Origin of the sequence: Ruegeria sp. Ofav3-42, from assembly GCF_022347725.1 — a bacterium.
Lineage (GTDB): Bacteria > Pseudomonadota > Alphaproteobacteria > Rhodobacterales > Rhodobacteraceae > Ruegeria.
Genome location: NZ_JAKRGB010000021.1, coordinates 1 through 57,671, shown reverse-complemented (window position 1 = coordinate 57,671; position 57,671 = coordinate 1). Strand labels below are relative to the sequence as shown.

Below are 57,671 nucleotides of genomic sequence, written 5' to 3'. Positions count from 1 at the left end.
ATTGATCCTGATCGGCGGCGGGCTGGCCGTGGCTTTGGCGTTTCAGATCACTGGGCTGGCGGATTGGATCGGAGAACAGGTGTCAGCAATTGACATCACGGTTTTGGCCATGGTGTTTCTAGTCGTTGCGATGATGGTTTTTCTGACCGAGATCATGTCAAACCCAGCCTCGGCCGCAACGATACTTCCGGTGGTTTCTGCCGTTGCTGTCGGGTTCGATTGGAGCCCGCTTTTGCTGGCAGTGCCAGCCGCGCTTGCAGCCAATATGTCATTCATGATGCCCGTCGCAACGGCCCCAAATGCGATCGTATTTTCGAATCCTGATCTTAAAATCACCGATATGGTCCGGGCCGGGCTTTGGCTCAATTTGTGCGGCATTACTCTGTGCACTCTAACGGTTCACTTCGTCTATCAACCCATTTTGGGCTGGTAGCGCTTCAGGCAAATAGCGGCCCACAGGACATTGGGAACGCCGTCGAATGCTGCGGCGCAGCTTCTCGCAAGCGGACGTTGGCCAATCTTTCGTTTCCGATGCCAGTAGATCGCCATTCCCAAATCGCAGAAGGGAGTTCAACGGTTTTTCTGTGAGCTATCTTAAGCCTTAACGGGAATGAACGGTGCGACTCCGGCTCGGGTCATTAGCGCTCTAAAAGAACCGGAAATCTGCTCAGGAAAACTCAGTTCAGCGACCATCGTTAAGCTCCGCAGATCCGCCAGTGCAGCCAGCGTGTCAAAAGTGAAGTCTTTGCCCTTCAGAAAGTGCGCGGTTACTGGCAGCGCCTCTTTGACTTCGTTTACCAGCCTTGGAGTTTGCGCAAGCGCGTCGGCAAATGTCATTCCGATCCGCTCTGGTATTGCGCATTCAAAGAAGGCCTGCGCCTCAGGAGATACCAGTTCGGGGACATTCAAGCGCGACATGCGCGGATAACAAAGAGCGTTGAGTGGCGCAGAAATCGAGCTGCGCCAGTCCTCCAGTTCCTGACTTGTGCTGTATGACGGCAATTTTGGCGCGCCAACAGTGTCGAAATGGCGAATGATCTCTGTGCTGCCTTGGATCAGCGTCTCGCCATCCAGCAAAATCGGAACGGTCAATCTGTCGATCCAGCCGTCAAGCTCAGGAGGAATCTGCCCAGGTGCAACATAGACGAGTTCGGGCGACAGATCCTTCAGGCCAGCCATGATGCGGGCACGCACACAGAAAGGGCAGGTTTCAAAGATGTAGAGTTTCATCAATGTTACTCCGACACCATTACAGGTAAACAACGCCAAAGCGTTCTTCGATCAGCTTCAGATCCCGCTGACCGGTTTCATTCTGGCGGGAGGTTTCTGCCATGAAATCTTCGGCCCAATCGCCGGGGAATATATAGCTGATGATCTTGGCCGTCGTGCCGCCCACGTTTTTCATGTAGTGGGAGACACCGCGCGGGCATTGGATGCTGGCGCCGGGCCCGGCCCTGAAAACCTCATCGCCGATTTTGACTTCAAGCTCACCTTCGATGATGTGAAAGGTCTGGTCTTCCCACTTGTGGTAGTGATCGGGGATGCAGCTGCCGGGCGCGATTTCGCCCGCGCCGAAGACATACTCGGACTGCGTGTCCTCTTTGCCAGCCGCGACCGAGGTGTATTCGTTTTCGGCCATGAAATACTTGCGGCCTTCATGCCAGCCGCTGATGACCGTCTTCTTGCCAGTAGTTTCGGTTTTCTTGGACATGTCATGCTCCGTTTTCGGGTCATTTGGGTGGGGCAGGACCGGGCAGTGAACTTGCCCGGTCTGTTCAGGTCAGTGGCCGTGCCAGATCGAATAGGCCATACGCTCCACATGGGCAGACAGGTTCTGGTCATACATGAACCAGTGGCTGAACTCGGGCAGCTTGACCGTTTCCTTCAATTCCTCGACCGTCTTGCCCGCAGCAAGACCTTCGGACACGGCTTTGAACAGCGCCTCATTGAAGGCCAAATCCTCGGCCAGGTGCTCCGGTGACGACATCGGCATGTGTCCTGATACGACCGTGTTGAAATCCAGTTCGGCCGTCACACGGCGCAGCGTGTTCAGCGAGCCTACATAGTCATGTGTGTTCAGGCGACCGGGAAGGTTCACGAAACCCTGAAGGTGCCAATCGACCGCCATGAGAACCTTGTCCTCCGGCATGTAGATGGCGCTGTTGCACTGGCCGTCATTCGAGCCGTAGTAGCGCATTTCGATGACCTTACCGCCAAGCTCGATCCGGTATTCGTCCCCTTCGTAGGTTACATCAGGCTGCACGACCCGGTTTTCCAGATCACGGCCCAACAATTCGGTGCACCCTTCATGCGTGATGAACTCGGCGCCTTCGTCCTTGAAGATTTGCCCCCCGCGGGAATGGTCGAAATGGGGATGGGAATATAGCACCTTGACCACGGGTTGATCCGTCAGCTTAGCGATCTCGGCGCGCATTGCTTCGGCGCGGAATTCCTGGTTGGGATCCACGACAACGACGCCGTCATCGGTGATCACGACCAGGCTGGAATAATGCGCCATGTGGAACTGATAAACACCGTCTTTCAGCTCGGTCATGACAGGTTTCATCTCGTCATCAGCGGCGGTCGCGGCGCTCGCAAAGGTGGTTGCGGCCGCAAGGGCTGTGAGAATGCGTTTCATGGCAGGGGCCTCCTATTGTCTGGGAGGCAATATATCCTTGACGAAAGCAGATATAATTAGAGCATTATGCAACAGAGAACTTACTGAAAGTATCGAATGAATAAGCTCAGGAAGATGGCTGTTTTCGCCCGCGTGGTTGAACTGGGCAGCTTCGCAGCCGCTGCCGCGGACCAGAACGTTACCCCTGCAATCGTAGGTCGACATGTGGCCGATCTTGAGACGATGCTGGGTCTGCGGCTTATCAACCGCACCACACGGTCGATGGAGGTGACCGACGCGGGTCAGCGTTACTATCACGGCTGCAAAGCCATGCTGGACCAGTTGGCGGAACTTGAACAGAATGTTGCGGATCGAAAAGGCGTCGGTCCTTCGGGCATTGTCCGCGTAGCGGCGCCCGAAGGCATGGGCACTCTGCTGATGGATGCCGTTGAAAGCTTCCAGAAGCTCTATCCGCAAGTGTTGTTCGATCTGGTGTTCGAGAATGATCAGACTGATTTTGTCGGTGCAAAGGTCGATCTTGCGATCCGGTTGGCGATCTCGCTTGAAGACAGCTCTCTGATTGTCACCAAATTGACTGACACCCGGCTGAGTTTGTTCGCTGCCCCATCCTATCTTGAAAGATATGGCGTGCCGACCACCGTTCAGGAGCTCGACAACCATGCCTGTCTGGCCTTCGGCGGCTCACGCTTTGGCGATAGCTGGCCGCTCTTGACACAGACCGGCCTGCACAAATTACGGCAACCCTGGCGCATGGTGATAAACCAGACCCACATCTACCGAGAGGCACTGACCCGGGGAATGGGGATCGGACTATTGCCGGAGATCATGGCTTTGGACCTGGTTGAGGCCCAACAACTCGCTCCCGTTTATCTGGATGACAGATTTCCCGAAGTCGGGGTGTTTGGCATATACCCCAACAAAGCGTTCCTACCCCACCGCGTCCGTTTGTTTATCCAGCATTTAAGAGAGCACTTCCGCAGACCTTAGGAAGACTTTTTGTTTCTTGGGCCTACTTTCATACTCTTCTGCAACAGCGCGGACGGCCCATTCCGGACCTTCGACCAACCGTCAAGATGCTGCAATCGCAACCCGCTTTCCAGTCATTCGCCGCATGCGCCAAATTTGAGAGCCTGTGAACTCACAGGTTGTGAAACGGTGCTGCCTTTTGCTAGTGCCGCTGTTGCTGATGCAGAAAGCTATCGCCCTTGCCGCACGTTTTTTGCGGCGACGAAGAGGATTTTTCCAGATTGCGGTCATTCATTCGGTGCAAATATTTGCCCAACTCGAAGCCCGTTTTCTTGATCAGCTCGTATGCTGGAATGGTGTTTCCCGCAAAGTAACCGGACGGCGCTCCGTTGAAACCATCTGAAAAACTTCAGGTTTGTTCTGACGGGGACCTCAGCGAACAGTGCTGAGAATGGGTTGTTGGCTGTCCGACGGATCGGAAGCCCTGATCGTCTTGTCCACGGCGATGTGTAGCGTTTCTCGGAAGGTCTGCATAGGCGTTTTGCCGGCATTGCCAACTGCAGATTTGATGTTCCATAAGCTTTGATGTTCCATAAGCAACGACAACCTCGTTCAGATCCGGATCGTGTGCAACGACGGCGCAGACACTGGTTTTTGCACCGCCATCCGAATATGGAAAATGAGACGCGACAAGGTCGCCAACAGTGAATGGTTCGATTGTAGACGGATTGGGCAAAGCCGCCTCCATTTTTTTGCGAATGAAGGTCAGCCAAATACAATTGCGTCATTCGGTTCATTGAAACCGAGTGCCACAGCTAAAACCCAGAGACATTGAGACCGATTAGAAATTCTCACCCTAACTGCTGGGTGATCCTTTTTAAGCTATCATTCTGACATGCCGAAGTTCATGTTTCTAACTCCCATTTGCATAGTCGCTCCATCGGTCGGGAACTACATTTACGCGGTTGGATTCACATCGAATGCCCCTTGCATCTAGGTTAGTTTGACGCTGGCTCGGGCGAAGGTGTCGCTTCACCTGCCGGGGTGAAATTGCGAATGCTTGAATCCATGGTAGAGGACGAAATGGTGCAAATTTTCATATCGGCTGGTTTCAGGCAACAGGCACACGGCTCATTGACGTCCAAGCGTGGTCGAAATGCGCCCGACGTGCGGCGAAAAGTTATCCTTCTTTTGGCGAGTTAGTACCCTCCTCCGCTCGTGAATGGCGAATAATGGGCAAGTGTCTGAAAGTCGGTTTCTGGCACCGTACTCAACAAAGGAACAACATGTGAGCGAACGCATTCTTGACCGTCTTGCGGTAGATATAGGCGGTACATTCACCGATGTAGCGCTTGACCATGGCGGTCAATTGGTCACGACCAAAACCCTCACGACACCTGCCCGTCCGATCGAAGGTGTGCTCAACGGTATTCGTGCTGTGATCGAGATGGCCGAGATCGCTCCAAATCAGATCGGCACAATTATTCACGGGACGACGTTGGCCTCGAACGCGTTGATCGAACGCAAGGGTGCTAAAACCGGGTTTATCACCACCGAAGGCTTTCGTGACATTCTCGAAATCGCCTATGAGCGGCGCTATGATCAATATGACCTGATGATCGACAAGCCCGAAATGCTGGTCCGTCGGGACCATTGCTGGACGGTGAACGAACGAATTGATGCGGACGGGAAAGTCATCACCGCGCTGGACGAAGAGAGCGTCCGCGCCGTGGCCGAACAGATTTTGGAGAATGGCATCGAAAGCATCGCGGTGTGCCTGTTGCATTCCTATCTGACCGCTTCGCACGAGCGTCGTGTACGTGAGATTCTGCAGGAGGTCTGCCCGGATATTTCGGTCACGATCTCGGCTGATGTCTGCCCTGAGATCCGCGAATATGACCGGGCCTGCACCACCATTGGCAATGCCTACATCAAGCCGCTGATGGCCTCTTATCTTGAAGATCTCTCAGGAGCGATTACGGCTGAAGGGATTGAATCTTCATTGTTCATCATGACCTCTGGCGGCGGTATGACGACGCTGGACACCGCGATCAGGGCACCGATCCGGTTGGTGGAGTCTGGCCCTTCGGGTGGTGCGATCCTGGCCTGTCAGGTGGCAGAGCAATGCGGAGCCGACAAGGTCGTCGCGTTCGATATGGGCGGCACCACTGCCAAACTGTGCCTGCTGGAAAACTACAAACCGCATCGATCCCGACAGTTCGAAATTGCGCGCGCAGCCCGCTTCATCAAGGGATCAGGCCTGCCAGTGCGTATCCCCGTCATTGAAATGATTGAAATAGGTGCGGGCGGCGGTTCCATTGCCCGAATTGACTCGCTGGGTCGTATTGCGGTCGGGCCTGACAGCGCCAGCTCGGACCCAGGCCCGGTCTGCTATGGCAAAGGGGGGGGCAAACCCACCGTGACCGACAGCGATCTGATATTGGGATATCTGGACCCAGACAATTTCGCCGAAGGCAAGTTCCGGCTTGACCGCGACAGCGCTGAGGCGGTCGTGGCCGAGCAAATTGGCGCCCCGTTGGGTTTTGACGCGACTGTCGCGGCCTATGGCATCTCACAACTGGTCGATGAAAGCATGGCCAACGCGGCACGGGTGCACGCTGCGGAATGGGGTCAGGAAGTGGCCGGAGGAACCCTGATCGCAACCGGTGGCAACGGTCCGCTGCATGCCAGCCGTATCGCCGACAAGACGGATATTGACCGTATCATCATCCCCTGTGCACCCGGCGTTGGCTCGGCCATCGGATTCCTGAGCGCTCCTGTCTCGTATGAGATCATCCGCTCACTCTATTGTCGCCTCAGCAGTTTCGACGCCAGCCTGGTCTCCAGACTGATCGCCGAGATGGAGACCGAGGCGCGCGATATTGTTCGGGCCGGGAATAACGATGACGCGTTGAATGAAAAACGCGTGGCCTTCATGCGTTACGACGGTCAGGGGCATGAGCTTGAGGTGATTGTCCCCGAGGGGCCGATCACAGCCGAGACGGGTGAAATTCTGCGCCAGAACTTCGAGGAGATGTATCTGGACATGTTTGGCCGACTGGTGCCCGGCGTGGATATCGAGATCATCAACTGGGCATTTGTGGCGGCAACCATGACGACACCGCCCGCAAAAGCTTTGATTCCGGCAAATACCAACCCGGCCAAGCCGTCAGGCAAAACGCGAATCTATTCGCGAAAGGACGAGCAGATGATCGAAGTGGAAACATTCAATCGTGCGGATCTATCTACCGGCGACCGGGTTGAAGGCCCTGCTCTGATCGCGGAATCGCAAACCACAACGCTTGTTGCTCGCAGTTTTCAGGCGGTGATCGACTCCGCAGGCAACATCGTGATGAACCGGATTGGATAAGGGGATCTGACCATGAGCAACGTACAGAACTCTGCCGCGTCGGAAATCGAACTTCAGGTGATGTGGAACCGCCTTCAATCGGTGGTGGATGAGCAGGCGCAGGCTTTGATGCACACCGCCTTTTCGCCCATCGTCCGCGAAAGCGGGGACATCTCGGCCGGCGTTTTCGATGTTGAGGGCCGCATGCTTGCGCAAGCCGTCACCGGCACGCCGGGGCACATCAACACCATGGCGGAATCTGTGAAGTACTTTACCGAGTATTTCCCGCCCGAAACCATGGCCGAAGGCGATACCTATCTGACCAATGACCCCTGGCTCGGCTCGGGACATTTGAATGATTTCGTTCTGGTCCAGCCATCGTTTCTGGATGGCAAATTGGTGGGCATGGTGTCCTGCACCTCGCATCTGGTCGATCTGGGTGGCCTGGGCATGGGGCCGGACGGGTCCGATGTCTATGACGAGGGGCTGATGATCCCGCCGATCAAGCTGGTGGATGCCGGGAAGATGAATGATATGCTGATGCAGCTGATCAAATACAACTCACGTGCACCCTTCCAGAACGAAGGCGATGTTTACGCCCTGATCGCGTGCTGCGATGTGGCCTCGGACCGGCTGGCATCCATGATGCGAGAACTGAACATCACCTCGCTTGACCGGGTTGGCACGTATATCTTCGACACGTCGCGGCGCATCACCGAGGCGGCCATCGCCGAAGTGCCCGATGGCACCTACACCCATTCGATGCGTGTGGACGGCTACGAATTCGAGATCGATATGGTCGCCACGATGACCATACAGGGCAGTACGCTGAAGGTCGATTTCGCCGGTTCTTCCCCCTGTTCGCGCTATGGCATCAACGTCCCGCTGAACTATGCGACGGCCTATTCGGTGTTTGGCTTGCGCTGCCTCTTCGCCCCTGAGGTGCCGAACAACGCGGGCTCGCTCGGCTGTTTCGAGGTCACAGGGCCCGAAGAAGGCTGCATCCTGAACGCCCCTCGCCCCGCCCCGGTAGCGCAACGGCACATCCTTGGCCAGATCATGCCTGACCTTATGTATGGCTGCCTGCATCAGGCGATACCCGATCGGGTTCCGGCCGAAGGGTCGTCCTGCATGTATGATCTGCCCCTGCGCGGCGGCTTCGAGATGAACAAGGGTCAGGATGCGACCCAATATGCTGTGGAGGTTACGCACAACGGTGGCACGGGCGCGCGACCGGGCAAGGATGGTCTGTCGGTCGCGGCTTTCCCCAGTGGCGTTTATGGTGCACAGGTGGAAATCACCGAGAGCGTCGCTCCGCTGCTGTTCCGTCGTCGAGAGCTGCGGACCGATTCCGGTGGCGCAGGGCTCTATCGTGGTGGTCTGGGTCAGAATATCGAATTGGAAAGCCGTGAGAATCAACCAATCACATGGTTTGCCACCGTTGATCGGGTGAAATACCCCGCCTTAGGCCGAGATGGCGGGCTGAATGGTGCCCCCGGAGTACTGCGGTTGATGCACTCCGAGATCGAGTTGAACGGTAAAGGCAAGCAGGAAATCCCGGCGGGCGAGGTCTTTGATTTCCGCACCCCCGGCGGTGGCGGGCTGGGCAACCCCAAAGAGCGTCCGGCAGCGCTGGTGGCCGAGGATGTTCGTCTCGGCCTTGTCAGCCGCGAAGCGGCCGAGCGGGACTATGGCGTTGTGCTGACCCCCGATAGCGAGGTCGATGCCGAAGCGACCCGCAACTTGCGGGGCTAATCGCTTCGATCCTAAGATGCGGGGATGGGGCCGAGTAACCGGCCCTGACCCAATTGGGGCATGGCAGGAAAGGTTGTAAATGAATCCTGGCGACAGCAGAAAACCAGAGATGTACGGGTTTCTGCTCTGCCCCGGACACCCGATGCTGTCGGTTTCCGCCGCGATTGATGCGTTGGCCCTTGCCAATTACGTGGGGCAAAAACCGCTCTATTCCTGGTGCACGATCAGCGCGCACCCCGGTCCGGTCAAATCCATGAACAGCTTGAGCGTGCAAGCCGACTATAGCTTACAGGATGCGCCACCGCTCAGCACCATCGTGGTGTGCTGCGGCGTTGATGGGCACCAGCAGGCGACGCCGCAGGTGATGGCCCAGCTGCGCCGCCTGAGGGCATCGGGCATAAGTATAGGGGCGGTCTCGACCGGCACGTGGGTTCTGGCGCACGCCGGGCTGCTCAAAGGACGTCGCTGCACCATCCATTGGGAGGATCGCGCTTCATTCCGCGAAACCTTCCCCGATCTCAACCTGACGGATGCGCTGTTTGAAACGGATGGACCGATCTTTACCTGTTCGGGTGGAACAACTGTGGTGGACCTGACCCTGACATTTGTCGCCGCAACACACGGGATCGATCTGGCCAACAAGGTCGCTGAACAATTGTTGCACGACACGATCCGACAGCCATCAGCAAACCATTGGCCGGTCCACAATCTGCATCCGGGCATCGCAGATCCATATGTGCGCCAAGCCGTCGAGTTGATGGAGGGCAATCTGGAACTTCCGCTTCCGCTGGAGACACTTGCGGCACGGATTGGCATATCGCTCAGGCAGCTTGAAAGACTGTTCCAGATGAATTTGGGGCGCGGACCCAAACAATTCTATCTGGAATGCCGGTTGCAACTTGCCAGATCGCTCTTGCGTCAGACAGCGCTGCCGGTGATCGAGGTTGCATTGGCATGTGGTTTTTCAACCTCATCCTATCTTGCCAAACGTTACTCCAGGCAATTCGGCCGGACACCCCTGCAGGAACGACGCGCATTTTCTGTTTCCGCACCATCAAGTGCAAAGGAGCTGACCCATGACCCTCATCGTGAACACCACAGCTGATGCACCTTCCGGGGCTGGCCCTTATTCACAGGCGGTGCGTGCGGGAGATTTTCTTTTCCTCTCTGGAATTGGATCTCTGGATGTTGATACCCATGAAATTCTGGGCACAACGGCCGCCGAACAGCTGCGCATCACCATGGAACATATCAAGGCCATTCTTGCCGCACATGACGCCACGCTGGCGAACGTGGTCAAGATGGGTCTCTATCTGCAGGATCCCGACGACTACGAAGAGGCAAACGCCGCCTATGCCGAGTATTTTACGCCCCCTTTTCCCGCACGACTGTCGATCGGCGCGGGGCAGGTTTGGGAGATGAAGGTCAAGCTGGACTGTATCGCCTATCTGGGCACGTGATCCTGACACGTTGTGGCGCTCTCAAGCAAGTTGGCAACGCCCGAATTGGTGCTTTGTCCGCAACTCAGTCATCCTTGTCTAAAAACTCGCTGCGCCGGGAACCAAGGTCCGCTTTTCTTTCACAGAGCAGCAGACGGCGCAGTCGATCGCATCACTGCAACTGCGGGCGCCTGAGTTTGATCACTTCCGGTCGGGGCTTTTGCTGCAATTGGAGCAAGCGTAACATCTCGTCTCAAAACGTTTCTGCCTCAGGACAGGAGCGGCCCATTGCCGACATCCAGCAGCAGGTCGCGATGCTGCGGTCGCAGCCCGCATTGCCGCCATTCGCTGCAGGAGCAAAGCCGAAGGCAACTCGAACTAACGGTCTGCGCAACAAAGGCACCGTTCGTCGCTAAACGCAATGGATTCTAACGTCGGTGCTTAGGCAAAGACGGCCTAACAAATTAGCGTCAAGTTGCACAGACTGGAAAGCAACCGGCTGCATGACTACGATTGAATCAGTTCAATCGTCATCAAAGGCGCAATAGTGGATTGGAAGTCAGAGGAAACAGATCACCAAGAACTGAATGAAGAGCTTACGAATGCGCGCGAGCGCGTTGCGAGCAATTCTACAGGTCATTTCCCGCTCCCGCGACGACGAAAAGCCTGTTTTTGATGTGATCCTCGAAAGCGCAGCGCGTTTGTGCAATGCGCCGTTTGCATGTCTGTTCTTGGCTAACGAAGAGCGAACCCACCTGACAATCCCAGCCTATCATGGCGCACGGTCAGAGTTCGTAGAGCTGATAAACGCGAACCCTCTTCCGATGGACCCGGAACAGTCGCTGACAGTTCAGGCTATGATAGCTCGTGAACCATTGCAGATCGCCGATGCACGCGATCAAATTTACGATGCCGGGCAGCCGCACCGGGTTCACGCGGTCGAAGTGGAGGGCATACGCACACTTCTTACGGTTCCATTGTTGACGGCGGACTCCTCACTCGGAGTGTTGTTTCTCTACCGGAGGGAAGTGGCGCCTTTCACCAAAGACGAGATAGCATTGGTGCAGACATTTGCTGATCAGGCCGAAATCGCCATTGAAAACGTTCGGCAATTTAGGGCTCTCGAAGCACTCAATGCCGAGCTCGGCGACCGAGTGAAAGAACAGGTCGGCGAGATCGAGCGGATGGGCAAACTCAAGCGTTTTCTCCCGGCGGCCGTAGCTGACACTGTAGTTTCCAAAGGCTCCGAAAAGATGCTTTCGAGCCACCGGGCCCTTCTCGGCGTTCTCGTCTGCGACATCCGATGTTTCACAGCATTCTGCGAAACCGCCGAACCGGAGGAAACCATCGAAATTCTTCAAACTTATCACCGGGAAATGGGACGCCTTATCAGCGAGCATGGTGCAGGTGTCGATCACCGGTCGGGTGACGGAATCATGGTGCTATTCAACGACCCCATTCCTTGCGATGATCCGGCGGGTGATGCGGTGCGGCTCGCGCTCTCGATGCGTGCCCGGATGACCAAGCTTTGCAAGAGCTGGAAGCGACTTGGGCACCGGTTGGGGTTCGGCGTCGGAGTTTCGCTCGGTTACGCGACGGTGGGGATGGTTGGCTACGAAGGTCGCTACGACTACACCGCGTCTGGCACATCGGTAAACCTTGCTGCGAGGCTTTGTGATCAAGCCGAAGACGGGGAAATTTTGTTGTCACCGCGGGCTGCAATTGCAGTGGAAAACGACTTCATTACCGATTCCGCGGGTGAACTGACACTTAAGGGAATGCGGGAGCCGATTGAGGTTTTCAAACTTTCTGGAAAGGTCGAAAACTGAATTGTCTGCTGTGGGCTCTTCGCAGCCATTCTCCGCGTACGCACATCCAGTTAGTATGATCTTTCGTCAACGTCGGGTTGGCGTTGAGGCGGGGTGTGGCGGATTGGAGGAATTACCATGCACATCCCAAACTTACCCGCCATTCGCGCATGCCGTCCGGCCTGGAACAAAGGACGTATCGTTGGCCAGAAAAGGCCCTTGCTGCCAAAACATGTATGGGCCATTCGCGTTCGATTAGAGATTGCGGACAATTTTCGCGATCTTGCTCTCTTCAATCTGGCAATCGACAGTAAACTGCGCGGGTGTGATCTGGTCAAATTGATGGTCGCCGATATCTATGCAGCCGGTCAGATCAAAGAGCGCACATCGATCATCCAGAGCAAAACTCAAAAACCGGTCCGGTTCGAGATCACAGAAGGAACACAAAAATCGCTCTTGAGGTGGATGGAGGAACCATTGATGGTCGGCTCCGAGTATCTCTGGCCAGGGCGTTTCCACGAACGCCTTCATATCTCAACTCGACAATATGCGCGGCTGGTTCGCGAATGGGTCAAGTCGATTGGATTGGAGCCAAGTGCGTACGGCACGCATTCGATGCGTCGAACCAAGGTGTCCCAGATTTACAAGAAAACCGGCAATCTGCGGGCAGTTCAACTCTTGCTCGGACATACCAAGATGGACAGCACCGTCCGGTATCTGGGCGTTGAGCTTGAAGATGCACTGGCGATCTCTGAAGCTGTTGAAATCTGAGAGAGCGGGCCGTCTTCGCGGGCGGCCCTAATCGGACATTGGCCATGGCATCTCAATGCTGCGGACGCAGTCCGCATTACTGCCATTCGCTGCAGACGCAAACGTTCGACATCTGCGAACTTATGGCGGTATGATTTACTGCATTGTGGATGCGGCAGATGCAGGCGTCGAACTCAGGCGAGAAGACGCACGACATTTGGTTGAGGTCGGCGAGGCGATCAAGAGTGCGGCAGCGGTTCAACTGCCTTCGGTTCATCCTACGAACCCGGGCATCCACACCATCAATCAGATCGAATTTACCAGTCCATTGGAGATCATCGATGGTGTAAAATCTTCAAAAAATGCGGTGGTTGTTTCACCGGGTCGTCTGGACCGTTGTCCCTGCGGCACCGGAACATCGGCCCGCATGGCCTTGCTGCATGCCCGAGGCGATCTGGAAGTCGGAGAACTGTTTCGCCACATATCCATTTTAGACACCAAGTTTGACTGCAAAATCCTGCAGCAGATAAAAGTGGGATCCGTACCCGCTATTCTGCCGCAGATTTCAGGCCGAGCCTGGCTGACAGGAGTCAGTTACTATGGAGTCGATCCTGAAGACCCCTTTCCAAGAGGCTATTGCCTCGGCGACACATGGTTCTCATAGCAGGTCTTCGGGAGCCTGATTGAGCATACTTTGGGTTCAAAATGTCCCAAACCAGACACGCGGGCGCTTTGCAGCATCGGTCAGATTGGGCTCCGAACCGACCTCAGGTGGATTATTTAAGCCCGCGCTAATAGCGGACATTTGACTACTATCAGGCGAGCGACCAAAGCTACATATTGGCTGGAGCGCGCGCCGACTGTCGGGCAGATACTTCAATTAGTATAGCTCGACAGTGGAAGCCCTGCCGAGGTCGAGCCTCCCCCTCACTCACGGATGCCTCGGCGGGGCCCATTATCAAACACGAAAGAGTACGTAGGCGTGAGTTTGTCAGTGGCCGCGCCTTAGCAGGAAGGAACTACCCGAAACTGCTATTCCCAAACAGACGCTTTTTTGTTGATGCGATTTTGATCTGCTCTGCGCAAAGCCGACCTTTATGCGGAACCCGGTATCCGGCAATGGGGGTTCGTTGCGGTCATCGGAGGCGATGTGGAGTTTCGCCAATCCGACTTCTACTGACCGTTGAGGGGCGGCCCATTGCCGACATCCATCTACCAACCGAAATGCTGCGGTCGCAGCCCGCTTTCCGGGCATTCGCCGCGTGCGCGAAATAGAGGGCTGGCTGAACTAGCAGAGCGGACAAAGCCGACTTTGTAAATCGAGAAGCCAGATGGAGCTTCCTCGCCACGACTTCTATTGAGGCTAAAAACGATTGCTATGGGAATTTCGGAGACTAGAAGTTGGTCATGTGGCTACAATATATCACCGAACGATAACTGCATTTTCTCACCGGCAATGGATTCTTCGAGGCTGATACGCTAGAATTTGTAGCTAGGGAGGGTGGTCAATGGAGCGCCGCCTAGCCGCCATACTCGCAGCCGACGTTGTTGGCTTCAGCCGCCTGACTGAGGCCAACGAGGAAGAAACTGTCACCCGCCTCAAAGAATTGCGCAGCGAAATCATCCATCCGGAGATCGCCGAACATCGCGGTCGCGTTGTTAAGCTCATGGGCGACGGCGCACTCGTCGAATTTGCAAGCGTCGTCGAGGCCATAAGTTGCGCCGTGACTGTCCAGCGCAATGTAGCCGCCTACAATGCCGAACTCTTCGAGGACGACCGTATCGAATTTCGAATGGGAATCAATCTTTGCGACGTAGTCGTCGAAGACGACGACATCTACGGCGACGGCGTCAATATTGCCGCGCGGCTCGAGGCCATGGCTGATCCAGGCGGCATCTGCATATCGGGAACGGCGTTCGACCAAGTCAAAACTAAGTTTGGGGCCGGTTTCGAGTCGCTCGGCGCGCTAAAAGTCAAGAACATTGCAGAGCCGGTTCGCGCATACAGGGTGCTCTTGGGGCCGGAGGATGCAGGAAAGGTTATCGGCGTGGCAAGGCCGACGCTCGCGCGCTGGCTCCCGGCGGCAATTGCTGTCGCCATTCTGGCACTTTTTGGAGGGGTGTTCGGTGTTGAGTGGCAAAAACCGTGGGCGTCCAATCAAGAACAGGTGCCAGTTGCGAGTTCAGCGCTGCCCCTGCCTGATAAACCCTCAATTGCGGTGCTACCCTTCGCAAATATGAGTGGCGACATGGAGCAGGAGTACTTTGCGGACGGGATGACCGAGGACATCATCTCGGATCTTTCTGATTTCGGGTATTTTTTCGTCATCAGCCGAAACTCGAGCTTTGCGTACAAAGACGTGTCTGTGGACATTGAGGATGTCGCACACGAACTTGGGGTTCAGTACATTCTGGAGGGCAGCGTCCGAAAATCCGATGAAAGCCTCCGGATCACGGCTCGGCTTGTCGATGCGCTCGAAGACAAACATATTTGGGCGGAGCGATATAACCGGGAGCTAAAGGACATCTTTCAAGTTCAGGACGAGATCACCCAGCGTATCGTCACATCGGTTGCCCCCGAGTTTCTTTCCGCAGAACTTAAGCGCGCTCAACGAATGGAAACACGCAATCTCGATGCCTGGGACGCCTTCATGCGCGGCTACTGGCACTTACTGCGCTTTACCAAAGACGACAATGCGAAAGCCCAGCGTTTTCTGCGTCAAGCCATCGACTTAGAACCGAACCAGGCGAACTCCCATAGTACCCTGGCTGTGGCGTATCTTATGGACGGCTTTTTTGGCTGGAGCGAGTCGCGGGAAGACTCATTTCAGGAGGCCCTGCTGAGCGCCGAACGTGGCCTCGCGTTGGATAGCCAGGATTCCCAAGCGCTCAGGTCGATTGGGCTCGTCCACTTCTTTTCAAACAACCACGATACCGCGCTCCGCTACTACGAGCGAGCCGTCGCCGCCAACCCGAAAGAAGCTGAAAACCTTGCACTATTGGGGGCAGCGCTCGGGGTTGCGGGCAAATACGATGCGGCGCTCGAGCAGTATGAAGCCGCATTTCGTCTAAGCCCACGCGACGTTCATATCGCGACTTGGTATGGCTACTTGTCAATTGCCGCTTTTGTGGCCGGCTTGGACGGGGAGGCGGTCGGGTGGGCGAGGAAAGCCGTAGAGGCAAACCCTCAGTTTCCAGGCGGGCATCGAACGCTCGCCGCAAGTGCCGGAAATTTGGGGCAGTTTGCAGAGGCAGCGGCCGCGCGTGGAAAGCTTCTGGAATTGTTGCCTCATTTAACAATCGCCCAACTTCGAGAGAACCTGCCCTATTTTAAGGACACAGGCGATTTGGAACGCTATCTCGACGGTTTGCGGAAAGCCGGGTTGCCTGAAGGAACAACTGAATAGTTGCGGGCAGTACAGCGGCTGCAAAAGTCTGTTCCGGGTACGTGCAGAATATATTTCTAAGGAACGTCCGCATTTGCATTCTAGCTTGGAAACACCCACTATGATCGGAACGACCGCCAATGGGACCTAGCAGCAACCTTCGTTGGATAGAGTAATAGCCGCATCGGGCTCAGATCGGACCTTGGAGCGTGTGCAGCATCCTACTGGCACGACCCGGGGTAATCGGCCCATTAGAGACATTCATCGTGCTCTCCTATCGCTGCGCTGCGGCCCGTTAGAGAAGACATTCGCCGCAGATGCGAAATCCGCGGGCCGGTGAACTCACAGAACGCTGACGAACCTGCCGTTTACTCTGGTTGCATCGATGTCAGCTTCTCTGCATATCGCGCCTTAATCCGATTGTCTAAGTCATTTCGATAGTTGATTCGACGTGATCAAAGCACCCAGATTTTAGATCTTCAGGTTTGATCCAAAGATGCAGAGCCATGTCTGGTCCGATATCCAACGGCAATCCAATAGCCTCGCCAATCTGCATCAATAAGACATCACCGATATGGTCATCGACAGCGTTTTGAACCGCATCGCCTCGTCCAAACAATTGAAGCGGTGTGGTTCCTAGTACAGCACGAGCGTAATCAGATTTAGCTGCGGCAGACGAGTAGACTTTTGCCAAATTCAAGTCCCATCGGTCGATCTGAGACAGGCCGTCATCTTGCTGGCGGTCATGTACAGGCTCACTAGGCAACGCATACCTTATGTTCCAACCCTAGTAGGTCCAAGCGGACAAATTCGTCCCTCAGGCTTTACCAAGATCGGAATCGCGTTGGATTTAGCGCTAAAGAACTTGACGGGTGGGTAGTGACTGGCTGATCACAGGCTCCAGACTACGTCCGCGTGCTGTTTTCGAATTCAGAGAAGGAGTGGGATTACGCTCCACCAAACCTAGCCAAAATGGCTTGCTACTCTGGAATTTCAGAAACCATTTTCTTAAGCCGTCGAAGAACGCCGTCCTTCACAGCTTGCGGCAATGGCTTTGACGAAAGAGCTTCGCTAACCCAAAGCCCATCCGCAGCCAATCGCACCAAAAACAACGCCATGGCCCTGTCATCCTCAGAGTCGGGCATATCGGGAGCCCAGCGATCGAGAACGTCCTGCCACAACTTCTGAACGGCTTCATCCATGGCGCTTTCCATGAGTAGAAGCATTTCAACACGATTAGCGGTCGTGGCACCCGTGGCATAGGCCAGGGTTTTTTCTTTCGCAGACGGTGTGTGTGACGCATCTTCAAGTGCGTCGACCATCGTTTGATTCCACCGCTCACTGATCTGCTCGTGAACCGCATAGACAAGATCATCCCGCGATGGAAAATGATAGAGCAATCCACCGCGGGTAATCTGTGTTTTTTCAGAGACGGCATCATAGGTGATTGCTTTGATGCCGCCCTCTTCGATCAAATCAACGATAGCGTCGAGAATTAACGCCCGTTTACTACTTCGCAAGGATCAGAGCCTCCAGTCCCTAGCTTTCCCATTCTTCGTCACCCCAATCTCCGTCACCCCAATCATGGATCGTTGACGAAGACCCAATACCATAGTCCCGCAACAGCATAGCAGTCACCACAGTGCCGATCGCCAAAACACCTGCGATGACATAAAGCACCATTACATAAGCCTGATCGAATGCGCGAGCAGCTTCAGCAAAAATCTCCTGCCCATCTGCGCCCATTCCTTCTGCGATAGACCAGGCTGCAATAATGCTGTCACTCGCAGCGGCGGGGGTCCCCTCCGGAAATGACGCTCCGAATGAATACAACGCTGCAGTGAGGCTGCCCAATAGTGCGACGGCAAGCAACGATCCAAGTTCGTAGGACACTTCTTCGACGGCACCAGCCATCCCTGCGCGTTCAATCGGGGCGTTACCAAGGATTGCTGTAGACGCAACGGACAACGCGGCACCGACTCCGAAGCCCATGATGACCAACCCGCAAATCAGCCACGGCAAGCCGATCCCAAACCCAATAGCAGTGATGACAGCTGCAACCGAGCATGTTGCCAGACCACCGGCAATCAAGATCCGAAGGCCGATGCGATGTAGATAGGCACCGCCAATCAGGCTAAGAGGGATGCAGGAAATGGCGATGATTGACACAAGATATCCAGCCTGGATCGGGGTAAAACCCTCAACGATTTGGAATCGCTGAGTTGTCGTCAACTGAATTCCCGCGATTGCGAACAGAGCAAAGGCAGCTGCCAAAACGCCTGACATCAAAGCGGGGTTCTTGAACACCGAGAAATCAAGCAGCGGATATGTGAGGCGTTTTTGTCTGCGGACAAAGAGAATTGCAGCCAGCACCGAAACAGCAATAGCCGCCAGGCCGAATTCGATGTTCTTTCCCTGAGTGAGTTCTTTGATCGCAACAACAAATCCGGCAAGCATGACCATGGCTTGGGCCGAGGAAACAAAATCCCACGTTTTAGATGGATCAGGCTCTACGCGAGGGGCTACCAGCAAGGTACCGACAAACGCCGCCACAACAACCGGTACGTTGATCAGAAAAACCGAACCCCACCAGAAATGGCCAAGTAGAAAGCCTCCGAGGATGGGACCGAGAGCGGACCCAACGATCGCCAACATTCCCCAAATCGCATAGGCGAGGTTCTGTTCGCGCTGATCATCGAAAGTGACTCGGATGAGCGCAAGCGTTGCCGGCATCATCATCGCTGCTCCGACTGCCAAGAGCCCTCTGGCAGAAATCAAGATTTCCGGTGATGGCGAAAAGGCTGCCACGGTGCTTGCAGTCCCGAAAACGACCAAGCCAATAAGAAAGATTCGCCGGTGACCAACGCGGTCTCCGAGTGTACCCGCGCCCAGCAAAAGCCCAGCCATTACGAGTGGGTATGCGTTAATGATCCAAAGCAACTGACTTTGGCTCGCGCCCAGGTCCTGAACCAGAGTTGGTAGTGCAGTGTATAGGATTGAATTGTCCAGGGTGATCAGCAGAAGGCCAGAAGAGACGACCAACAACAGCCACCAGCGATGGGGATTTATTGAAGACATAGCACGATTCCAAGGTTGTGATAACGCATTTACTATACAGTATGTACTGTATAGTAAAGAGCTCCCCGAAGCTCTTAACGTCAGGGGGGCTGGTCGCCTATTATTCTAAAAACTCATAGTGAAGTAATTTCCAAGCCGCAGCGGCAGTCTAGGATCACACCCTGAAATTCGACTTCGCGGTCGGCCCAATCCGGACATCCAACAGCAGGTCGCAATGCTGCGGCCGCAGCCCGCATAGCCACCATTCGCTGCAGGAGCAAAGCCGAAGGCAACGCGAAATCACGGTCCGCCTAACAAAGCGGAAGTGGCTGCTCATTGCCGCGAGGTTCGCGTGAAAGCCATTGCGGCCATCTAAAATGCTCCAAGCCCATTCTGGCTTGAAGCGAACAACCCCGATCGTAAAGGTCCTACCTTCTTCGATGCATCGTGTGATGCTCTCAGCCCATTTAGCGGCGTTGTCGCCCCAAAAGATCCATCCTTACTGTTCCTGACTCTTTTGACGAGCCTCCAATGCCATCTCGTCGAGAATGCCAAAAGCCACAGGATAAAAGTTCTCGAATAATTCGATCACCGCAGCTTCCTCCTCGGGATGATGTATTCCATCGGCATCAGTGAGCCGCCCCATACGAAACACGATCTCGGTGCCTTCTTCTACCGGGGCCAACTCATAGGTCTCCAAATTAGTAAGACCCTCAATAGACGAATTGTGAAGGATATCAGTTACATATTCGAATGGGTGCCAGTCGACGATCAGCATCTGAAAGTGAGCGGCTTCATGAATGCAGTGCAAACGAATGCCGGCCCATGTGCGCGATTCATCCCCCTCCCGATAAGCGTCTTTCAACATCATCCAGCGCATCTTGAGCCGCGGATCTGTGAGCATTTCCCAAGCCACTACCGGAGGTGCTTTCAGTAAGTGCCGGGTTGTGAGCACCGCATCCTCTTCGGTAACGCGGACGGGTCCGGCGACTTCCCGGTATCGTTGCCAGGCCGCAGCAAGGTCGTAGACCCGCATCGGCACGTCACCAAAGTGCTCGAACTGAGCGCTGTATTGCATGAGGTCAGACTCGATGCCCATAGCCCGGAACGCGTCTTCCGAGAACAGGGCGTAGCTGAGGATACCAGTATCCTCCTTCACATCGGTCTTTGCCATTCGATGCACGAGTATGACGTCAGCACCGGAAATATCCTTCATCGGTCCGATCGACAGTTCTTCAAATTTTCCGTGATGCGCAAGGATCTTCAGATCGAGATCGGCCACGTTGCGACATGCGTTGCAGGGGCAAGTCGTGTTTTGCACAATGTTCCGACGGCGTTCGGCGAACGCCCGATAAAGGCTTTCACATATATTGAGGAAAGTTTCGCCGGAAGGGAATGGCCCACTCGAATAAGCGAGAACGGCGTCACCCTCGAGGCCCCGCAACTTCATTGGGTCCTTCAATTCCATCACAATTGCCTCCAGCAAAGAATGGATGATCGGGTTGGCGTGTTCCAACTCTGACCGAGTCAAGTATCCAGTGTAACCGGTGATATCGGCGATGAGCAGATAGCCTGACTGAATAGACATAGTCACAAAGATCCCAATTTCGAGCGTCAATACATATGGTAGACAACGAATTTGTTCCGAGCAACGTAGTTCAGGAACAGGAACTGAATGCCCGGAAATGGCGCCAGAGCGGCATTAGTTATTGATATTTGATCATCTTCTTCGGGCTCACACCTGCCGTCCGAGACGGCGCAGCATCTGGGTCATCGCTGAAGAATGCGTAATAAATGGAGGCCCATATTTGTCACTGAACGTGCCAATAGATTTTTGCAAGTGCAGCCCGCTATTCGGACATTCGCCGCCGGTGCGAGATTTTGAGGCTGATGAACTCACACGTCGCGCGACAAACCTGCCATTTACTCAACAACAACTATCGCCCATCTGAATTGGCGGGCACGGAACGGTGGCATAGGAGCAGTATACGCAGCAGTCGCCTTCGAGTGGCTTCAATACTGACCTGCACGCCTTGCACTCATAATACCACTGGCAGGCGTCTGTCGGCATTTTCTCTGTCTCGGTGTGTCCGCATTTGGGACACGTCAATGTGCTTTCAAGCACCACGGTTTGTTCTGTCATAGTTTCACATCTGCATAATCAGGTATTCGTTGATCCGAGCCTCATTGAACACGATGACCCATGCCAGTCCGGTCATTGCTGTGCTTCCGGCAAGCCACCATTTCAGCCGCCCAATTGATCCGCGTCGACGCGATACCGACCAAGACAACGCGACCAGCGCAGTCGATATTGTCAGTACAAAAAACTTGCGCCCGCAATTTTCCCGAATATTGCCAGCCAACTGCCGCCCAACCCGAGCAACATCATTGCCATGGGTAGAACACAGCAGGTCGCCACACCAAGGGCTGACATCGATCCTAAATAACTGAGGCCAAGGTATTTCTGCATCCTTCTTCTCCATTGATCTTCACGGCACGGCTTTGCAGTGATGACCCAAGTGGTGTATAAATCCTGTAGCCACTACAGGATCAAGCAGGACAATTTCACATGATTGCGATTGGAGAGGCTTCCCGGCAAAGCGGAGTCGGTATTGAAACCATCCGCTATTATGAACGCGAAGGAATTGTGCCAAAACCCGAGCGCGCCTCCAACAATCGCCGCCTCTACTCACAACGTGATGTTGGAAGGTTGCGTTTTTTGAGAAAGTGCCGGGACTTAGGATTCCCACTTGCAGACGCGAAGACGCTGCTCGACCTGTCAGAAGGCAGCGGTGCAGACTGTCAAACCGTGAAGGAACTGGCAGAACGTCATGTCTCCAATGTGCGTGGTAAGATCAAGGAGCTGATACGTCTGGAAGCGGCACTGAATGAACTTACTGCTAACTGCGACAGCGGAAACATATCCTGCCCAATGCTGTCCCAACTGAGGACAACAGATAGCCACTAAGGCCTCGGTCCAGACTTGCGGCGATGCGGCGTCCAAGGTTGAACGCCAGAGATGAACATCAACCCGAGCTCCTGTGATAACCTGAGGGCACCAGCAAAAAACTCGGGAGTAAACAATGTCGGATATTGATACTGTAAAAGCACTCGACGCGGCTATCATCCAGGGGATCAATGCAAAGGACGCAAGTAAGGCGACAGCACCCTATGCTGAAGATGGCGCGGCCATGCCGCCGGGTGCGCCGATAATGACAGGTCATACAGCCATTCGGGAATATTGGCAGGCAGCAATTGACGGCGGCCTGAGTAATGTTGTGGCCAATTTGACCGACGCCCATATCGGCGGAGATTGTGCAGTTACTATGGGAACCCTGACGGGTTCTATGGGAGGGCAAAAACTTGCTGGGAAGTACGTTCTTTACTTCCGAAAAGGCGACGACGGCTGGAAGGTACAGCGCGACATCTGGAACTTCGACGCATAGAGTGTCGGCGATAGCTTAACGGTCAAATCTACTGATTTGTGCTGGCAGGTCGCATCCACCGAACTTGGCTTGCGTGCCGCGATGACGTCACCACTGTTTGCTTGGCACAACTGCTGGAGTGTACCATTTCATAGCCTTCTCCTTTGATCAGGCAGCGCCGGGATTATCTACCAGCTAGATCTGTCGCCCGACGTTAAGCCGCACGGTGCTATTTGGATTGGCTGAGTTGCTCATTCATGTCCGCAAAAGACACCGCCCAGAATTCCGCTAAAAACGCGGAACATTCCTGTTCGGAAATTTCCGAACGCGTGCCATCTGCATCCGTTGCCATACCCATTGTGTAGCGCAGTTCGGTACCCGTATCTGTTTCTGTCAGATGGTAGGTCTCGGGAAAGCTGACATCGGGGCGCGCAGGGTCAAGAATGCGGGTGGAGAAATACTCAAAGGGTTCCCAATCCGTGACCCGATAAAAGAACTGGGCCATTTCATGCGCGCAATGATAGCCTGACCCCGGGCCAAGACGTCCCAAAGGGTTCTCCATCTTGATGTCGCTGACGCTGTTCATCCATTTCAGCTTGTGTTCAGGAGCGACGAGGGCCTCCCACACGAGGCCTATGGGCGCATCGAAATGGTAGCGCAGAGTCCACACGCCATCTTCTTCTTCGAGAAAATCGCGCGCGCGATCAGCGCGCATCTTTTCCCATGATTTGGCCAGATCGTAGACCTTCATTCCGACTTCACCAAAATGTTCTATTTCCTGGGAAAACGGCTCCATTATATCGCTAATATCCATAGCTTCTGCGGCCGCTTCGCTAAACAAGGCGTAGCTGTGAATGCCGGTGCGCTCGGCAACTTCCGTCTTGGTCAATCTGTGAACAAGAATGACATCGGCACCGGAGATGTCTTTGGTTGGCCCCAGTTGCATTTCATCGAACTGACCGTGATGGGCGATGATCTTGAGGTCCAGACCGCCGACATTGGCGCATGCCCGGCACGGACATGTCGTGTTGGCGATTATATCCTGCCGTCTGAGGATGAACGCGTTGTAGAGATTTTCGCAAATGGTCAGAAATGTCTCTCCTGACGGGAAATCCTGTCGTGTCGAATAGGCCAGAACGGCATCGCCTTCGGTTTTCCAGAAGTGCAGCGGGTCTCCGACCTGCTCGAGCAGAACGCTAAGAAGGGATTGCAGAATGGGATTGGCATGATCCATTTCCGAAGATGTCAGAAACTGAGTGTAGCCGGTAATGTCGGCAATCAGCAGGTAACCTGTGTGCGTTGTCATTTGGCAGCCCCCCCGGTCCAAAGATCGCATGCGCTCACCATAGATGAAAACATACTTAAACAACAAATATGGTCGGTTGGGCGAAGTGGTCCCGATCTTCAGCCGCTGTCATCGCATCCTTGGCGTTCGCAGCCGAAATTGGAGCGGAGGCATTAACGTTTTATCCAAAACTACTGAAGTTTCTTCTACGCCGCCCTTCGGCTATGCTTCATCCATGTCGAATGCCTCTGAACGACGGCTGACCGCTATTCTGGCTGCGGATGTGGCAAACTATTCCAAACTCATGGGGGAGGATGAAGCTGCCACATTAACCGCGCTGCGCCGTTTTCGAAACGACATTCTTACTCCGGCAATTGTTGCGCATAACGGCAGGGTGATAAAAAGCATGGGGGATGGCTGGCTGGTTGAATTTCCCAGCGTGGTCAATAGCATAGAGTGCGCGATGGCTGTCCAAAACGCACTGACCGACGATCCCCGGATCACGTTGAGGATGGGATTGCACAGCGGCGATGTGAGTTTTGCCGATGAGGACGTTTATGGTGATGGCATCAACGTAGCCGCACGCCTTCAAGATCTGGCCGAACCCGGATCGCTGGTGATCTCCGAAACTGCGCGGCGCAGCCTTGATGCCAGGCTTTCGGATCACTTAACATGTCTCGGTTCTCAGAAACTTAAAAACATTGCAGAGCCCTTGGTCGCCTATGGTTGGGGAATGTCCGCATCAGCCATACAGAGGTACCTTTTGGAGGTGCCGGAACGACCCTCGATTGCGGTTTTGGCCTTTGACAACGTGTCCCAAAACACGGATCAGACCTTTTTTGCCGAAGGTATCGCCGAAGATGTGATTTCCGCGCTGTCCCGGTTTCACTGGTTCTTCGTGATCTCTCGAAATACGAGCTTTTCCTACCGGGGTCGCGCCATCGGGACAGAGCAAATTGCCCGCGATCTGGGCGTGCAATACGTTCTTGAGGGCAGCGTTCGAAGGGTCGGCAATAGGGTTCGCGTCTCGGTAAAACTAATCGACGCCATTGCAAACCATTACGTCTGGACCGATCGATTTGACGGAGTGATTGAAGACATCTTCGATCTGCAGGACGAGATCACGCAGAAAATTGTGGGCGCAGTCGCACCTGAATACCTGACTGCAGAAATGCAACGCGCAAGGCGCAAGGTGGTCCCGCGGATGGATGCCTGGGAATTGTCTGCGCGCGCCCATTGGCATATCTCGCAGTTCACAAAAGCAGACGTAGCCGAAGCCCAGAACCTGCTCATGAAAGCCGTCGAGTTGGACCCGCAAAGCTCATTCGGGATGGCGGATTTGTCATTTACGCATCTGATGCAATGCGTGAACGGCTGGAGTGATGATCCTGACGCTTCCAAGGCCGAAGCGGTAAGTCTGGCGCAACGGGCGGTTTCGATGAATGGCCGCGATGCGTATGCGATGGCCTTACTTGGTGCGGCGGATTTGTTTTCAGGCCATCATCAGGACGCCGTAAGGAAGTTGCGGGACGCTATAGCCCTAAACCCCAACGACCCCCATGCCCACGCTTTGCTTGCCAGAGCTCAGGTTTATTTGGGCGACGGCAAGGAAGCACTCGGTAACATCATGACCGCGATCAGGCTCAGCCCTCGCGATCCTTTTATGGCTTTGTGGTACTCCATTCGCTCACTCTGCGGCTTTGTGGCAGGCCGGCACGAAGAAGCGATCGAGTGGGCCGAGGCGTCAATCCGGGCCCAGCCAAACCGCGGCAGCTCTTATCTTGATCTTGCCGTGAACAATGCCCTTTGCGGCAAGCTGGATGAGGCGAGGCAGGCTGTTCTTGACCTAAAGCGTCTGGACCCCGGTGCCTCGCTCCAGTTGGCAGAACGCACACATCCCTTCGCGCGATCGGACGATCACAAGCGCTATCAACAGGGTTTGCGCGCGGCCGGCCTTAACCGGTGAACGCGGCCCAATCCTGCCGATTCCATGGTTTTCGCCGCGCCGCGGTGCGCAAAAGATGGAACGACCCAGCCCGCCGTTCGGCGATTTCCATTGGTCTCACGGGGCCCGGCAGAATAGTGGCTCTGTCAACATCAATCCAAAGACCAATTGAGACGAGCCGAAACAGCCTTGTTTTGATCCCGCATTTCAATTCAACTGAAAACAATGATTTACTGACTTGCCGGTCTCGCCAAATGGAGAGCGCAGAATGAACCAATCCGACGATCACCGAGCGTCAAAACCGGATGGAGCGAAACGCGCGCTGGACCGGATCGTCGATGCCATTGACACGATCCCCGAGGGCTTTGCCCTTTACGATTCCGACGACCGTTTGGTTCTGGCGAACGAGACGTATCGGAAGATGCTGTATCCGGGGCACGAAGATCTGGTGAAACCGGGGATGACGTTCGAACAGGTCGTTCGCAAAGCACTGTCGCTCAACGTGATTGCAGATGCGATCGGACGAGAAGAAGAATGGTTGGCGCAACGGCTGAAACGTCACGACAATCCGGAAGGCACCCAGATGCAAAGCCGGACATCCGGCGGGTGGATCAAGATCAGCGAGCGCAAGACCGGCGATAACGGAACAGTCGCGATCTACAGCGATGTCACTGAACTGAAGAAGGTCGAAGCACGCAACGCCGAGCTTGCCCAGATCCCCGAGGAAAACCCCAATCCGGTGATGTGTATCAGCAGTGACGGAAAGCTGCTTTTTGCGAACAAGGCCAGCGATCCCATGCTGGATGCGTTGGGCCTGAAAGTCGGGGCGGATGTCACCGAGGACTGGTTGGCCCGCGTTAGGAAGGGACTGCAGGAAGACAAGCGACAGGACTTTGAATGTCACGCCGATGGCATGGTCTACGCATTACTGCTCTGGCCGGTGCCAGACGCCCGGCACGTCAACCTCTACGGGCGGGACGTGACGCAGCTTAAGCAGGCAGAAAAGCGGATGCGCGAATTGGCGCGTATTCCCGAAGAGAATCCCAACCCGGTTCTGCGCATCACCGATCAGGGCAAGCTTGTCTATGCCAACAGGGCAAGCGCGCCCTTGATCAAAGCGCTGCAACTGAAGGTTGGCGACCGTGTGGGAACAGGTTGGCGCAAACGAGTCGCCAAGGGTTTGCGCGAAGATCAACGGCAGGATTTCGAGTATGAGGCCGGTGGTCTGATCTATGCCCTGTTGCTGTGGCCGGTTCCGGAAGGCGGTTATGCGAATATTTACGGCCGCGATATTACCACCCAGAAACAAGTTGAAAGCGAGCTGCGCGTAGCGAAGGATGTCGCGGAAACGGCCAACAAAACCAAAAGCACGTTCCTCGCCAACATGAGTCACGAGCTACGCACACCGCTGAATGCGATCATTGGATACAGCGAACTGATGCTCGAGGAATCCATTGAACAGAATGACGAGGCAAACCTGAGCGATCTCCGGAAAATTCAATCCGCCGGGAAACACCTGCTTGCATTGATCAATGACATTCTTGACCTGTCCAAAATCGAAGCTGGCAAAATGGAATTCAATCTGGAACCTTTCGACGTTTTTCAGATGATCAACGATGTCGCAACAACGGTGCGACCGCTGGCCGAAAAAAACAACAATGCCCTGAAGATTGTGTGCGCCGATAACATCGGGGATATGGTCTGCGATCTGACCAAGGTGAGGCAGGCATTGCTCAACCTGTTGTCCAACGCCTGCAAGTTTACGGAAAACGCGACAATCACGCTGTCTGTTCTGCGACCCAAGGAGCAGGATCAGTTGGAATTTTCAGTCGCCGATCAGGGCATCGGCATGTCGCCCGAACAAGTCGACAAGGTGTTCGACGCGTTCACTCAGGCGGATTCCTCTACCACCCGCAACTATGGGGGTACCGGTCTGGGACTGTCGATCACCAAGGTCTTCTGTGAACAGCTGGGGGGTGACATTCACTGCGCCAGTACTCTCGGCGAAGGTTCAACCTTCACCATTCGTCTTCCGCGTATCTGCACAGATCCGTCTACAGACCCGCTGCGGGAAAAAGGTTGTTTCGGGGACGATCCGGGCGGCGATTCAAACGCGCCGCTGGTTCTGCTGGTCGATGACGACCCGACGGTGCACGACCTTTTGGGACGGCGGTTGCGCAGGGAAGGATACCGCGTTCTTGCCTCGACCAAGGGTGACGAAGCATTAGAACTGGCGCGCAAATTCCGGCCTGACGCCATCACGCTGGACGTATTCATGCCCGAGATTGATGGCTGGGCCGTGTTGTCCAAGCTGAAAGACGATCCGAACATGGCAGACATCCCGGTGATCATGCTGACATTCGCAGAAGACCGCACGCGCGGGTTGTCACTGGGTGCCAGCGAATATCTGGGCAAGCCTATCGATACGGTCGCACTTCTGAATGCGCTGAAAGAGCATTGTCCGCCCCGGCCGGCACCTCGCGCCCTTGTCGTGGAAGACGAGGCTGCAACCCGCGAAATGATCTGCCGGGTTCTGGGCAAGGAAGGCTGGCAGATCGAGCAGGCCGTCAACGGGCTGGACGCCCTTCAGCATCTTTCTGCATCCGTTCCGGACGTCATTTTATTGGATCTGATGATGCCCGAGATGGACGGGTTTGAATTTCTGGCGGGAATGAGGAAGAACCCGAACTGGAAAGACATACCCGTCATCGTTGTCACCGCGAAGACCCTGACCAATGATGACCGCGCGCGACTGAGCGGCTCGGTCGAGACGCTGATCAGCAAGGACGGGGATGAAATTGAGACCATCCTCGCCCAGTTGAACGACATTCTGGTCAAACACCGGCCTGTCTCTGCAGGGGACACATAAGTTGTGAATGACGGCCTCGAAAACGAAGCTCAAAACACACAGGCCGTGTGGTTGGCCAATTTGCGTCAAAACCTCATCTCTCCGGTCAGCGCCATTGTCGGGTTTTGCGAGATGCTTCAAAGCGAATCCAGGCGGTTGAATCTGGACGAAGTCACTTCGGATCTGGATCGGATTTCTCAGGCGGCGACGGAACTGAGCGCCTTGGTAGATCAGCTTTTGCACCCCGAGATGGCGATTAAGCTGACGGTCAGCGGCGATGAAGGCGTGAAGCGGTTGCGTCACGACCTGCGTACCCCGATGAATGCGATCAAAGGCTACAGCGAGATGATGCTGGAGGATCTGGAGGACCTGAAGGCAGAACATCTGGAGCCGGACTTGCTGGGGCTTTTGGACCACACCGGCACATTGCTGCAACGTATCGATACGCTCGCGGGTTTGTCGGGTGATGGCCTCGAAATCTCTGACACCCCGCGCGAAACGGTCGCGATGTTTGCCAATCTGGTCCAGAGCATGCAGCCCCTGTCTTCAATCGCCGAGACATCCGGATCAACCGGCGACATCCTTGTCGTCGATGATGCCGAGGCCAACCGGGACTTGCTGGCCCGCCGGTTAAAGCGGGACGGGCATCGCGTCTGGACTGCCGACGGCGGCTATTCCGCTCTGGAGAAAATGTCCCGACAGCCTTTCGATCTGGTTCTGCTCGATCTGATGATGCCGGATATTAACGGCTTCGACGTTCTGGCCCGGTTGAAGCAGGATGACGCCCTTCATGATATCCCCGTCATTATGATTTCAGCCCTGGATGAGATCGAAAGTGTTGCGCGATGCATCGAGGCCGGTGCCGAGGATTACCTGCCCAAACCCTTCAGCCCGATCCTGTTACAAGCCCGGATCAGCGCCGCGCTGGAGAAAAAACGCTGGCGAAAGCGCGAACGCCAGTACCTTGAGATGATGGAAGCGGAAAAGCAAAAGTACAAAGACCTTCTGCTCAGCATTCTGCCGCAACAAATCGTGGCGCGCCTTAATGACGGCGAAGCTACAATCGCCGACCGCCACAACGACGTCACTGTGCTCTTTTCCGATATCGTCGGCTTCACCGAGATGTCGGCCAGGCTGGCCCCGGCACAGGTGGTTTCCTACTTGAACCGGATTTTCTCGGAGTTCGATAAAATGGCGACGGAACTCGGCGTTGAAAAGATAAAGACGATTGGCGACGCGTATATGGTGGCCGCCGGGGTGCCGGATGGTCGCGCAGATCATGCCGAAGTGATCGTCGAGATGGCGCTTCGGATGCTGGATCAGGTCGAGGCGCTGAACCTTGAAAGGGACCACCCGATGCATATCAGGGTCGGCGTGCATACCGGGCCGGTGGTTGCTGGTATCATCGGATCGCACCGCTTCCTTTACGATGTCTGGGGGGACACCGTTAATGTCGCCAGCCGTCTTGAATCGACCGGTGCGCCGGGCCGGGTGCAGGTTTCCGAGGCCACCGCCAGACAGGTCGAACATCGCTTTGACATTTCTGAACCTGTCGAAACAAGGATAAAAGGCAAGGGTCAGGTCAGAACCTACTATGTCACCCGACGCAAAACGTCCGCGGATTGAGCGGTTCTTCCTCAGGTCGCAGGCAGAAGTTTCCCCATCTTTTCCAGCAAACGGCTCAGCTCAACGGGTTTGGTATCGAAGTCGTCGCAACCTGCTTTCAGCGCCTTTTCCCGATCACTGGCCATCGCGTGCGCGGTCAGGGCCACCACCGGGATCGACGCCGTCCCGGGCGCTGCCTTGATACGCCGTGTCGCTTCCCACCCGTCAATTTCGGGCAGGCTCATATCCATCAAAATGATGTCGGGACTTTCTTCACCAGCCATGTACACGCCTTCCAGCCCGTCCTTCGCGACGACAACATGAAACCCTTTGCGTTCCAACCGGCGCGACAGCATATCGCTGTTCATTTCATTGTCTTCCACCAACAGAACTTTCGTCAAAACTCCCCCTTGCGCATCCGCGCATTATGAACACCGGTTGGCTCAAGAAGCTTCGAAACTTATGTTCGAAGGCCGTGCACTGCCACCGGATCGTGCAAACCAACTGATCGGTGCATTCTTTCATCAATTATATACCACGCAATGAGTATTTGACCGACTTAGGTCGACCCACCCCCTTTTGCCAATGATGGGTATGATCCGTAGCAATTTGTTGAGCGGCGGTTCGCTTTGTGAACTGCTGGGAAGTTAAATGACCGCTCTGCGATAAAAGGCCCTCAAACTTGCGCCTGCGGAGAACGACCGCTTTCCGCCCAATTACAAAGTCACCTCGGTACTCTCCAAACTTGAAAGTCAGAAAAAAGTACTATATTTTCTGACAAGGAGAAAGCTATGATCACTTCATCGATTAGACAACGCATCATCGGAAAAGGCCGGGGGGCAATCTTTGCGCCATTGGACTTTCTGGATATCGGCTCCCGCGCAAGCGTGGATCAGGCATTGTCGCGTTTGGCGGATCAAGGGATGATCCGACGGTTAACGCGTGGGCTTTATGACTATCCGAGAAAGAGCGCCCGATTAGGGCTGTTGTCTCCGTCAGCCGATGACATTGCCAAAGCGATTGCACGCAAAGACAATCAGGTTCTACAGCCCTCCCCTGCCATGGCAGCCAACCAGTTGGGGCTGTCGACCCAAGTGCCGTCCAAGCCGACCTATATGACCGACGGCCCGACCCGCACCAAGACAGTTGGTCGACAAGTCATCCAGTTTCGAAATGCATCATCCAAAACGCTAGTTGGTGCAGGCCAAAAAACCGGCGCCGTATTTCAGGCGTTACGCTATGTTGGCAAAAACCGGGTGGATAGCTGTGTTGTCGACACGCTGGCCCGCAATCTGGATATTAAGGACCGCGCATTGCTCGCAATACAAAGTAGATATGTACCGGCCTGGATGCACCCGGTAGTGCAGCAAATCGTGGCACGGGTCTGATCTTGGACCAGTTTGCCAACGATACTCCGAAGAACCGTGAAGAAGCGTTTCAGGAAACGGCCGCAAAGCTTGGTATGTCCAAGGCAATCGTTGAGAAGGATTTCTGGGTCTGCTGGTCGCTGAAACATCTATTCGCCCTGCCCTCTTTTGGCACTCACATGATCTTCAAGGGTGGGACATCGCTATCCAATGCCTATGACATCATCCATCGGTTCTCGGAAGACGTGGATCTGTCACTCGACCGAGCGCGGCTTGGATTCGAGGGCGAACGTGACCCCGAGCACCCTGCCCTTTCCGGCAAAAAACAAAAGCAACTGCTGCAGGAGCTTCAGGATGCCGTCACAAGAGTAGTCGCTGGTCCGCTTCTGAAAGAAACCAATGTCAAGTTTGGCGGCGCGCTGGAACAAGACTATTCCCTCTTGGTCGATCCTAGTGATGCGCAAACTCGGTTGTGTCGCAAACTTTTGGAGCGGCCACCGCCAGCGACTTACTGGACACACCTATCCTGCAATCTCGGCAAATAGCCGAAAGCCCGAGGTCGTGGTGGTTGGGAATTGCTGCTTTCGGATCATGTTGGCGACCTCAATGCCGTCCAGTGTAGCCGAGGCGGATCTGAACGACTTGAACCCGCACATATGCCGCATGCGACGCTTGATGAACCTATGATCCTGCTCGATCAAGTTGTTCAAATACTTGGACCTGACTGTTTGGATTTTGGCAGAGCAGCCAAACCGATTAAGGATCTTGTTCACTTCTCGAATGCCTGCCGCGTTGGCTCCACTTTTATCGATGACGATCTTGTCTGGAATTCCATTAGAAGACAGAGCTTTGGCAAAGAACCTGGCTGCCGCTGGGCGGTTCCTGCGCTCAGACAGCATGAAATCAAGGGTATTTCCAGCTTTGTCGACGGCCCGATAGAGGTACATCCAATTGCCGCGAACCCGAACATACGTCTCGTCCATGCGCCAGGAATTCAGCGTTGGTCGCTTCTTCGATTGCGCGCTCACGGCGATCATCGGTGAATACTTAACAACCCACCTATTGAGAGTAGCGTGGTCTACCTGAACGCCGCGTTCAGCCATGATCTCTTCAAGGTCACGGTACGACACTGTGTACCGCAAATAGAAATACACAGCGTAAAGAACCGCGTCCTTGGGGAAGTGGCAGCCTTTCAGAGAGATCATACTTAAACCTGTTCGAAATCTATTCGACGGGAACAGACTGCGAAACCTGAGTTCTCGTCAATCTCAGTTCGAAGTTTGCGACACATCCCACCTGGGCGTAAGCGGACCGCTCTGACATGGTCACCAAAAGTATGCTAATCTCGACTACAGGCATTAATTATCGGGTCGCACACATCGAGCACTGATCCAGATTCGAACGAGCCTATAGCCATGGAACTTGCAATCGCAATTGGCCTGATCGTCCTGAAGGTCGCCATCCTGATCGCGGCGCTATTGTTGCTGCCGCTTCCGCTGGTCTGGCTTGAACGCAAGATCGCTGGCCACATTCAGCAGCGAATGGGTCCGATGCGCGTTGGGTGGCATGGATTGTTGCAGCCCTTGGCCGACGGCATAAAGCTGCTGACCAAAGAAGACCATATACCTGCCGATGCTGATCGGCTGGTATTTAAACTAGCCCCAATTCTGGCGATGCTACCGCCGTTTGTCGTGTTTGTCGCGATACCTTTTGGCGAGAGCGTTTCGGTGTTGGGTCACGAAATCACTCTGTATGTCTCGGACATGAATGTAGCCCTTCTATTCGTATTCGCGGTGATCGGGATCGAGGTCTACGGGGTCATATTTGGCGGCTGGGCTTCCAACAGCAAATATTCGGTTCTGGGTGGGCTGAGGACCTGCGCCCAAATGATCAGCTACGAGATTCCAATGGGGTTTGCAGTCATCGGGGTGGTGATGCTGGCACAGTCCATGAGCCTTCTCGATATTGTGCGTGCGCAGGCCGATATGTGGAACGTCGTGTATCAACCTGTGGGGTTCTTCGTCTTCTTCGTCGCCGGTTTGGCCGAGGCACAGCGCATTCCCTTCGATCTGGCCGAGGCCGAAGGTGACCTGGGCGCGGGATTTCACACTGAATACAGCGGCATCCGCTTCATCTTTTTCATGGTCAGCGAATATGTGGTGATGGTGTTAGTCTCGGTCCTGACGGTGATCTTGTTCTTTGGCGGCTGGAACGGCGTTTTGATCCCCTTGCCGCCGATCCTTTGGTTCATTTTGAAAGTGGCCTTTTTCATCTATGTCTTCATGTGGTTCCGCTTCACCTTCCCGCGATACCGCTATGATCAGTTGATGGAGATCGGGTGGAAGGTCTTGCTTCCTCTTTCACTCGCGAACATAATGATAACCGGGGTTGTTTTCCTATGAGGGCAACCATGACAGACGCTGCAAATAAACGGCAAGGCTGGATCGGGTGGGCGTTCTTCGCCGACCTTGGTGATGCACTGGTGCTGACGTTCAGCTACATGCTGTCGCGTCCGGTGACTGAGCAGTATCCTGACAAGGAAAAATGGCTACCCTATTCGCGTTATCGCGGCCACCATTTCCTAAAGCGTAACGAAGAAGGCGAGATTAACTGCGTCGCCTGTGAACTTTGCGCCAAGATTTGCCCCTGCGACTGTATCACCGTGGTTCCCTACGAGGACGAAAACGGCGCGCGCCACCCCAAAGTATTCGACATCGACACCGCACGGTGCCTGTTTTGCGGACTTTGCGAGGACGCATGCCCGGCGGACGCCATCGCGTTGGGACAAGAATACGAGTTTTCCAGCTACGACTCCGCCCATCTGGTGGTCGACCGGGATACGCTTCTGACGAAGCCCGGCAAGGCTGAAACCGGTGGCGGTGTGGTGAACGCCCGTCTGGAAACCAAAGACGGGGTACGTGTAGAGACCGCGCAGGACGCGGGATACAATTGGTGGCGGAACATTCGGCGCAAGTAATGCCCGTATTTCCGTTCACTGGAAAACAGAAATGCACATGCGGTAACTGGCGGGGTGAGCTGTCAAGGAGGTGTGAATGTTCGTTTCTGACATTTTGCGGTTGAAAGGCTCCGAGGTGATTTCGGTAAGCCCGGACACGACGATGGTCGAGGTCCTGAGACTCTTCCATGAAAAACAGATCGGCCTGGCCATCGTGAGTACAACGCCGGCACATGTTTCAGGCACGGTTTCCGAGCGTGACTTTTGCAACGCCGTGGCGCAACGAGGCGCCGGGGTTGCCAATTTACCCGTTTCGGAAATCATGCGCAGCGACATCTCCGCCTGCTCGAAGGATGACTTGCTGCCAAAGGTCTCGGCGACAATGATCCAAAAGCGGACACGACATGTTCTGGTGCTGGACGGTGACACGCTCGTCGGGGTGGTCAGCATTGGCGATGTGGTCAAGGCGCGCTTGGATGAAGCGCTGAGGACGCAAAAGGAACTGCACGCTTATATCGCAGGCACCGGGTATCACTGATCCGCAACATTTTGCGCGGGCTTCAGCTGTCAGCTTTGCGGACTTCGACGCGACACGGATATTCGCCATTTTTCATCAGGCTGTTGAGCCGCAGGCTTCGATAACTTTCCGGGACAAACACCAGCCCCTCGGGAAACCGCGGGTTAACCTTCAGCCGGGCCGTCAGGTCCCCTGCAGTTGATGTGACAACCACCATTTGCATGGCCGCAAGCCCTCGCTCCTCGGCATTTATGGTGCTCATCTCAACGTAAGGCTCTTCCGCTACCGTGGCCAGCGTGGCCGAGTGTTCCGAGAAAGTTCCCCCGTAAAACAGCCCGTTACCTGTAATCAACGCCAACCCTTCCTCGCTTACCAATTTGGTCTGTTCTGGCACAATGGGCGATCCATCCAAGGGCCGCTTCAGCACAGAGGTGAATACTCCGTCCGGTCCAATCTGGTCGACCGAAAGGCCGGAATATGCGGGGATCGTCCTGGCAATGTCGCTGAAAATTCTCGCTTGATCCCCGCGTTCCAGAGGGGCACTTTGAATTTCCGCAAACCACTCGAATATCTCAATATTGCTCCGCGCTGCGAATACCGGAGTACGGAATTTGCCGACCACCTGAACCCGCCCTTCATTGTTGGTGAAGGTTCCGGATTCTTCGCCATGCGACGCCGAAGGCAGAACTACGTCAGCCAGATCAGCAATGTCCGTCTGAACCCAATCTTGCACGATCAGAAGATCTACTTTCTTCAGCGCGTCAACAACACGGGCGCGATCTGGATAGGACCCGACGGGATCGGCACCCGCAGTGTAAAGCGTGCCGACCTGCCCTTCGGCGCACAGATCGAGCACCTCACCGACCGTCACAGGGCGCTTACCTGCCATGTCCAGCGCCCCCATCTGGTTGGAACGATCAAAAAGCCCCTGCAGCACAACGTTTTTTCCAAGAGTCTGCAGGCGGTACAAAAGGCAATGAAGCAAAGAAACGACTGCTTCGGTATCGGGGGTTCTGAACAGGTCCATACCCATCAAAACCGTTACACCAGGGGCCGCGGACAGCGCGGCAATCAAATCGTCCAATCCTGCCATTGCCGGCCCGTTCTGACCGCGCACATTCCCCGCTTCTAATTTCGAGGTGGCCGGATCAGGCAGATTGTCGAGTAGTTCCGACAGAACAAAAGCCTCGGTACCCGGAAGCATGCGCATAAAGGCGCGTGCATCTGCATCCAGCCGGGACGGGCGTGCCGACAGCAGACAGAGTTGCGTTGCCCCACCTCGCACTGCGCCACGCAACAGATACTCGCTAACCGGGTTTTCTTCGGTCACGTTGCTGCCGATGACAAGCGTGCAATCGTTCTTGATGGCCTCTTCGAAGGGCGCACGTGAATAGAAATCGCGCAGCAGCGGATCAAGCGCATTAGGAAAATCGAAACGCGAAGACATCGCGACCAAATCGCTGTCAAAGGCACCCTGTATCAGACGCCCGAACTGAAACAGCGCCTCATTTGTCAATCGGGGTGAGGCAATCCCTGCTGCGTGGCCCCTAGCCTGTGTTAGCCGGTCGCGCAAATAGTCGCCCGCGTCTTCCCAGGATACTGGCGTCAGTGCATCGCCCTGCCGGACCATCGGACGCTTGATGCGGTCCGGACTGGCAAACACATCCATCCCGAACCGCCCGCGCACGCACAGGGTTTCCAGGTTCAGCCCTTTGTCCCACTGTGACCGCACCCGCATAAACTCGCCGTCACGCGAACCCACCGTCAGGTGACAACCAGTTCCGCAATGGGCACAGATCGTATCGGTCTCAACCAGATCCCAGGGCCGCGACTTGTAGCGGTAAGGAAAGCTCATCAGCGCCCCGACCGGACAAACCTCGATGCAGTTACCGCATTGGTCGCAACTGGCAAGACTGCCTTCAAACCCGGTCACGGCAGTATCCATGCCCTTCTCGACGGTGCCGAGGGCCACCGCGCCGACCACCTCTTCGCACATGCGCACGCAGCGCTGGCACTGGATACAGCGGTTGACGTTCATGATGACGACCGGGCTGAGCTGAATGTCTTTGGAATGAAACACCCGTTTTGGATCGCGGAACATGCTTTCCCGGGGGCCGTATTCCATCACCATGTCCTGCAATTCGCATTCCCCGCCCTTGTCGCAGATCGGGCAGTCGAGCGGGTGATTGGCCAGCAGCATATCGAGCATGACCGAGCGCGTTTCGGCAACTTGATCCGTTGTCGTCCGCACCACCATTCCATCCATCACTGCCGTGGCGCAGGCGGGCTGCAACTTACCCTGCCCTTCGATCTCGACAAGGCACATCCGGCACGACGCCAGGACCGGCAGCCGCTTCTGGAAGCAGAAGGTGGGAATGTCGATGCCCAACCCTTCCGCAGCGCTCAGGATCGTGGTCCCCGGCTGGACCTGTAATTCGTGATCGTCGATGGTGACGGCCAGGGTAGTGATGTCACTGGTGTCGCTCAATGAAACGGACACCTCCCTTCATCAATATGGGCAACAAATTCGTCCCGGAAATGCTCCAGCGATGCGCGCAGCCCCATCGCCGCACCATCACCCAGAGCACAGAAAGTATTGCCAAAAATACCGTTGCACAGCCCCTCCAACTGATCCAGATCGTTGGGCGCGCCTTCGCCCGCTTCGATCCGGCGCAGGATCTTGACCACCCAGTCCAGCCCTTCGCGGCAGGGCGTGCACTTGCCGCAGCTTTCGTGGTGAAAAAACTCGATGATCCGGGTCGCAACCTTGACGATGCAGGTGCTGTCATCAATCGCGATTACTCCCGCCGAACCCAGCATGGATCCGGCGGCCGCCAGCGAGTCAAAGTCCATGCCCACATCCAGCCCGCATTCGGGGATCAGCGGCGCCGACACACCTCCGGGGATAACCGCCTTGATCCGGCGGCCTTTGGGCGGTCCGCCCCCATATTCCTCGATCAGTTCACGCAGTGGGATACCCATCGGCAGCTCGTAGAGGCCGGGCTTTCGCAAATGTCCGGACAGACAATAGAGCTTGGGTCCCGGACTTTTTTCCGGCCCAATCCCGTGAAACCAGTGTGCGCCGCGTTCGACAATGGCAGGCAGGCAAGCCAGCGTCTCGACGTTGTTGATGACCGTAGGACTGTCATACAGCCCGGCCACAGCCGGGAAAGGCGGCTTCAGTTTCGGTTGCGCGCGCCGACCTTGCAGTGACTCCAGCATCGCGGTTTCTTCGCCGCAGATATAGGCGCCTGCGCCTTCATGAATATGGACATCGAAACTAAAATCCGACCCCATTATTCGGTGCCCGAGATACCCCTTTTCCTGCGCCTCTGAGATCGCAGCCTGCAAGGTTCGGATCGCCTTCACATATTCACCGCGAACGTAGACATAAGCCGTCTCGGCCCCAATCGCGTGGGCGCAAATGGCCATCCCCTCAATCAGCAGATGCGGATCCTCCTCCATGATGATCCGGTCCTTGAATGTGCCCGGCTCACCCTCATCCGCATTGCAGCACAGGTATTTCGGAGTCTCCCCGCCTTTCGGAACAAAGCTCCACTTGACCCCGGTTGGAAATCCCGCCCCGCCCCGCCCGCGCAGGCCCGAGTCTTTGACAATTTCGATGACCTCTTCGGGGGGGTATTCCTTCAACACTTTGGCAAGCGCAGTATACCCGCCAACGGCTTCGTATACGCTCAACTGTTGGCTGTCGGGGATGCCGACATTCCTGAGAAGAACAGCCTCAATCATCGCCCGCCCTCTCTGCGTTTCGAAAGGCCGCCAGCAAGTCGTCAATCCGAACCGTATCCAGATTACCGTGGTAATCATCGCCAACCTGCATCACCGGCGCCATTTCGCAGGCACCCAGGCACTCCACTGTGGACATAGTGAACAACCCGTCCTCGGTCGTGCCGCCATTTGCGATGCCCAGCACCTGTTCCATATGCGCCTGCAACGCCTCTGCGCCGCACAACATGCAGGACAGGTTGTTGCAGAGCTGTAAGTGGAACCGACCCACCGGTTCGGTGTGATAGAGCGTGTAGAAGGTAGCCAGCTCATAGACCCAGATCCGTTCCACGCCAAGGATGTCGGCCACCTCTTCCAGCACTTCGCCGGTCAGAACGCCGCGTTCCTTCTGCGCGATGTAAAGTGCAGGCATGATAGCTGAGCGTTGGTCGGGATACCGCGCCGCCGCTGCCTCAATCCGCAAACGCATGTCCATTGGCGCGTTCACTTGTCCACCTCCGCCATCACCGGATCCAGACTGCCCAACACCGCGATCATGTCGGCAAGATAATGGGCGTTTTTCGCGCCATAGAGGGCCTGGAGATTGACAAACGAAGGTGCCCGAACCTTCATCCGGAAAGGTTTGGGGCTGCCATCGCTGACGATATAGAACCCAAGTTCACCTTTCGGAGCCTCGATGGCGGAGTAGACCTCGCCCGTCGGAACTTTGAACCCATAGGCCGATAGGTCGAAGTGCTGGATCAGCGCCTCCATCGAATTGTGCACGCGGTCCTTATTGACCGGGAAGGCCACTGTGGGAATATCCGCCAGAAACCGGCCTTCGGGCATCTGCTTCAGGCATTGCTCGATAATCCTGACGCTTTCGCGCATCTCTTCGACCCGGCAGCGCCAACGGGCGTAGCAATCGCCTTCCTCGCGGGTAATCACATCAAACTCGACCTTATCGTAAATTTCATAAGGCTCATCCCGGCGAATGTCCCAATCCACGCCCGATGCCCTTAAATTTGGACCACTCAACCCAAGGTCGATCGCATCCTCGGGCTCAATTACGCCGATGCCCCTGGTGCGCTTAATGAACATCCGGTTTTTCTCGACCAGGCGTTCGTAATCACGGATACGATTGGGGAAGATGTCGCAGAACTCTCTGATCTTGCCTGCGAATTCCTCGGGCAGATCCTCGCGCACACCACCTACCCGACAATACGAGGTATGCATCCGCGCGCCGGTGACCATCTCCATCAGGTCCATGATCATTTCCCGTTCGCGCATCGCGTAAAGCAGCGCAGTCATCGCGCCGAGATCCATCGGCAATGCGCCGGTGATCAGCAGGTGCCCCGACAGCCGCGCAAGCTCGGCCAAGATGACCCGGATGTACTGCGCGCGTACAGGTGCCTCAATGTCCAGAAGCTTTTCCACCGCCAGCGCAAAGGCCAAATTGTTAGACGGCGGGCAGACATAATCCAGCCGATCGGTCAGCGGGAAAATCTGCGTATAGGTAAAGGTCTCGGACAGCTTTTCCGTGCCGCGATGCAGATAGCCGATATGCGGGTCGACCCGTTCGACATATTCACCATCCATTTCCAGCACCAGCCGCAATACCCCATGCGTACTGGGATGTTGCGGCCCGAGGTTCAGCAGCACCTCCTTGGTGTCCGGCAACCCGCCTGGAGGCGGCCTGAGTTCCGTGGCTTCGGTCATGACTTTTCTCCGGTGCCGCCGGGAATGTCTTTGGTCTCAAGATCCGGTCGCGTTGGCGGCACCCCTTCGGCGCCAAAGGGGTTCAATTCATCCCTGTAGCCCCTGAGCGGAAAGTCCTTGCGTTGCGGAAACCCCTCGAACCCCTCCCACATATAAATGCGGCGCAAGTCCGGATGGCCGTCGAAGGTGATGCCATACATGTCCCACGCTTCACGCTCGTGCCAGTTGGCGGTACGCCAGATGCCAGCGACACTGGCGATATGTGGTGGGTCTTCTAGCCGGCATTTCAGACGGATGCGCCATTTGTCGGACAGAGAATACAGGTGGTAGACGACCTCGAATCTGGGTGTTTCCGGCAGGTAATCGACTCCGCAAATGTCGGAGAGAAAATTGAAGCCCAGTTCGTCTTTTAGAATCCGACAGAGATCAACGATGATTTCGGGTGAAGCGGTGAAAACGTGGATGCCATGTGAAACACCGGTGTAGGAAACCGTATCGCCGAACCGCTTTTCGAGCCGGGCAATGAAGGGGACTGCAGCATTGGTCATGGACCCGCAGCCCGGCCAAGCGGCGTATCCGCAAGCGCCTCCGATTTCTTGATTTTCTCCTGTAGCAAAAGAAACCCGTGCATCAGCGCCTCGGGGCGCGGCGGGCAACCGGGGACATGCACGTCCACCGGCACAAAAGTCTCAGATCCCTGAACGACCGCATAAGTGTTGTAAACCCCGCCGGAAATGGCGCAGGTGCCCATGGCGATGACCCAGCGCGGCTCGGGCATCTGGTCGTAAAGGCGGCGGATCACCGGGGCGAATTTCCGTGTCACCGTACCGGCGATGATCATCACGTCGGACTGGCGCGGCGATGGCCGGAACACAATCCCGAACCGGTCGAGATCATAGCGCGCGCATCCGGCCGAAATCATCTCGATCGCGCAGCAGGCGATGCCGAAAGTTTCGGGCCAGAGCGCCGATTTACGGCTCCAACGGACGATCTGGTCGGTCGTGGTGAACAGCACGCTGTCACGGATTACGTTTCCCATTCCAACGCTCCTTTCAACCAGGCGTAAGCAAACCCCACAAGCAGCAGCACGATGAAAACGAACATCTCGATATAGCCGACGATGCCGATCTCTTTCAGCACGACAGCCCAGGGGAAAAGAAACATTGCCTCGACGTCAAAAACGACGAACAGGATCGCAATCAGAAAGAACTGCGCCTTGAACTGACCCGCCGCGGCCTCACCCGCAGGGTCCATGCCGCATTCATAGGGCATGTTCTTTGCCGGATACGGGTTGGACGGGCGCAGCAGTGACGAGACAAAAAGTGTCGCGGTCACCACGAGGACAACCCCGGCAACCATGATGAGAACAGGCAGAAATTCAAGTCCGGTCATACCGCAAAATCCCATTGCTCGACGGATCTTGCGCGGGCGATACCTGCCCCGGCAAACGGGGGCACTCGCGCCCCCGGAAAGGTTCTGTGCCCTTCCTGCTTGCCAATAAGGATAAACGCGGGCGCAGGTTTTTCAACTTAAAACCTTTGTAAAGGGGCTCTCAGACCCGCAAACTTGTGTGTGGCAAGCGCTAGGGGAAGCTACCACTCGGCCCGTCGCCGCTGCATTCCCACTCGACACACGCACAATGGTCAAAGATACAGACCCAGACGCCACATGTTGCGGTCAGGTCGTCGATCCCGTCATCCGGATCGCCAGCCCCGTCCGTTCCCACATAAACCTGCAGGGCGCCATCAGAGACGACGGGAGGCCCGAACGCAGCGCGGTCCTTGATCTCGCGAACATATGCGGTGTTTCCGTCGCCTGCCATCTTGCGGCCGACATATGCCATCAGCTCTGCCCGGCGTTTCGAAAGGTCGCGAGTCAGCGCCGCTTGTGCTTCATGCGTCAGAGCCTGCAATTCAGCGTCGCCCTCTGCACCACCTTTGTGCAGAGCGCCAAACGATGCCAGCGCGCTGTCCAGGCGCGACAGATCGGCAATCACCCAGGTAGCGTGCCCATCATGCGACTTGGCATCGTCAACCGCTGAACGAACCGCCGCAAACGCGTCCTTCGACGGATTGTCGGCTGATTGTTCCAACGTGTTCAGGTGTTTTTCCAGAGTATAGATATGCTCCAAGACATTCATTGGAATATCCTCCTTAAATAAGCGGCCCCTCGCTCCGGATATTCACCAATAACTTGAACGTATTGTCACGCATTCTACCACAAGCAGCACGTCGATTCCAGTTTTCCGGGGCTGTGACACCGCCGCCTACCCCGCCAACACCGACGATTGCGCCAGTTCCAGGAACCACGCAGGCAGCAGGCCGATCACGATAGTCCCCAGGGCGGCAATAGCCAGCGCCAGCTTCAGGCCGGGCGTATACGCCAGCTCGAATTCTCCAGCCGGATTGCGCATGTAGATCACCATAACGATACGGATGTAGAAATAGGCCGCAACCACGCTCAGCAGCACCGCGATGACGGAAATCGCTACGTGCCCCCCTTCGATCAACGCCACCAGCACGTAGAATTTCGCAAAGAACCCGGCGGTGGGCGGGATGCCGGCCAGTGCGAACAGAAACAGCAGCATCGACAGGGCAAGCGCGGGGTGCGATCTGGAAAGGCCCGAAAAGTCATTGATGGCTTCACCCCGGCTGACCTGGGACCGCATCGCGATGACGGCTGCGAAAATCCCGATATTCATGAAGGTGTAGATCAGCAGATACAGCATCACGCTTGCCGCACCATCCGGGCCACCTGCCACAATGCCCAGCAGCGCAAAGCCGGAATGGGCGATGCTGGAATAGGCCAGCAAGCGCTTGATGTTGTCCTGCACCAATGCCACGAAACTGCCGAGCGCCATGGTGAAAACAGCGATCACGGCAACTACAATCCAGACCTCCGTCGCTGCCAAGAGCGGGTTCAAAACAACCCGCAGGATCACCGCGAACCCGGCGGCCTTGGGCCCCACGGACATGAAGGCGGTAATGGGGGTAGGTGCGCCCTCATAGACGTCGGGAACCCACATATGAAACGGCACCGCGCCGACCTTGAACACAAGCCCGGCAACGATGAACACGACCGCCAACAGCAGACCGGGGTCGCGTTGACTCGCGGTGACGGCGGTGGCGATACCGTCAAGTTCGGTGGTGCCGGTCAACCCATAGATCAACGATACCCCGTACAGGAACACACCCGTCGAAACCGCGCCCAGGATCACGTATTTCAGCGCTGCTTCGTTCGAGCGTACCTCCCGCCGCAAAAGCCCCGTGAGAACATAGGTGCAAAGTGCCATCAATTCGAGCCCGACATAGATCGACAGCAAATCGGTGGCCGAAGCCATGATCATCATGCCGGACAGCGCAAACAGCAGCAGCACATTGTATTCTCCGCGCTGAACCCGTTCGATCTCGACATATCGACGCGACAGCAAGAGGGTCAGTACGGTGGCTATGTAGAAAATGGCCTTGAAAAAGGCGGAAAACCGATCGGACGCAAACATGCCGGAATAGACAAGCAAGTCATGATCCGCCAATGCCAAGGTCAGTGCGGCGGCAACTAGAACCACGGCAATCGCGGCCAGATCCAAGATATACCCACGCTCAGGCCGGACGAACAGGCTCAGGAGCAACAAGACACAGCCTCCGGCGATCACTACGATCTCGGGCAGGCTGGCCAGAACCGACTGGAGGAGTTGCGTCTGGTTCACTCTGCACCCTCCTTTTCATGCACTTGTGTCAGCAAGTGATCGGTCGAAATCTGGATAATGCTAAGGAACGGCTTTGGATAAAGGCCGATCCATATCACCAGAACGGCAAGAGGTAGGATTGAGGCAAGCTCGCGCCGGTCGAGATCCCAGAAATCGAACCGCTCGCCAACTCGCGCAGCGCCCAGAGCCACGCGCCGGAACATGCTCAGCAGATACGCGGCTGCAAGAACAGCGCCAAGGATCGAAATGCCCGCCAGTAGCGGATTTGCGGCAAATGCGCCCGACAGGATGAGCAACTCACCGACAAAAGAATTCAACCCCGGCAGCGCCATTGATGACAGCGTAAATAACCCGAGAAAAATAGAACACAGCGGCGCGATCTTCATGAGCCCGCCGTAATCGGCGATGCTACGGCTGTGCGTGCGCTCGTACATTAGCCCAACAAACAGAAACAGCGCCCCTGTGGTTATGCCGTGGTTGAACATCTGTAGGATTCCGCCTGTAACCCCCCGGCTGTTCAGAGCAAAGATACCGAGCGTGACAAAGCCCATATGCGAGATGCTGGAATAGGCCACCAGCTTTTTCAGATCGTCCTGCGCCAGCGCCAGCAAACCCCCATAAACGATCGCAACGGCGGACAGGACCAGCATCAGGGTCGAGAAATGAACCGATGCCTCGGGCAGCATCGGCAGTGAGAAACGCAGAAACCCGTAGGTGCCCATCTTCAACAGAACACCCGCCAGAATGATACTGCCCGCTGTAGGCGCCTCGACATGGGCATCCGGCAGCCAGGTGTGCACCGGCACCATCGGCACCTTCACGGCAAAGGCGATGAGAAACGCAAAAAACAGCCAGGCTTGCGTTACGAACCCAAGATCCGCGTTCATCAGGGCAAGAATGTCGAAGGTCCTGCCGCCCTGAAAATACAGCACGATGATCCCAATCAGAAACAGTACGCTGCCCGCCAATGTGTAGAGGAAGAATTTGAACGCCGCATACACGCGCCGCTCGCCGCCCCAAATTCCGATGATCGCGTACATCGGCACCAGCATCGCCTCCCAGAACACGTAGAACAGAAACAGATCAAGCGCCGAAAAGACGCCCAGCATCAGCGCCTGCATTGTAAGCAGACTGACCATGAAAGCCTTGATCATCTTCGCGATGGCGTTCCATGAGGCTAAAACACAGATCCAGCCAAGGAGAGCGGTGAGGAAAACAAATAGCACCGATATCCCGTCAACCGCGACCGCGTATTTGATCCCCAGTGCAGGTATCCAGTTCCGCTGTTCGGCAAACTGCATCTCATGCGTGGAGGTGTCGAAACTCAGCAGCAGAAGCAGGCAGAGGCCAAAATCGACAAGCGTAACCGCAAATGCGGTCCATTTTATCGTCTGCGCATCCCGCATGAACAGAACAACCACAGCCCCCGCCACCGGCAGAAAGATGATGAGGCTGAGCAACGGAAACCCCATGCCACCTCCTAAAGCCACACAACGGCGAAAACGGTGATGGCGGCGATAACGCCCGCGATCATTCCAACCGCGTAATGGGTCACGATGCCAGTCTGGACCCGGCGCAGTCGTTCACCGCTGCGTAGTACCTTGCGGGCAACGCCGTTCACTATCGCATCAATCCCGCCCAGATCGGCTCGAAGCCCGGCCTGCGCCGAACGGTGCATAAAGGGCAGCAAAGTTTTTTCCGACACCGCGCTGACTGCCTGTTCATAGCGCGCGAACGGCTTTTCAGCGAAGCGCATGAACGCCCGCGCACCCTTTCGATAGACCCAATCGGTGTCGATGCTGATCGTATCCTCGGGGTCCAGCGCCTTGAGGAACAGCACAAAACCAAGCGCCGTGAACATCAGGATACCGAGACTCTCGGTCACGTGCGCCCATGTATAGGGGTGATAATCGACCTCATAAGGCAGCAGCGCATAGAGAGGCGCGGGATAGACGCCGATGCCGATGCACAGTGCCGCGGCGATACTCATGGCGATCAGCATGTTGCGCGGCGGCTCGGGCGGGCGCAGGCCGCTGTCCCGACCAAAGAACATGTAATAGGGCAGTTTCAGACCGGTATGCAGAAACGTCCCCGACGACGCCAGCGTCAGAAGCAACATCACCGCTGCCCGGTGATCGTACCCGGCAGCGGCGACCACCATCGACTTGGTGACGAAGCCCGAGAAGAAGGGAAAGGCGGAAATCGCAAAGGCCCCGATCATATAAAGCGTCACAGTCAGCGGCATAGTCCGGTAGAGCCCGCCAAGTTCGGTCAGTTTGCGCCGTCCGGTGACATAGATCACCGCGCCGGCCCCCATGAACAGCAGCGCCTTGTAGAGGATATGGGCAAAGGCATGGCTGGTTGCGCCATTCAACGCCATCTCGGTTCCGATGCCGATTCCGGCCACCATGTATCCCACCTGACTGACGATGTGATAGGCCAGCAGACGGCGGCAATCGTTTTCCATCACTGCATAGATCACCCCGTAGATCGCCATCGCGGTGCCGAACCAGACCAGCAGTTCGGCCCCCGGAAAGCCACGGGCCAGCACATAAACAGCGGTCTTGGTGGTAAAGGCGCTCAGGAACACAGCGCCAGTGACGGTCGCCTCGGGATAGGCATCGGTCAGCCAGGCATTCAATGGCGGCACGGCGGCGTTCAGGGTAAAGCCGATCAGGATCAGGTAGGCAGCGGCACCCAGCGGTCCTTCGATGGGGCCGAATATTACCGATCCCGTCGCCGCCCCGTGCAGGATCACCCCGCCCAACAGCGCGATACCCCCGGTGAGATGCACCATCAGATAGCGGAACCCGGCCTGAACCGCCTTTTCATCACCCGCTGCAAAGATGAGATAGGCAGAGGCAAAAGCCATACCCTCCCAAAACACGAAGAGCGTCAGGTAATCGCCGGCAAACACCACCCCCAGCGCGCTGCCGATATAGAGGAAGGCTGCGACATGCTGGCCAGGTCGGCGCAGATGCAGGGCGTAGATCATGCCGATCAGCGCCATGATGGTGAAGACGCTGGCAAAGACCAGGCTCAGTTTGTCGGCCCGGGCAATCAAAAGCTCCTGCCCCAGAAACCGGACTGCGCCGTATGAGCCGGGCTGGGCCATCGCAACGACGGCCACGGCAAGGGCCGGGACCAGCAGTAGCCAGAGCTTGCGGCGTGTCCCGTGCAAAAACGGGGTCACCAGGGCCCCGGAAAAGAACAATATTGTGGGGTGCAAGAACTCAGTCATAGTAGTCTTCGGACCGCATGAGCCCGCCCTGATGACCGAGGAACTTGGAAACAAAAATAATCGCCACACAGGAAGCGAACCCATAAACCGCCGACGAGCCCGGTATGCGTTCCCACAGGTATTCAACGTGTTCCCGGGGAACCACGAAATCTGCCGCGACGATCAGGGCCAGCACCAAGTAGAACAGGCGAAGGCGGAGATTGGCATATTTCGAGTCTCCAAAGAACCCAACGATACGCGCGATCATCTGACCACCTCCTCTGCCAATGTGATGAAATAGCCGGGGAAAATGCCCATCAAGAGCGACAAAATCCCCGTTGCGACCAGCGGTACCGTGACCAGCGGAATTTCACGGACGCGGCTTTCCCCCTCCGCTTCCTTGCCGAAAAACGCGATATAGCTGACCGGCAGGAAATAGGCGGCATTCAGGATGGAACTGACCAGTAGCACGACCAGAAAGACGAACTGCCCCCCTTCGACCGAGCCCCATGCCAGATACCATTTGGACACAAACCCTCCGGCCGGCGGCACGCCGATCATGCCAAGCGATCCGACGAAGAAGGCAGCCATGGTCCAGGGCAATTGCCGCCCGATGCCACCCATCTCGCTGATCTTCCGCTTACCCGTGGCGCAGTAGATCGAGCCTGCGCAAAAGAATAACGTGATTTTCGAGAAAGCATGCGCGGCGATATGGATGATGCCTCCGACCATTGCGACAGGTGAAAACAGAACCGCCCCGAGGATAATGTAGGAAAGCTGACTGACTGTGGAGTACGCCAGCCGCGCCTTCAGATCGTCGCGGGTCAGCGCATAGATCGAGGCGGTCAGAATGGTGAAAGAGGCCAGATAGGCCGTGGCGATTGCAAGCCCCAGCGCATCCATCAACCCGGTGCCGAAGACATCGAACACCACGCGCAACACGCAGAAGACACCCATTTTCACCACCGCCACGGCATGCAGAAGCGCGCTGACCGGGGTTGGGGCCACCATCGCGGCCGGTAGCCAGGCATGTAACGGCATTAACGCCGCTTTCGCGAACCCGAAGAGATAGCAGAAATAGACAACCGTAAGAAGGACCGGCGCGGCCTCGACTCCGGCCAGCAATCCGCCGGGCACGAAATCGAGCGTGCCAGCCAGATGGTAGGTCAGCGCTATGGCCGCCAACAAAGCGCTTTTGGATGCGCCCATCAGATAAACGAGATATTTGCGGCTCCCGTCCCAGGCCTCGTTATCCTCGTGATGATAGACCAGCGGGTAGGTCACGAGGCTCAGCACCTCATAAAAGATCACCAGCGTAAACAGATTGGCCGCGAAAGCCCCGCCAATGGCGGCGGCAAGGCTGGCGGCAAAGCAAATGTAGAACCGGGTCTGCGCATGTTCGCCAAGGCTGTGCATGTAGCCGATGGTGTAGATCGACGCGAAAATCCACAGCAGCGAAGATATGGTGGCAAACACCATCCCCAGCGCATCGACCCGGAACGCGAAATCGACCCCCGGCAGAACCTCGAACAGAACGAGTTCATAGGTTCCGCCCGACAAAACCCGGGGCGCCATCGACGCAACCAGCGCAAACAGAACCACTGACGCGACGGGCGACACGAGGTCCCGTGGCCCAACGCGATCACGGAGATAAAGTACCAGCCCTGATGCCAGCCCGGCAATGGCGATGGCCAGAAGCGGCCTTATGGACACAACCGCCTCCACCGCTAACCCCGCATGATCGTGATTTCATCGACCTTCAGCGTGGCCTTGTTCCGCACCAATGCAACAAGGATACCAAGAGCGATGGCAACTTCCGCCGCGGTAATTGCGATAATGAAAATCGCGAAGATGCGGCCACGGAAATCGTCATGGAAATGAGCGAACGCGATAAAGTTGATGTTGACCGAGTTCAGCAGCAGCTCCAGCGACATCAAGACCACAAGGATATTACGTCGCACCAGAACCCCAGCTGCACCAACCACGAAGAGGATGACACCCAGAATGATATACCAAGACAGCGGCACCATCAGCGCGACTCCTTCTGTGCCAGCACGATGGCACCGACCAGGGCAACAAGCAGGATGACCGAGGCCACTTCGAAGGGCAGCAGGTAATCGGCAAACAACGTCGTACCCAGCTCGCGGATCTCACCGCCGGTTGTAGTCCCCGCGATGGTTTCTGGGAACTGCCTGCCCATCAGGACAAGTACCAGCATCTCAATCCCCAAAAGCGCCACCAGTCCGAAAGCGGCAAAGTTGCTCCCCGGCAGAAACCGTCGTAGCGTTGCATCGCGGATATCCAGCATCATGGTCACGAACAGGAACAGAACCAGGATCGCGCCGACATAGACAAAGATCTGGATAACCGCGAGAAGCGGTGCCTGAAGCATCACGAAAATTGCCGAAATATTGACGAAACAAGCCATCAGTGCCACCGCGCTGTGGATCGGATTGCGCGCAAACACCACTCCCAGGGCCGCGGCCACAGCCCCAATCGCAAATAGCAGAAAAAACCCCTGTTCCATCGACGTCGACTCCCGACGCGCGTTTTCATTCCGGCACGATACTGCCGGAAATCGGACTGTGGTAATGTTCAATGTGTCAGTGAATTGTGCCTCAAATCACCTTTTTTAACAAGAATTTCTCGGTGTTAGGTGTCCCAAACCAAATCCAACCCGCCTTTTCGCATTCACTAAGCAAACCTCAGCGCAGTCGTATCGCAGTGGCTTTCCGCCAGGTCACGCCCTTCAGTAAACGACTAGAACCATACCCCACAAAGGCCGCCGTTTGCTCGATTCTCCAAAATCTCAGATGCTTCACTCAGAGTACCTGCATGTGTTGCCAATTGAGACGGCACTGCGGTTTGGTCACACCAATCCCAACGCTATTGCGGATTTCGGATCGATCCCAAGATTCGTGAAATTTGCGACATTCGCACCGACTACATTATCCTGCTGCATGAGCGCCACCTGCGCAGATGTGATCGGTGGCTTGGGCAGGATTGCCAACACTGCTGCAAGGGACCACCAAAACTTGTAAGGCACGGGCAGCAGAAGTCTCTTCTTGCCACCGCGCTGCGCCAGTCGTTGAATTATGTCCTTGTATGAAAATACATCTGGCCCACCCAGTTCGTACACGCGACCACGACAATCGGCAAAATCCGAAGCACGGGCCACCGCCTTCGCAACGTCACCGACGTAGACCGGTTGCAATCGAACGCTGCCGTCACCGAACAGTGGAAGGATTGGCATGCGCCGAACGATTGAATCAAGATCGCCGAAAAACGCGCCGCTGCGGCTGAACATAACGCTTGGACGCAATATCGTGGCCGCTGGAAAGGCCCGGCGCACCTCGTCTTCTCCTTGCGCTCGAGCGCGAACGTAGGTTGAAGCAGAGATTCGATTAGCACCAATTCCAGAAATGTGAACAAGACGGCTTACACCAACTGACATCGCCGCCTTGGCGACTGCACACGCTCCGTTCACATGCACATCCCTGAACGTATCCGTGCGGGTTGCGAAATAATGGCCGATGCAGTTGACCACTGTTGCCGCACCCACAAAGGCGCGTTCCAATTTTCCGGAATCTCTTATACTAATTTGCACCACGCGAACATCACGATTGGGATCACCGTTTGATTGCGTGATCTTTTTCGGATAGCGCGTCGCGATGCTGACAGCGAACCCCTGGTCCAACAACATCTGAACGACACGACGTCCAAGGAAACCTGTGCCCCCGAGCACGATAATTGATTCCTTGGATCTTGGTGTGATCACATTTACCTCCTCCTTCGCGGCGTTTCCGCAAACCAGCCTGGAACACTCGGGCACAATGTCTGAGACCAGAAGCGGTTAGTCAGAGGCGCGCAAGCGACGCATGGAAGAGAAACGCAAGACAATCGACTACGCCTCATTCACTATTCTTTTGAGCCTTCGGAAGAAGATCGATGGGCAGCGGAAAAACAACCGTCGTCGTACCGTCGGCAGCAATGTCATTAAGAGCGTTGAAGTAACGCAGTTGCATTGAGTTCGGCTGGGTTGCTAACAACTTGCCAGCCTCCACCAATTTCGACGCGCTTGGAACTCACCCTGAGCGTTGATCACACGCGCCCGGCGCAAGCGTTCAGCTTCGGCCTGTTTGGCAATGGCGCGAACCATGCTTTCGTTGATATCCACATGCTTAATCTCGACATTCGCGACCTTGATGCCCCAGGCATCTGTCTGGCGGTCCAGAATCTCTTGAATATCTGCGTTGAGCTTGTCGCGTTCGGCCAACATCTCGTCCAGTTCATGCTTGCCCAGAACCAAGCGCAGCGTGGTCTGCGCCAATTGGCTAACTGCGGCCCGAAAATCGGCTACGTTGATGATGGCGCGCTGCGGGTCGACGATGCGAAAGTAGATCACCGCGTTGACCTTGACCGAGACATTGTCGCGGCTGATCACATCCTGGCTGGGAACATCTTCGACGAACATGCGCAGATCAGTGCGTACAAGCTGCTGCACCACAGGAATGATCAGAACAAAGCCCGGCCCTGAAACCCGCGTAAACCGCCCCAGTGTGAACAGCACGCCGCGTTCATATTCCCGGAAGATGTAAATCGCGGCTTGCAGGAACAGGAACACCAGCACCACCGCAATGAGATAGGCGATCCATTCAAACTGGAATACTTCAATCATCATACTCCTCCGCCAGTTTCTGATTTCTCGCCGGTTGCGGGCCCGACATGCAGCGTGAGGCCGTCGACCTCCAGAATGCGCACGTCTTGCCCGGGCTGCAGGCCGGTTCGTCCACGGGCCTGCCACCGCTCGCCTTCGACCCAGACGAACCCGGTACCGCCTGACCAATCGAGCACGCGGGCCTGCGCCCCCAGCATCCGGTTCGCACCTGACACCGGTGCACGCCGATAGGCGTGGATCGTGTAGCCCAGGAGCACGGCCAGAATTGACGCGCTGAACAGTGCCATGACGCCGATCAGCCACCACGAGACGCGGAAGGCTTCGACATCCGTGTCCACAAGCATCGCGGCGCCCAGAGAAAAGGCGATAATCCCGCCAAGCCCCAGCACCCCGAAACTTGGCGAAAAGGCTTCTGCCACCATGAACGCAATACCAAGCCCGATCAGCGCCAGCCCGGCATAGTCAAGCGGCAACTGATTAAGTGCATAAAGGCCCAGCGTCAGGCATATGGCGCCGACCACGCCGGGAACTATCGCGCCGGGATTCCAGAACTCAAAGATCAAGCCGTAAACGCCAAGCATCATCAACACCAGCGCCACGTTCGGGTTTGAAAGTATGCTGAGAATTCGCGTAACCGTCCCCATCTCGACCCGGTCCACGGGAAGTCCGGAAAGCTTCAGCATATGCCGGGTTTCGCCCATCACCACGCTGCGACCGTCCGCGTCCCGCAAAAGTGAGCCCAGATCCGAAGCTATCAGATCGATAACATTCAGTTCCAGTGCCTGCGCCGCAGACAAGCTTTCGGCCTGCCGCACCGCGCTTTCCGCCCAATCGGCGTTGCGACCGTGCAATTCAGCCAGGCTGCGGATCAGGGCCGCCGCGTCATTGGTGGCCTTGGCCGACATTGCATCCTTGGGCGCCAGCGGGTCCACGGCCGCGTCGCCGTCTTCTGCTTTGCTATCTTCACCTGTCTCATGCGGCGGTTGCCCGGGCAAACCGCCGGGTAACCCGCCAATAGCAACCGGAGTGGCAGCACCCAGGTTGGTTCCCGGTGCCATCGCTGCGACATGGCTGGCATATAAGATATATGTCCCCGCGCTGGCCGCATGGGCGCCGGGTGGGGCGACATAGGTAATCACCGGAACGGGTGACAGCAGTATCTCCGAGATGATTTCGCGCGTTGCGTCGGCCAGCCCCCCGGGCGTGTTTAGCTGTAATATGACCGCCGAAGTGTTCTGGCTCCTTGAATTTTCAAGGACGCGTGCAACGTGGTGCACGGTTGCTGGTCCTATTGGCCCCTCGATCACCGTGTGCAACACACGGTTCCCGCTTGCATCTGCCACATCAGCCTGGCCGTTCAATCGGCCCGCCGACAGGAAGCACAGGATGATGAGACAGAGGAGGTATAGGCGTTTCCTTGCAATCTCCATGTTGGCTTTCCCACAGAACAAAATAGCGCGATCCCCTTAATTCTCAATTCGCAGACAACCCCGGATGTGATGCAAAAGGTTCAGTTGCAAAGTTCTGAGCGCGCTGAGTTGTCTTGGTGATCGCAATGAGCTTAAGCAGCCAGTTCAGCGGGCGCTGTCAGACAAAGCGAACCAGTCTCAGTTAGGCCAATAGGGCTGTCCTTTATGCCGCGCAAAGTACGCGCCACTCGGCAAGAGCGGCGGACCGTGTCAGCTTACCAGAATAGCGTCGCAGTATTGCATTGGGTTGCAGAGATCAGAAGATTGCTTCGGCTGCCACGAATTTGCGCAGTGCTTTCATAGGAAAATCGGAAATTCGGACCAGGCACAGTATCGACTAAGATAGTTGTACAACACAAACCGGACCTCCTCAACCAAGCTTTGCAATTTCCGATTTGCGGAAAAGCAGACGTATTTGTTTTGGTAGAAAGTAAGCGGCCCAAAGAAGACCTTCACTGAAGTCGCCGGCGCCGCAGTGCAGCTCCCTAAAACAGACATTCAATGATGGTGCAGCATTTGTGTCTTGCAGAAGACGGCGTCGCAAGACGGAGAGGCCGTTCAACTTTCAGCCGCAATCGTTGGCTGCCATCGGTACTGCGCATTGCACACGCGTACTGTTCACAGCAGGTTTGAATTTCAGATGATAAAGTGGTGCAATACCATAACATAAACGCCCACTTGCCCGATTGGTATTCGCTTTGGCATTTTTCGAGGACTCAGTTGATCGTGCGACCGCTCTTGCTGCGACCTGTGGTTGGTTGGCCTTCGGAGGCGGCGCAGAAGCCGCAGTGGGGGTAGCAATAGGCGCGGCTGGGCTTGTGGCAGTGGTTTCAGATGCTGTTCGGAAACATGGCCCAGAGTCTAGAGCTGCGCTCGAAAAGATGCGCAAATCAATACGAACCGATCTTGAGTTTTATGCAGCGACCGAAGGCTGGGATAACCGTGCCGACTTGGAGGCTGCTGACAAGGCAATGGATCGCGCTCTTACGGGTTGTTTTCTAGATCGCAAGGAGCTCGCGGAATCGTCGAGAAGCTCCGTAGGATTCCCAGACGCGGCAACGCCACTCATCCTAAACAAGCTGGCTTCCCGCGAACCAACTGTCTTCGGGCCCCAAGGTTCCGATGTAGCAAAAAAATTCGCCCATCTCGTTGTACGCGCCGCTCTAGAGGCTGCTATCGAGAATGAAGGTTACTTTCGACGTTTAGAACCGCACCTTCTAATGGAAACTCTGCGTGGCATAGGAACTCTTGAGGAAAAGCTGACGGATATTGGTAATGACATAAAGCGAATATTGGAGATTATTCAGCCGGTAAAGGCAACTCAGCGTGATTTTACCGGTCGAGATATTAGGTTAGAGATGGTGGTAAATAGTAGGGGTGAAATCATCTTCTTTCACGATAAACCTTTTGATTCAGGCTTGTTGTCGATTCAGTTTGACATTGCGACCTTCGAACTGTTCGTCCATTTTCGTAATTCTGGTGCGCTCAAATACTCAATCGCTAAAAACGACGAACTAATTGAGTATGTGAAACTGAACTCAACCGCCGTAGCCCTCGCGGTGCTGATGGATAGAGCTGGCGGAAACCCGATAGAGGGACGGTATGTCCCATTTTTCTGTCCCCCGGATAGCGAGCAAATTGTTCGCGCACTAAGTAAGTACAGCTGACCAATTCTCCATTTTTCCTTTGCCGCACCGGGCTCAAACCAAACATTCGGGCTCTATTTTGTCTCGCTGTTCAAGCCAACGGATCATGCAGCAAAAACACCCAATCATTAGGTCGGACGCGACTGGGTTTGTCTGTCCCATTTGGCATGAAGTAAATTCGGCCCGAGTAGTCTTCGGGGTCAACGTGCCACTCGCCGAAGTACTCCCTTTTTCGAATGGCACCCAGGCAAAACCTGCATTGGGATGCGCGAGGATAGGCATCTGGAAATCTCTGAGGAAATGCGAGCATTCGCGGCTCGCAAAACGAAGAAGAAAAAAGCCACTCCAACGGGGCGGCTTCTTGTTTCGACCGCGCAGACCGCCAAGCACGTTGCTCAGCCAAAAGCTCAGCTTTTGTTAGGTCAAGTCAGGTCTTCGATACGTGCGTCTGGTGCATTTCTTTTTACGGATTCAACACCGTTGTCCCGAGCAGACGCGCTGGTGTAGCTCTCGCTGGTGCCGATCACCTGCCCGTTGCTGGCCTTCAGGTTGAACATATACCCACCTGATTTGGTTTCTTTGCGCTCGTATCTATCATCATTTGGTGCATTCGTTTTTACCGACGCGATGCCGTTCTCAGCGCTTGCTTTTTGCACGTAGCCTTCACTAGCCAAGATAATCTCACCATTTCCGGCTTTGAGCCGAAACCGGAACTCTCCGGCCTTGTCTTCAAAGATTTCAAATTTCCCAGCCATGTTATTTACCTCTTTGCCGTTGAACAATAATTCACGACGACGTTGCTATGTTCTCCGGTCGGCAACAAGGGAAAAAGCCATCGCCAAAAGGGTTTCCATTTAGATGACTATGAATGCCACATTGGTGTCATTTTGACACCTTTTCTTGACGTGAGGCTCACGCAGTTCAGGGAGGGGCGCATCGGGTGCCAATTCATCCGAAATAACACGCCCAAGTCACTTCAAATGACTATCACAACCAACCACCAGAGGCCCGTTTGAACACCTTTTCGATTATTCTTTCCCTTTATCTCGTACTGCCCATGGGATCAGATCTTCCAGTTGAGAACGCTAGTTCTCAATTTTTGCTTGCCAATGAAATTGTCGAGCACGGCGGAGGATGCCGAAGAGATTCACCACCGGGCAAATGCTGCCACGCTGGAAAGCAACCGTACCACTGCCACTAATCTGATCAGACAACCAGAAAAGCACATGCCACTCTTTCGCAAAACCAGAATAATTGCCATCATCGCCGGTCTTGCCGCATTGTCAGCCTGCGGCACAACCTATCAGGTCACAGAGCTTTCAGAGACTCATCAAGCCGAGGCAAAGGCGATGTTTGCTCAGGAACGTAACCCACAAACTACCACGACCGGAAGACGGCTATCTCCAAAGCAGGCCATCAACCAATTCAACAGGGTAGTGCGTCGCGTTGAACCCGTAGCGGAAAATTTTTGCCGCCAGAATTCTCAAGATCGCAAGGCGTTTGATTGTCATGTTTTGATCAGGGTCGACACAAAGGCCGAAGAACGCAACGCTTTCCAGACCTACAACAAAGAGGGCCAGCCGCTTGTCGTGTTTACGTTGCCAATGATAGCCGACGCCCGCAACGAAGACGAACTAGCATTTGTCATGGGGCACGAAGTTGGTCATCACCTTGCCCAGCACATAGAAAAGCAGCAACATCAGGCGGTCGCCGGTGCAATTATTCTAGGAGCATTGGCTGCTGCCGGGTCGAGCCCATACGTGGATCCGAGCATAAACCAGGCAAATATCGAGAATGCGGTGAGTCTGGGGATGAAAGTCGGCAACAAGGCCTTCAGTCAGACTTATGAACTCGAGTCCGACGTCATTGGAACATACATCGCCAAAACTGCAGGCTATGATCCTGTCAGGGGTGCCAAGTTCTTCGCACGCCCCGAGAACCTAAAATCAGCCGACGGTCAGCTGAGTTTCTGGGGAACACATCCGCCAGATGAGAAACGCATCGCCGTGGTACTGGCAACGGTGGATAAAATGGAGAGCACTGGGTCAAAAACCCTCGAACGAGTGGAGCGCAAGAAGCCTACCTCCCCGGATTGATCTTTCTTTGACGACAGCTTGAGAACCACTACCCCACCCTTTCGGCGGGGTAGTGGATATCGAATTCGGCGTAAGCGCCAGCTTCGTTTTCCTCAAGATCAAAGTGCGGTGCGGCCAGCTTCGCCTATTGGGTTCGGCCCAGAGCTGCCATTCAGCCACTCAATAATTGCTGCTGCGTAGCCCTCCAAACCGGATGAGGTGGGTGGCTCCTGCTCCACCGGCATCAAATGTGCCAAAGTGCAGTTGTCATCGACTGCTAGGAAAGGAGCCACCCAATGACAGTAAAGACCGCAGGCCTGGATCTGGCCAAGGATG

The 57,671-nt window shown here is 55.6% G+C and carries 55 protein-coding genes (1 of these 55 running past the window's edge); 23 read left to right on the top strand and 32 right to left on the bottom strand.

All coding sequences use genetic code 11. The annotated features are described in order from the left end of the window. A protein-coding gene (locus MHN28_RS22200) for a DASS family sodium-coupled anion symporter (RefSeq protein WP_239344930.1) crosses the window boundary here: on the top strand, positions 1-433 show its 3' portion. The gene continues 1,031 nt to the left of window position 1, outside the view; 433 of the gene's 1,464 nt are visible here — the last part of the coding sequence; its start codon lies beyond the left edge, outside the window; the stop codon is at positions 431-433. Between the two features lie 161 nt (positions 434-594). Here MHN28_RS22200 and MHN28_RS22195 read toward each other — a convergent pair whose 3' ends face one another. The 3 genes from MHN28_RS22195 to MHN28_RS22185 all read right to left on the bottom strand — a co-directional run bounded on the left by MHN28_RS22195 (position 595) and on the right by MHN28_RS22185 (position 2,638). Then, on the bottom strand, positions 595-1,230 hold the full coding sequence (locus MHN28_RS22195; protein WP_239344928.1) for a glutathione S-transferase N-terminal domain-containing protein: 636 nt from the start codon (positions 1,228-1,230) through the stop codon (positions 595-597). A gap of 19 nt (positions 1,231-1,249) precedes the next feature. Next, positions 1,250-1,711, bottom strand: a complete 462-nt coding sequence (locus MHN28_RS22190) for a cupin domain-containing protein (protein ID WP_239344926.1) — start codon at positions 1,709-1,711, stop codon at positions 1,250-1,252. A 69-nt stretch (positions 1,712-1,780) separates the two neighbouring features. Beyond that, complete coding sequence (locus tag MHN28_RS22185; RefSeq protein ID WP_239344924.1) at positions 1,781-2,638, bottom strand: MBL fold metallo-hydrolase; 858 nt, start codon at positions 2,636-2,638, stop codon at positions 1,781-1,783. Between the two features lie 96 nt (positions 2,639-2,734). Between MHN28_RS22185 and MHN28_RS22180 the strand changes: the two genes are divergently transcribed. The 9 genes from MHN28_RS22180 (at position 2,735) to MHN28_RS22140 (ending at position 16,112) form a co-directional block, all read left to right on the top strand. Beyond that, on the top strand, positions 2,735-3,625 hold the full coding sequence (locus tag MHN28_RS22180; protein WP_239344922.1) for a LysR family transcriptional regulator: 891 nt from the start codon (positions 2,735-2,737) through the stop codon (positions 3,623-3,625). A 1,267-nt stretch (positions 3,626-4,892) separates the two neighbouring features. Then, a complete protein-coding gene (locus MHN28_RS22175) occupies positions 4,893-6,974 on the top strand; it encodes a hydantoinase/oxoprolinase family protein (protein WP_239344920.1) in 2,082 nt (693 codons plus the stop codon). Between the two features lie 12 nt (positions 6,975-6,986). Next, positions 6,987-8,708, top strand: coding sequence for a hydantoinase B/oxoprolinase family protein (locus MHN28_RS22170; RefSeq protein ID WP_239344918.1), 1,722 nt, complete (start codon positions 6,987-6,989; stop codon positions 8,706-8,708). 79 nt (positions 8,709-8,787) lie between these two features. Then, on the top strand, positions 8,788-9,813 hold the full coding sequence (locus MHN28_RS22165) for a GlxA family transcriptional regulator (RefSeq protein ID WP_239344916.1): 1,026 nt from the start codon (positions 8,788-8,790) through the stop codon (positions 9,811-9,813). Continuing rightward, positions 9,785-10,168 carry a RidA family protein gene (locus MHN28_RS22160; RefSeq protein ID WP_239344914.1) on the top strand — a complete coding sequence of 128 codons (384 nt, stop codon included), beginning with the start codon at positions 9,785-9,787 and terminating at the stop codon, positions 10,166-10,168. The genes MHN28_RS22165 and MHN28_RS22160 overlap by 29 nt, the downstream gene beginning before the upstream one ends. Before the next feature lie 581 nt (positions 10,169-10,749). Further along, a complete protein-coding gene (locus tag MHN28_RS22155) occupies positions 10,750-11,976 on the top strand; it encodes an adenylate/guanylate cyclase domain-containing protein (protein WP_239344912.1) in 1,227 nt (408 codons plus the stop codon). Between the two features lie 117 nt (positions 11,977-12,093). Further along, complete coding sequence (locus MHN28_RS22150) at positions 12,094-12,726, top strand: tyrosine-type recombinase/integrase (protein WP_239344910.1); 633 nt, start codon at positions 12,094-12,096, stop codon at positions 12,724-12,726. Positions 12,727-12,781: 55 nt separating this feature from the next. Further along, entirely contained in the window at positions 12,782-13,369 is a 588-nt protein-coding gene (locus tag MHN28_RS22145; RefSeq protein WP_370645787.1) for a proline racemase family protein, read from the top strand. A gap of 844 nt (positions 13,370-14,213) precedes the next feature. Next, entirely contained in the window at positions 14,214-16,112 is a 1,899-nt protein-coding gene (locus MHN28_RS22140; protein WP_239344906.1) for an adenylate/guanylate cyclase domain-containing protein, read from the top strand. Between the two features lie 403 nt (positions 16,113-16,515). On the opposite strand, the gene MHN28_RS22135 is transcribed toward MHN28_RS22140, so the two are convergent. From MHN28_RS22135 to MHN28_RS22110, 6 genes are all read right to left on the bottom strand, one after another. Next, positions 16,516-16,785, bottom strand: coding sequence for a DUF1963 domain-containing protein (locus MHN28_RS22135; RefSeq protein ID WP_239344904.1), 270 nt, complete (start codon positions 16,783-16,785; stop codon positions 16,516-16,518). A gap of 286 nt (positions 16,786-17,071) precedes the next feature. Further along, complete coding sequence (locus MHN28_RS22130) at positions 17,072-17,611, bottom strand: TetR/AcrR family transcriptional regulator (protein ID WP_239344902.1); 540 nt, start codon at positions 17,609-17,611, stop codon at positions 17,072-17,074. A 19-nt stretch (positions 17,612-17,630) separates the two neighbouring features. After that, positions 17,631-19,169, bottom strand: coding sequence for an MFS transporter (locus tag MHN28_RS22125; protein WP_239344900.1), 1,539 nt, complete (start codon positions 19,167-19,169; stop codon positions 17,631-17,633). A 478-nt stretch (positions 19,170-19,647) separates the two neighbouring features. After that, entirely contained in the window at positions 19,648-20,736 is a 1,089-nt protein-coding gene (locus tag MHN28_RS22120; protein WP_239344899.1) for a DUF2652 domain-containing protein, read from the bottom strand. Between the two features lie 339 nt (positions 20,737-21,075). Next, positions 21,076-21,291: a GDCCVxC domain-containing (seleno)protein gene (locus tag MHN28_RS22115; RefSeq protein ID WP_239344897.1), complete on the bottom strand. Its 216-nt coding sequence runs from the start codon at positions 21,289-21,291 to the stop codon at positions 21,076-21,078. 4 nt (positions 21,292-21,295) lie between these two features. Then, a complete protein-coding gene (locus MHN28_RS22110; RefSeq protein ID WP_239344895.1) occupies positions 21,296-21,631 on the bottom strand; it encodes a hypothetical protein in 336 nt (111 codons plus the stop codon). 86 nt (positions 21,632-21,717) lie between these two features. On the opposite strand from MHN28_RS22110, the gene MHN28_RS22105 reads away from it, so the two are divergent. Together MHN28_RS22105 and MHN28_RS22100 are read left to right on the top strand one after the other, a co-directional pair. Then, positions 21,718-22,116, top strand: a complete 399-nt coding sequence (locus MHN28_RS22105; RefSeq protein ID WP_239344893.1) for a MerR family transcriptional regulator — start codon at positions 21,718-21,720, stop codon at positions 22,114-22,116. A gap of 115 nt (positions 22,117-22,231) precedes the next feature. Continuing rightward, the gene (locus tag MHN28_RS22100; RefSeq protein ID WP_239344891.1) at positions 22,232-22,594 is read left to right on the top strand and encodes a nuclear transport factor 2 family protein; all 363 of its coding nucleotides are present in this window, start codon (positions 22,232-22,234) and stop codon (positions 22,592-22,594) included. 208 nt (positions 22,595-22,802) lie between these two features. Here the strand turns inward: MHN28_RS22100 and MHN28_RS22095 are convergent, their stop codons facing one another. Next, on the bottom strand, positions 22,803-23,879 hold the full coding sequence (locus tag MHN28_RS22095) for a DUF2652 domain-containing protein (protein WP_239344889.1): 1,077 nt from the start codon (positions 23,877-23,879) through the stop codon (positions 22,803-22,805). Positions 23,880-24,093: 214 nt separating this feature from the next. Here MHN28_RS22095 and MHN28_RS22090 point away from each other — a divergent pair, with 214 nt between their 5' ends. The 3 genes from MHN28_RS22090 (at position 24,094) to MHN28_RS22080 (ending at position 30,277) form a co-directional block, all read left to right on the top strand. Continuing rightward, positions 24,094-25,824, top strand: coding sequence for a tetratricopeptide repeat protein (locus MHN28_RS22090; protein WP_239344887.1), 1,731 nt, complete (start codon positions 24,094-24,096; stop codon positions 25,822-25,824). 247 nt (positions 25,825-26,071) lie between these two features. After that, positions 26,072-28,672: a response regulator gene (locus MHN28_RS22085; protein ID WP_239344885.1), complete on the top strand. Its 2,601-nt coding sequence runs from the start codon at positions 26,072-26,074 to the stop codon at positions 28,670-28,672. Positions 28,673-28,675: 3 nt separating this feature from the next. Further along, positions 28,676-30,277, top strand: coding sequence for an adenylate/guanylate cyclase domain-containing protein (locus MHN28_RS22080; RefSeq protein ID WP_239344883.1), 1,602 nt, complete (start codon positions 28,676-28,678; stop codon positions 30,275-30,277). Positions 30,278-30,288: 11 nt separating this feature from the next. On the opposite strand, the gene MHN28_RS22075 is transcribed toward MHN28_RS22080, so the two are convergent. After that, the gene (locus tag MHN28_RS22075; protein WP_239344881.1) at positions 30,289-30,657 is read right to left on the bottom strand and encodes a response regulator; all 369 of its coding nucleotides are present in this window, start codon (positions 30,655-30,657) and stop codon (positions 30,289-30,291) included. Positions 30,658-31,047: 390 nt separating this feature from the next. Between MHN28_RS22075 and MHN28_RS22070 the strand changes: the two genes are divergently transcribed. Together MHN28_RS22070 and MHN28_RS22065 are read left to right on the top strand one after the other, a co-directional pair. After that, positions 31,048-31,644, top strand: a complete 597-nt coding sequence (locus MHN28_RS22070; RefSeq protein ID WP_239344879.1) for a DUF6088 family protein — start codon at positions 31,048-31,050, stop codon at positions 31,642-31,644. Between the two features lie 2 nt (positions 31,645-31,646). Next, a complete protein-coding gene (locus tag MHN28_RS22065; protein ID WP_239344877.1) occupies positions 31,647-32,168 on the top strand; it encodes a nucleotidyl transferase AbiEii/AbiGii toxin family protein in 522 nt (173 codons plus the stop codon). On the opposite strand, the gene MHN28_RS22060 is transcribed toward MHN28_RS22065, so the two are convergent. Then, positions 32,145-32,828, bottom strand: coding sequence for an IS6 family transposase (locus MHN28_RS22060; protein ID WP_239344875.1), 684 nt, complete (start codon positions 32,826-32,828; stop codon positions 32,145-32,147). The genes MHN28_RS22065 and MHN28_RS22060 overlap by 24 nt on opposite strands. 210 nt (positions 32,829-33,038) lie before the next feature. Between MHN28_RS22060 and nuoH the strand changes: the two genes are divergently transcribed. The 3 genes from nuoH to MHN28_RS22045 all read left to right on the top strand — a co-directional run bounded on the left by nuoH (position 33,039) and on the right by MHN28_RS22045 (position 35,117). Next, positions 33,039-34,025 carry an NADH-quinone oxidoreductase subunit NuoH gene (nuoH, locus tag MHN28_RS22055; RefSeq protein ID WP_239344873.1) on the top strand — a complete coding sequence of 329 codons (987 nt, stop codon included), beginning with the start codon at positions 33,039-33,041 and terminating at the stop codon, positions 34,023-34,025. An 8-nt stretch (positions 34,026-34,033) separates the two neighbouring features. After that, positions 34,034-34,600 carry an NADH-quinone oxidoreductase subunit I gene (locus tag MHN28_RS22050; protein ID WP_239344871.1) on the top strand — a complete coding sequence of 189 codons (567 nt, stop codon included), beginning with the start codon at positions 34,034-34,036 and terminating at the stop codon, positions 34,598-34,600. A gap of 76 nt (positions 34,601-34,676) precedes the next feature. Continuing rightward, entirely contained in the window at positions 34,677-35,117 is a 441-nt protein-coding gene (locus tag MHN28_RS22045) for a CBS domain-containing protein (RefSeq protein WP_239344869.1), read from the top strand. Between the two features lie 22 nt (positions 35,118-35,139). Here the strand turns inward: MHN28_RS22045 and nuoG are convergent, their stop codons facing one another. From nuoG to MHN28_RS21965, 16 genes are all read right to left on the bottom strand, one after another. Next, the gene (nuoG, locus tag MHN28_RS22040; RefSeq protein WP_239344867.1) at positions 35,140-37,584 is read right to left on the bottom strand and encodes an NADH-quinone oxidoreductase subunit NuoG; all 2,445 of its coding nucleotides are present in this window, start codon (positions 37,582-37,584) and stop codon (positions 35,140-35,142) included. After that, complete coding sequence (gene nuoF, locus MHN28_RS22035; protein WP_239344865.1) at positions 37,581-38,846, bottom strand: NADH-quinone oxidoreductase subunit NuoF; 1,266 nt, start codon at positions 38,844-38,846, stop codon at positions 37,581-37,583. The genes nuoG and nuoF overlap by 4 nt, the downstream gene beginning before the upstream one ends. After that, positions 38,839-39,330, bottom strand: a complete 492-nt coding sequence (nuoE, locus tag MHN28_RS22030; RefSeq protein WP_239344863.1) for an NADH-quinone oxidoreductase subunit NuoE — start codon at positions 39,328-39,330, stop codon at positions 38,839-38,841. The genes nuoF and nuoE overlap by 8 nt, the downstream gene beginning before the upstream one ends. Beyond that, a complete protein-coding gene (gene nuoD, locus MHN28_RS22025) occupies positions 39,327-40,541 on the bottom strand; it encodes an NADH dehydrogenase (quinone) subunit D (protein ID WP_239344861.1) in 1,215 nt (404 codons plus the stop codon). The genes nuoE and nuoD overlap by 4 nt, the downstream gene beginning before the upstream one ends. Continuing rightward, positions 40,538-41,089 carry an NADH-quinone oxidoreductase subunit C gene (locus tag MHN28_RS22020; protein WP_239344859.1) on the bottom strand — a complete coding sequence of 184 codons (552 nt, stop codon included), beginning with the start codon at positions 41,087-41,089 and terminating at the stop codon, positions 40,538-40,540. Before MHN28_RS22020 ends, nuoD begins: the two co-directional genes overlap by 4 nt. Then, complete coding sequence (locus MHN28_RS22015) at positions 41,086-41,580, bottom strand: NADH-quinone oxidoreductase subunit B family protein (RefSeq protein WP_239344857.1); 495 nt, start codon at positions 41,578-41,580, stop codon at positions 41,086-41,088. Before MHN28_RS22015 ends, MHN28_RS22020 begins: the two co-directional genes overlap by 4 nt. Next, positions 41,568-41,933: an NADH-quinone oxidoreductase subunit A gene (locus MHN28_RS22010; protein ID WP_170496052.1), complete on the bottom strand. Its 366-nt coding sequence runs from the start codon at positions 41,931-41,933 to the stop codon at positions 41,568-41,570. The genes MHN28_RS22015 and MHN28_RS22010 overlap by 13 nt, the downstream gene beginning before the upstream one ends. Positions 41,934-42,123: 190 nt before the next feature. Further along, complete coding sequence (locus MHN28_RS22005; protein ID WP_239344855.1) at positions 42,124-42,681, bottom strand: hypothetical protein; 558 nt, start codon at positions 42,679-42,681, stop codon at positions 42,124-42,126. Positions 42,682-42,807: 126 nt separating this feature from the next. Then, entirely contained in the window at positions 42,808-44,247 is a 1,440-nt protein-coding gene (locus MHN28_RS22000; protein WP_239344853.1) for an NADH-quinone oxidoreductase subunit N, read from the bottom strand. After that, positions 44,244-45,719, bottom strand: a complete 1,476-nt coding sequence (locus MHN28_RS21995; RefSeq protein WP_239344851.1) for an NADH-quinone oxidoreductase subunit M — start codon at positions 45,717-45,719, stop codon at positions 44,244-44,246. Before MHN28_RS21995 ends, MHN28_RS22000 begins: the two co-directional genes overlap by 4 nt. A gap of 8 nt (positions 45,720-45,727) precedes the next feature. Continuing rightward, positions 45,728-47,488, bottom strand: coding sequence for a Na(+)/H(+) antiporter subunit D (locus MHN28_RS21990; RefSeq protein WP_239344849.1), 1,761 nt, complete (start codon positions 47,486-47,488; stop codon positions 45,728-45,730). Continuing rightward, entirely contained in the window at positions 47,481-47,735 is a 255-nt protein-coding gene (locus MHN28_RS21985) for a hypothetical protein (protein ID WP_239344847.1), read from the bottom strand. The genes MHN28_RS21990 and MHN28_RS21985 overlap by 8 nt, the downstream gene beginning before the upstream one ends. After that, entirely contained in the window at positions 47,732-49,180 is a 1,449-nt protein-coding gene (locus MHN28_RS21980) for a monovalent cation/H+ antiporter subunit D family protein (protein WP_239344845.1), read from the bottom strand. The genes MHN28_RS21985 and MHN28_RS21980 overlap by 4 nt, the downstream gene beginning before the upstream one ends. Positions 49,181-49,194: 14 nt before the next feature. Next, the gene (gene nuoK, locus MHN28_RS21975; RefSeq protein WP_239344843.1) at positions 49,195-49,497 is read right to left on the bottom strand and encodes an NADH-quinone oxidoreductase subunit NuoK; all 303 of its coding nucleotides are present in this window, start codon (positions 49,495-49,497) and stop codon (positions 49,195-49,197) included. Next, complete coding sequence (locus MHN28_RS21970) at positions 49,497-49,994, bottom strand: NADH-quinone oxidoreductase subunit J (protein ID WP_239344841.1); 498 nt, start codon at positions 49,992-49,994, stop codon at positions 49,497-49,499. The genes nuoK and MHN28_RS21970 overlap by 1 nt, the downstream gene beginning before the upstream one ends. Before the next feature lie 342 nt (positions 49,995-50,336). Further along, on the bottom strand, positions 50,337-51,245 hold the full coding sequence (locus MHN28_RS21965) for a complex I NDUFA9 subunit family protein (protein WP_239344839.1): 909 nt from the start codon (positions 51,243-51,245) through the stop codon (positions 50,337-50,339). 100 nt (positions 51,246-51,345) lie between these two features. On the opposite strand from MHN28_RS21965, the gene MHN28_RS21960 reads away from it, so the two are divergent. Further along, positions 51,346-51,495: a hypothetical protein gene (locus tag MHN28_RS21960; RefSeq protein WP_239344837.1), complete on the top strand. Its 150-nt coding sequence runs from the start codon at positions 51,346-51,348 to the stop codon at positions 51,493-51,495. Between the two features lie 14 nt (positions 51,496-51,509). Here the strand turns inward: MHN28_RS21960 and MHN28_RS21955 are convergent, their stop codons facing one another. Beyond that, complete coding sequence (locus tag MHN28_RS21955) at positions 51,510-52,145, bottom strand: slipin family protein (RefSeq protein WP_239344835.1); 636 nt, start codon at positions 52,143-52,145, stop codon at positions 51,510-51,512. Continuing rightward, positions 52,145-53,575 (bottom strand): nodulation protein NfeD, encoded by a 1,431-nt coding sequence (locus MHN28_RS21950; protein WP_239344833.1) that lies wholly within the window; start codon positions 53,573-53,575, stop codon positions 52,145-52,147. The genes MHN28_RS21955 and MHN28_RS21950 overlap by 1 nt, the downstream gene beginning before the upstream one ends. Positions 53,576-54,312: 737 nt before the next feature. Here MHN28_RS21950 and MHN28_RS21945 point away from each other — a divergent pair. Continuing rightward, positions 54,313-55,281 (top strand): hypothetical protein, encoded by a 969-nt coding sequence (locus MHN28_RS21945; RefSeq protein WP_239344831.1) that lies wholly within the window; start codon positions 54,313-54,315, stop codon positions 55,279-55,281. Positions 55,282-55,682: 401 nt separating this feature from the next. Here MHN28_RS21945 and MHN28_RS21940 read toward each other — a convergent pair whose 3' ends face one another. Beyond that, complete coding sequence (locus MHN28_RS21940; RefSeq protein ID WP_239344829.1) at positions 55,683-56,015, bottom strand: YegP family protein; 333 nt, start codon at positions 56,013-56,015, stop codon at positions 55,683-55,685. Between the two features lie 354 nt (positions 56,016-56,369). On the opposite strand from MHN28_RS21940, the gene MHN28_RS21935 reads away from it, so the two are divergent. Continuing rightward, positions 56,370-57,356 (top strand): M48 family metallopeptidase, encoded by a 987-nt coding sequence (locus tag MHN28_RS21935; protein ID WP_239344827.1) that lies wholly within the window; start codon positions 56,370-56,372, stop codon positions 57,354-57,356. 98 nt (positions 57,357-57,454) lie between these two features. Here the strand turns inward: MHN28_RS21935 and MHN28_RS21930 are convergent. Next, a partial coding sequence (locus MHN28_RS21930) for a hypothetical protein (protein WP_239344826.1) occupies positions 57,455-57,671 on the bottom strand: 217 nt, incomplete at its 5' end.

What these genes read in the sequence shown, in the direction of transcription:
- MHN28_RS22115 (WP_239344897.1), bottom strand. Translation starts at nt 21,291, where the DNA reads ATGACAGAACAAACCGTGGTGCTTGAAAGCACATTGACGTGTCCCAAA.
- MHN28_RS22150 (WP_239344910.1), top strand. Translation starts at nt 12,094, where the DNA reads ATGCACATCCCAAACTTACCCGCCATTCGCGCATGCCGTCCGGCCTGG.
- MHN28_RS22060 (WP_239344875.1), bottom strand. Translation starts at nt 32,828, where the DNA reads ATGATCTCTCTGAAAGGCTGCCACTTCCCCAAGGACGCGGTTCTTTAC.
- MHN28_RS22070 (WP_239344879.1), top strand. Translation starts at nt 31,048, where the DNA reads ATGATCACTTCATCGATTAGACAACGCATCATCGGAAAAGGCCGGGGG.
- MHN28_RS22045 (WP_239344869.1), top strand. Translation starts at nt 34,677, where the DNA reads ATGTTCGTTTCTGACATTTTGCGGTTGAAAGGCTCCGAGGTGATTTCG.
- MHN28_RS22165 (WP_239344916.1), top strand. Translation starts at nt 8,788, where the DNA reads ATGAATCCTGGCGACAGCAGAAAACCAGAGATGTACGGGTTTCTGCTC.
- MHN28_RS21950 (WP_239344833.1), bottom strand. Translation starts at nt 53,575, where the DNA reads ATGGAGATTGCAAGGAAACGCCTATACCTCCTCTGTCTCATCATCCTG.
- MHN28_RS22095 (WP_239344889.1), bottom strand. Translation starts at nt 23,879, where the DNA reads ATGACAACGCACACAGGTTACCTGCTGATTGCCGACATTACCGGCTAC.
- MHN28_RS22160 (WP_239344914.1), top strand. Translation starts at nt 9,785, where the DNA reads ATGACCCTCATCGTGAACACCACAGCTGATGCACCTTCCGGGGCTGGC.
- MHN28_RS22185 (WP_239344924.1), bottom strand. Translation starts at nt 2,638, where the DNA reads ATGAAACGCATTCTCACAGCCCTTGCGGCCGCAACCACCTTTGCGAGC.
- MHN28_RS22100 (WP_239344891.1), top strand. Translation starts at nt 22,232, where the DNA reads ATGTCGGATATTGATACTGTAAAAGCACTCGACGCGGCTATCATCCAG.
- nuoD (WP_239344861.1), bottom strand. Translation starts at nt 40,541, where the DNA reads ATGACCGAAGCCACGGAACTCAGGCCGCCTCCAGGCGGGTTGCCGGAC.
- MHN28_RS22155 (WP_239344912.1), top strand. Translation starts at nt 10,750, where the DNA reads ATGCGCGCGAGCGCGTTGCGAGCAATTCTACAGGTCATTTCCCGCTCC.
- MHN28_RS22120 (WP_239344899.1), bottom strand. Translation starts at nt 20,736, where the DNA reads ATGTCTATTCAGTCAGGCTATCTGCTCATCGCCGATATCACCGGTTAC.
- MHN28_RS21970 (WP_239344841.1), bottom strand. Translation starts at nt 49,994, where the DNA reads ATGGAACAGGGGTTTTTTCTGCTATTTGCGATTGGGGCTGTGGCCGCG.
- MHN28_RS22170 (WP_239344918.1), top strand. Translation starts at nt 6,987, where the DNA reads ATGAGCAACGTACAGAACTCTGCCGCGTCGGAAATCGAACTTCAGGTG.
- MHN28_RS22180 (WP_239344922.1), top strand. Translation starts at nt 2,735, where the DNA reads ATGAATAAGCTCAGGAAGATGGCTGTTTTCGCCCGCGTGGTTGAACTG.
- MHN28_RS22140 (WP_239344906.1), top strand. Translation starts at nt 14,214, where the DNA reads ATGGAGCGCCGCCTAGCCGCCATACTCGCAGCCGACGTTGTTGGCTTC.
- MHN28_RS21935 (WP_239344827.1), top strand. Translation starts at nt 56,370, where the DNA reads ATGAAATTGTCGAGCACGGCGGAGGATGCCGAAGAGATTCACCACCGG.
- MHN28_RS22050 (WP_239344871.1), top strand. Translation starts at nt 34,034, where the DNA reads ATGACAGACGCTGCAAATAAACGGCAAGGCTGGATCGGGTGGGCGTTC.
- MHN28_RS22145 (WP_370645787.1), top strand. Translation starts at nt 12,782, where the DNA reads ATGCTGCGGACGCAGTCCGCATTACTGCCATTCGCTGCAGACGCAAAC.
- MHN28_RS21955 (WP_239344835.1), bottom strand. Translation starts at nt 52,145, where the DNA reads ATGATTGAAGTATTCCAGTTTGAATGGATCGCCTATCTCATTGCGGTG.
- MHN28_RS21995 (WP_239344851.1), bottom strand. Translation starts at nt 45,719, where the DNA reads ATGGGGTTTCCGTTGCTCAGCCTCATCATCTTTCTGCCGGTGGCGGGG.
- MHN28_RS21990 (WP_239344849.1), bottom strand. Translation starts at nt 47,488, where the DNA reads ATGACTGAGTTCTTGCACCCCACAATATTGTTCTTTTCCGGGGCCCTG.
- MHN28_RS21960 (WP_239344837.1), top strand. Translation starts at nt 51,346, where the DNA reads ATGGAAGAGAAACGCAAGACAATCGACTACGCCTCATTCACTATTCTT.
- MHN28_RS22190 (WP_239344926.1), bottom strand. Translation starts at nt 1,711, where the DNA reads ATGTCCAAGAAAACCGAAACTACTGGCAAGAAGACGGTCATCAGCGGC.
- MHN28_RS22105 (WP_239344893.1), top strand. Translation starts at nt 21,718, where the DNA reads ATGATTGCGATTGGAGAGGCTTCCCGGCAAAGCGGAGTCGGTATTGAA.
- MHN28_RS21985 (WP_239344847.1), bottom strand. Translation starts at nt 47,735, where the DNA reads ATGATCGCGCGTATCGTTGGGTTCTTTGGAGACTCGAAATATGCCAAT.
- MHN28_RS22015 (WP_239344857.1), bottom strand. Translation starts at nt 41,580, where the DNA reads ATGGGAAACGTAATCCGTGACAGCGTGCTGTTCACCACGACCGACCAG.
- nuoH (WP_239344873.1), top strand. Translation starts at nt 33,039, where the DNA reads ATGGAACTTGCAATCGCAATTGGCCTGATCGTCCTGAAGGTCGCCATC.
- MHN28_RS22085 (WP_239344885.1), top strand. Translation starts at nt 26,072, where the DNA reads ATGAACCAATCCGACGATCACCGAGCGTCAAAACCGGATGGAGCGAAA.
- MHN28_RS21940 (WP_239344829.1), bottom strand. Translation starts at nt 56,015, where the DNA reads ATGGCTGGGAAATTTGAAATCTTTGAAGACAAGGCCGGAGAGTTCCGG.
- nuoK (WP_239344843.1), bottom strand. Translation starts at nt 49,497, where the DNA reads ATGGTGCCGCTGTCTTGGTATATCATTCTGGGTGTCATCCTCTTCGTG.
- MHN28_RS22010 (WP_170496052.1), bottom strand. Translation starts at nt 41,933, where the DNA reads ATGACCGGACTTGAATTTCTGCCTGTTCTCATCATGGTTGCCGGGGTT.
- MHN28_RS22090 (WP_239344887.1), top strand. Translation starts at nt 24,094, where the DNA reads ATGTCGAATGCCTCTGAACGACGGCTGACCGCTATTCTGGCTGCGGAT.
- MHN28_RS22020 (WP_239344859.1), bottom strand. Translation starts at nt 41,089, where the DNA reads ATGACCAATGCTGCAGTCCCCTTCATTGCCCGGCTCGAAAAGCGGTTC.
- MHN28_RS22195 (WP_239344928.1), bottom strand. Translation starts at nt 1,230, where the DNA reads ATGAAACTCTACATCTTTGAAACCTGCCCTTTCTGTGTGCGTGCCCGC.
- MHN28_RS22125 (WP_239344900.1), bottom strand. Translation starts at nt 19,169, where the DNA reads ATGTCTTCAATAAATCCCCATCGCTGGTGGCTGTTGTTGGTCGTCTCT.
- MHN28_RS22110 (WP_239344895.1), bottom strand. Translation starts at nt 21,631, where the DNA reads ATGGAGAAGAAGGATGCAGAAATACCTTGGCCTCAGTTATTTAGGATC.
- MHN28_RS22005 (WP_239344855.1), bottom strand. Translation starts at nt 42,681, where the DNA reads ATGAATGTCTTGGAGCATATCTATACTCTGGAAAAACACCTGAACACG.
- nuoF (WP_239344865.1), bottom strand. Translation starts at nt 38,846, where the DNA reads ATGATTGAGGCTGTTCTTCTCAGGAATGTCGGCATCCCCGACAGCCAA.